Origin of the sequence: Brevundimonas sp. NPDC092305, from assembly GCF_044755415.1 — a bacterium.
GTDB lineage: Bacteria > Pseudomonadota > Alphaproteobacteria > Caulobacterales > Caulobacteraceae > Brevundimonas.
The window spans coordinates 609,740-662,429 of record NZ_JBIVQY010000002.1; the positions used below are offsets into that span (position 1 = coordinate 609,740).

The 52,690-nt window shown below is 66.7% G+C and carries 65 protein-coding genes (2 of these 65 cut by a window edge); 39 read left to right on the forward strand and 26 right to left on the reverse strand.

The window, feature by feature from the left end; genetic code table 11:
- The 3 genes in view from ACIQC9_RS13515 to grpE are tightly spaced (at most 50 nt apart) and all read left to right on the forward strand, a layout consistent with a single transcriptional unit that may run on beyond the window.
- Window positions 1-349, forward strand: partial view of a GNAT family N-acetyltransferase gene (locus ACIQC9_RS13515; protein WP_400616836.1) — the 3' portion only. It extends 215 nt beyond the left edge of the window; 349 of the gene's 564 nt are visible here — the last part of the coding sequence; its start codon lies off the left edge, out of view; the stop codon is at window positions 347-349.
- Window positions 346-1,434 (forward strand): heat-inducible transcriptional repressor HrcA, encoded by a 1,089-nt coding sequence (gene hrcA / locus ACIQC9_RS13520; RefSeq protein WP_400616839.1) that lies wholly within the window; start codon window positions 346-348, stop codon window positions 1,432-1,434. Before ACIQC9_RS13515 ends, hrcA begins: the two co-directional genes overlap by 4 nt.
- Window positions 1,435-1,484: 50 nt before the next feature.
- On the forward strand, window positions 1,485-2,075 hold the full coding sequence (grpE, locus tag ACIQC9_RS13525) for a nucleotide exchange factor GrpE (RefSeq protein ID WP_400617362.1): 591 nt from the start codon (window positions 1,485-1,487) through the stop codon (window positions 2,073-2,075).
- Window positions 2,076-2,079: 4 nt separating this feature from the next.
- On the opposite strand, the gene ACIQC9_RS13530 is transcribed toward grpE, so the two are convergent.
- From ACIQC9_RS13530 to ACIQC9_RS13540, 3 genes are all read right to left on the reverse strand, one after another.
- Entirely contained in the window at window positions 2,080-2,976 is an 897-nt protein-coding gene (locus ACIQC9_RS13530) for a dienelactone hydrolase family protein (protein ID WP_400616841.1), read from the reverse strand.
- Between the two features lie 73 nt (window positions 2,977-3,049).
- Window positions 3,050-3,694 (reverse strand): alpha-ketoglutarate-dependent dioxygenase AlkB family protein, encoded by a 645-nt coding sequence (locus ACIQC9_RS13535; RefSeq protein ID WP_400616843.1) that lies wholly within the window; start codon window positions 3,692-3,694, stop codon window positions 3,050-3,052.
- A complete protein-coding gene (locus tag ACIQC9_RS13540; RefSeq protein WP_400616844.1) occupies window positions 3,661-4,008 on the reverse strand; it encodes a hypothetical protein in 348 nt (115 codons plus the stop codon). Before ACIQC9_RS13540 ends, ACIQC9_RS13535 begins: the two co-directional genes overlap by 34 nt.
- Before the next feature lie 279 nt (window positions 4,009-4,287).
- Here ACIQC9_RS13540 and dnaK point away from each other — a divergent pair, with 279 nt between their 5' ends.
- From dnaK to ACIQC9_RS13580, 8 genes are all read left to right on the forward strand, one after another.
- Window positions 4,288-6,198 (forward strand): molecular chaperone DnaK, encoded by a 1,911-nt coding sequence (dnaK, locus tag ACIQC9_RS13545; protein ID WP_400616847.1) that lies wholly within the window; start codon window positions 4,288-4,290, stop codon window positions 6,196-6,198.
- Between the two features lie 226 nt (window positions 6,199-6,424).
- Complete coding sequence (gene dnaJ, locus ACIQC9_RS13550) at window positions 6,425-7,609, forward strand: molecular chaperone DnaJ (RefSeq protein WP_400616849.1); 1,185 nt, start codon at window positions 6,425-6,427, stop codon at window positions 7,607-7,609.
- Between the two features lie 28 nt (window positions 7,610-7,637).
- On the forward strand, window positions 7,638-8,387 hold the full coding sequence (gene dapB / locus ACIQC9_RS13555; protein ID WP_400616851.1) for a 4-hydroxy-tetrahydrodipicolinate reductase: 750 nt from the start codon (window positions 7,638-7,640) through the stop codon (window positions 8,385-8,387).
- 102 nt (window positions 8,388-8,489) lie between these two features.
- Window positions 8,490-9,062, forward strand: coding sequence for a hypothetical protein (locus tag ACIQC9_RS13560; RefSeq protein WP_400616853.1), 573 nt, complete (start codon window positions 8,490-8,492; stop codon window positions 9,060-9,062).
- Between the two features lie 14 nt (window positions 9,063-9,076).
- A complete protein-coding gene (locus ACIQC9_RS13565) occupies window positions 9,077-9,700 on the forward strand; it encodes a hypothetical protein (protein WP_400616855.1) in 624 nt (207 codons plus the stop codon).
- A gap of 2 nt (window positions 9,701-9,702) precedes the next feature.
- Window positions 9,703-10,017 (forward strand): winged helix-turn-helix domain-containing protein, encoded by a 315-nt coding sequence (locus ACIQC9_RS13570; RefSeq protein ID WP_400616857.1) that lies wholly within the window; start codon window positions 9,703-9,705, stop codon window positions 10,015-10,017.
- 9 nt (window positions 10,018-10,026) lie between these two features.
- Window positions 10,027-10,806: a tyrosine-protein phosphatase gene (locus tag ACIQC9_RS13575; protein ID WP_400616859.1), complete on the forward strand. Its 780-nt coding sequence runs from the start codon at window positions 10,027-10,029 to the stop codon at window positions 10,804-10,806.
- Complete coding sequence (locus tag ACIQC9_RS13580; protein ID WP_400616861.1) at window positions 10,803-12,092, forward strand: anthranilate synthase component I family protein; 1,290 nt, start codon at window positions 10,803-10,805, stop codon at window positions 12,090-12,092. Before ACIQC9_RS13575 ends, ACIQC9_RS13580 begins: the two co-directional genes overlap by 4 nt.
- On the opposite strand, the gene ACIQC9_RS13585 is transcribed toward ACIQC9_RS13580, so the two are convergent.
- The 3 genes from ACIQC9_RS13585 to ACIQC9_RS13595 are packed head-to-tail and all read right to left on the reverse strand — an operon-like array spanning window position 12,089 to window position 13,645.
- Window positions 12,089-12,625: a TadE/TadG family type IV pilus assembly protein gene (locus ACIQC9_RS13585; protein WP_400616863.1), complete on the reverse strand. Its 537-nt coding sequence runs from the start codon at window positions 12,623-12,625 to the stop codon at window positions 12,089-12,091. The genes ACIQC9_RS13580 and ACIQC9_RS13585 overlap by 4 nt on opposite strands.
- Window positions 12,622-13,155 carry a TadE/TadG family type IV pilus assembly protein gene (locus tag ACIQC9_RS13590; RefSeq protein ID WP_400616865.1) on the reverse strand — a complete coding sequence of 178 codons (534 nt, stop codon included), beginning with the start codon at window positions 13,153-13,155 and terminating at the stop codon, window positions 12,622-12,624. Before ACIQC9_RS13590 ends, ACIQC9_RS13585 begins: the two co-directional genes overlap by 4 nt.
- Window positions 13,156-13,165: 10 nt before the next feature.
- The gene (locus ACIQC9_RS13595; RefSeq protein ID WP_400616868.1) at window positions 13,166-13,645 is read right to left on the reverse strand and encodes a pilus assembly protein N-terminal domain-containing protein; all 480 of its coding nucleotides are present in this window, start codon (window positions 13,643-13,645) and stop codon (window positions 13,166-13,168) included.
- A gap of 190 nt (window positions 13,646-13,835) precedes the next feature.
- On the opposite strand from ACIQC9_RS13595, the gene ACIQC9_RS13600 reads away from it, so the two are divergent.
- The 9 genes from ACIQC9_RS13600 (at window position 13,836) to ACIQC9_RS13640 (ending at window position 22,924) form a co-directional block, all read left to right on the forward strand.
- Entirely contained in the window at window positions 13,836-14,024 is a 189-nt protein-coding gene (locus ACIQC9_RS13600; RefSeq protein ID WP_400616870.1) for a Flp family type IVb pilin, read from the forward strand.
- Window positions 14,025-14,129: 105 nt separating this feature from the next.
- The gene (locus ACIQC9_RS13605; RefSeq protein ID WP_400616872.1) at window positions 14,130-14,639 is read left to right on the forward strand and encodes a prepilin peptidase; all 510 of its coding nucleotides are present in this window, start codon (window positions 14,130-14,132) and stop codon (window positions 14,637-14,639) included.
- A gap of 123 nt (window positions 14,640-14,762) precedes the next feature.
- A complete protein-coding gene (cpaB, locus tag ACIQC9_RS13610; protein ID WP_400616874.1) occupies window positions 14,763-15,656 on the forward strand; it encodes a Flp pilus assembly protein CpaB in 894 nt (297 codons plus the stop codon).
- Window positions 15,653-17,053 carry a type II and III secretion system protein family protein gene (locus ACIQC9_RS13615; RefSeq protein ID WP_400616876.1) on the forward strand — a complete coding sequence of 467 codons (1,401 nt, stop codon included), beginning with the start codon at window positions 15,653-15,655 and terminating at the stop codon, window positions 17,051-17,053. The genes cpaB and ACIQC9_RS13615 overlap by 4 nt, the downstream gene beginning before the upstream one ends.
- An 11-nt stretch (window positions 17,054-17,064) precedes the next feature.
- Window positions 17,065-17,724 (forward strand): CpaD family pilus assembly protein, encoded by a 660-nt coding sequence (locus ACIQC9_RS13620; protein WP_400616878.1) that lies wholly within the window; start codon window positions 17,065-17,067, stop codon window positions 17,722-17,724.
- A gap of 4 nt (window positions 17,725-17,728) precedes the next feature.
- Window positions 17,729-19,354 carry a CpaE family protein gene (locus ACIQC9_RS13625; protein ID WP_400616879.1) on the forward strand — a complete coding sequence of 542 codons (1,626 nt, stop codon included), beginning with the start codon at window positions 17,729-17,731 and terminating at the stop codon, window positions 19,352-19,354.
- A 3-nt stretch (window positions 19,355-19,357) separates the two neighbouring features.
- Window positions 19,358-20,956: a CpaF family protein gene (locus ACIQC9_RS13630; protein WP_400616881.1), complete on the forward strand. Its 1,599-nt coding sequence runs from the start codon at window positions 19,358-19,360 to the stop codon at window positions 20,954-20,956.
- 3 nt (window positions 20,957-20,959) lie between these two features.
- Window positions 20,960-21,931, forward strand: a complete 972-nt coding sequence (locus ACIQC9_RS13635) for a type II secretion system F family protein (protein WP_400616883.1) — start codon at window positions 20,960-20,962, stop codon at window positions 21,929-21,931.
- A 12-nt stretch (window positions 21,932-21,943) separates the two neighbouring features.
- Complete coding sequence (locus tag ACIQC9_RS13640) at window positions 21,944-22,924, forward strand: type II secretion system F family protein (protein WP_400616885.1); 981 nt, start codon at window positions 21,944-21,946, stop codon at window positions 22,922-22,924.
- A 2-nt stretch (window positions 22,925-22,926) separates the two neighbouring features.
- Here ACIQC9_RS13640 and ACIQC9_RS13645 read toward each other — a convergent pair whose 3' ends face one another.
- From ACIQC9_RS13645 to ACIQC9_RS13655, 3 genes are read right to left on the reverse strand one after another with little or no spacing between them, the layout of a single operon-like run.
- Complete coding sequence (locus ACIQC9_RS13645) at window positions 22,927-23,361, reverse strand: SRPBCC domain-containing protein (RefSeq protein WP_400616888.1); 435 nt, start codon at window positions 23,359-23,361, stop codon at window positions 22,927-22,929.
- A gap of 48 nt (window positions 23,362-23,409) precedes the next feature.
- Window positions 23,410-24,708 carry an MFS transporter gene (locus ACIQC9_RS13650; protein ID WP_400616890.1) on the reverse strand — a complete coding sequence of 433 codons (1,299 nt, stop codon included), beginning with the start codon at window positions 24,706-24,708 and terminating at the stop codon, window positions 23,410-23,412.
- Complete coding sequence (locus ACIQC9_RS13655; RefSeq protein ID WP_400616892.1) at window positions 24,705-25,052, reverse strand: hypothetical protein; 348 nt, start codon at window positions 25,050-25,052, stop codon at window positions 24,705-24,707. The genes ACIQC9_RS13650 and ACIQC9_RS13655 overlap by 4 nt, the downstream gene beginning before the upstream one ends.
- Before the next feature lie 84 nt (window positions 25,053-25,136).
- Here ACIQC9_RS13655 and ACIQC9_RS13660 point away from each other — a divergent pair, with 84 nt between their 5' ends.
- Window positions 25,137-26,441, forward strand: coding sequence for an amidohydrolase (locus ACIQC9_RS13660; RefSeq protein WP_400616894.1), 1,305 nt, complete (start codon window positions 25,137-25,139; stop codon window positions 26,439-26,441).
- Window positions 26,442-26,519: 78 nt separating this feature from the next.
- Entirely contained in the window at window positions 26,520-26,657 is a 138-nt protein-coding gene (locus ACIQC9_RS13665; RefSeq protein WP_400616896.1) for a hypothetical protein, read from the forward strand.
- Here the strand turns inward: ACIQC9_RS13665 and dapE are convergent.
- Entirely contained in the window at window positions 26,654-27,817 is a 1,164-nt protein-coding gene (gene dapE, locus ACIQC9_RS13670) for a succinyl-diaminopimelate desuccinylase (RefSeq protein WP_400616898.1), read from the reverse strand. The genes ACIQC9_RS13665 and dapE overlap by 4 nt on opposite strands.
- Before the next feature lie 42 nt (window positions 27,818-27,859).
- Between dapE and ACIQC9_RS13675 the strand changes: the two genes are divergently transcribed.
- Window positions 27,860-28,336 (forward strand): cupin domain-containing protein, encoded by a 477-nt coding sequence (locus ACIQC9_RS13675; protein ID WP_400616900.1) that lies wholly within the window; start codon window positions 27,860-27,862, stop codon window positions 28,334-28,336.
- The gene (locus ACIQC9_RS13680) at window positions 28,333-29,637 is read left to right on the forward strand and encodes an MFS transporter (RefSeq protein ID WP_400616902.1); all 1,305 of its coding nucleotides are present in this window, start codon (window positions 28,333-28,335) and stop codon (window positions 29,635-29,637) included. The genes ACIQC9_RS13675 and ACIQC9_RS13680 overlap by 4 nt, the downstream gene beginning before the upstream one ends.
- Before the next feature lie 6 nt (window positions 29,638-29,643).
- Here ACIQC9_RS13680 and ACIQC9_RS13685 read toward each other — a convergent pair whose 3' ends face one another.
- Complete coding sequence (locus tag ACIQC9_RS13685) at window positions 29,644-30,831, reverse strand: acetyl-CoA C-acetyltransferase (RefSeq protein ID WP_400616904.1); 1,188 nt, start codon at window positions 30,829-30,831, stop codon at window positions 29,644-29,646.
- A 143-nt stretch (window positions 30,832-30,974) separates the two neighbouring features.
- On the opposite strand from ACIQC9_RS13685, the gene ACIQC9_RS13690 reads away from it, so the two are divergent.
- The 4 genes from ACIQC9_RS13690 to ACIQC9_RS13705 all read left to right on the forward strand — a co-directional run bounded on the left by ACIQC9_RS13690 (window position 30,975) and on the right by ACIQC9_RS13705 (window position 33,260).
- Window positions 30,975-31,694: a hemolysin III family protein gene (locus tag ACIQC9_RS13690; RefSeq protein ID WP_400616906.1), complete on the forward strand. Its 720-nt coding sequence runs from the start codon at window positions 30,975-30,977 to the stop codon at window positions 31,692-31,694.
- 61 nt (window positions 31,695-31,755) lie between these two features.
- Window positions 31,756-32,349 (forward strand): polyhydroxyalkanoate synthesis repressor PhaR, encoded by a 594-nt coding sequence (gene phaR / locus ACIQC9_RS13695; protein ID WP_400616908.1) that lies wholly within the window; start codon window positions 31,756-31,758, stop codon window positions 32,347-32,349.
- Window positions 32,346-32,687 (forward strand): hypothetical protein, encoded by a 342-nt coding sequence (locus ACIQC9_RS13700; RefSeq protein ID WP_400616910.1) that lies wholly within the window; start codon window positions 32,346-32,348, stop codon window positions 32,685-32,687. The genes phaR and ACIQC9_RS13700 overlap by 4 nt, the downstream gene beginning before the upstream one ends.
- Before the next feature lie 207 nt (window positions 32,688-32,894).
- Complete coding sequence (locus tag ACIQC9_RS13705) at window positions 32,895-33,260, forward strand: VanZ family protein (RefSeq protein WP_400616912.1); 366 nt, start codon at window positions 32,895-32,897, stop codon at window positions 33,258-33,260.
- Here the strand turns inward: ACIQC9_RS13705 and ACIQC9_RS13710 are convergent.
- On the reverse strand, window positions 33,239-34,009 hold the full coding sequence (locus ACIQC9_RS13710) for a metallophosphoesterase (RefSeq protein WP_400616914.1): 771 nt from the start codon (window positions 34,007-34,009) through the stop codon (window positions 33,239-33,241). The genes ACIQC9_RS13705 and ACIQC9_RS13710 overlap by 22 nt on opposite strands.
- Before the next feature lie 57 nt (window positions 34,010-34,066).
- Window positions 34,067-34,846, reverse strand: a complete 780-nt coding sequence (locus tag ACIQC9_RS13715) for a hypothetical protein (protein WP_400616916.1) — start codon at window positions 34,844-34,846, stop codon at window positions 34,067-34,069.
- Window positions 34,847-35,004: 158 nt separating this feature from the next.
- Here ACIQC9_RS13715 and ACIQC9_RS13720 point away from each other — a divergent pair, with 158 nt between their 5' ends.
- The gene (locus ACIQC9_RS13720; RefSeq protein WP_400616918.1) at window positions 35,005-37,119 is read left to right on the forward strand and encodes a response regulator; all 2,115 of its coding nucleotides are present in this window, start codon (window positions 35,005-35,007) and stop codon (window positions 37,117-37,119) included.
- 4 nt (window positions 37,120-37,123) lie between these two features.
- Here ACIQC9_RS13720 and ACIQC9_RS13725 read toward each other — a convergent pair whose 3' ends face one another.
- The 3 genes from ACIQC9_RS13725 to ACIQC9_RS13735 form a co-directional block, all read right to left on the reverse strand.
- On the reverse strand, window positions 37,124-37,708 hold the full coding sequence (locus tag ACIQC9_RS13725) for a MarR family winged helix-turn-helix transcriptional regulator (protein ID WP_400616920.1): 585 nt from the start codon (window positions 37,706-37,708) through the stop codon (window positions 37,124-37,126).
- 81 nt (window positions 37,709-37,789) lie between these two features.
- Complete coding sequence (locus tag ACIQC9_RS13730) at window positions 37,790-38,719, reverse strand: electron transfer flavoprotein subunit alpha/FixB family protein (protein ID WP_400616922.1); 930 nt, start codon at window positions 38,717-38,719, stop codon at window positions 37,790-37,792.
- Complete coding sequence (locus ACIQC9_RS13735) at window positions 38,719-39,480, reverse strand: electron transfer flavoprotein subunit beta/FixA family protein (protein WP_400616925.1); 762 nt, start codon at window positions 39,478-39,480, stop codon at window positions 38,719-38,721. The genes ACIQC9_RS13730 and ACIQC9_RS13735 overlap by 1 nt, the downstream gene beginning before the upstream one ends.
- Window positions 39,481-39,592: 112 nt before the next feature.
- Here ACIQC9_RS13735 and ACIQC9_RS13740 point away from each other — a divergent pair, with 112 nt between their 5' ends.
- Entirely contained in the window at window positions 39,593-39,937 is a 345-nt protein-coding gene (locus ACIQC9_RS13740) for a hypothetical protein (protein WP_400616927.1), read from the forward strand.
- A gap of 2 nt (window positions 39,938-39,939) precedes the next feature.
- Here the strand turns inward: ACIQC9_RS13740 and ACIQC9_RS13745 are convergent, their stop codons facing one another.
- From ACIQC9_RS13745 to ACIQC9_RS13760, 4 genes are read right to left on the reverse strand one after another with little or no spacing between them, the layout of a single operon-like run.
- The gene (locus ACIQC9_RS13745; protein ID WP_400616929.1) at window positions 39,940-40,173 is read right to left on the reverse strand and encodes a hypothetical protein; all 234 of its coding nucleotides are present in this window, start codon (window positions 40,171-40,173) and stop codon (window positions 39,940-39,942) included.
- A complete protein-coding gene (locus ACIQC9_RS13750) occupies window positions 40,149-40,721 on the reverse strand; it encodes a cob(I)yrinic acid a,c-diamide adenosyltransferase (protein WP_400616931.1) in 573 nt (190 codons plus the stop codon). Before ACIQC9_RS13750 ends, ACIQC9_RS13745 begins: the two co-directional genes overlap by 25 nt.
- A 1-nt stretch (window position 40,722) precedes the next feature.
- Window positions 40,723-40,929: a twin transmembrane helix small protein gene (locus tag ACIQC9_RS13755; RefSeq protein ID WP_400616933.1), complete on the reverse strand. Its 207-nt coding sequence runs from the start codon at window positions 40,927-40,929 to the stop codon at window positions 40,723-40,725.
- Window positions 40,930-40,938: 9 nt separating this feature from the next.
- On the reverse strand, window positions 40,939-41,451 hold the full coding sequence (locus ACIQC9_RS13760) for a GNAT family N-acetyltransferase (RefSeq protein ID WP_400616935.1): 513 nt from the start codon (window positions 41,449-41,451) through the stop codon (window positions 40,939-40,941).
- A 73-nt stretch (window positions 41,452-41,524) separates the two neighbouring features.
- Between ACIQC9_RS13760 and ACIQC9_RS13765 the strand changes: the two genes are divergently transcribed.
- Complete coding sequence (locus ACIQC9_RS13765) at window positions 41,525-42,646, forward strand: hypothetical protein (protein ID WP_400616937.1); 1,122 nt, start codon at window positions 41,525-41,527, stop codon at window positions 42,644-42,646.
- 98 nt (window positions 42,647-42,744) lie between these two features.
- Here the strand turns inward: ACIQC9_RS13765 and ahcY are convergent, their stop codons facing one another.
- On the reverse strand, window positions 42,745-44,136 hold the full coding sequence (gene ahcY / locus ACIQC9_RS13770; RefSeq protein ID WP_400616940.1) for an adenosylhomocysteinase: 1,392 nt from the start codon (window positions 44,134-44,136) through the stop codon (window positions 42,745-42,747).
- 157 nt (window positions 44,137-44,293) lie between these two features.
- Here ahcY and ACIQC9_RS13775 point away from each other — a divergent pair, with 157 nt between their 5' ends.
- From ACIQC9_RS13775 to ACIQC9_RS13785, 3 genes are read left to right on the forward strand one after another with little or no spacing between them, the layout of a single operon-like run.
- Window positions 44,294-45,226: an aspartyl protease family protein gene (locus ACIQC9_RS13775; protein WP_400616942.1), complete on the forward strand. Its 933-nt coding sequence runs from the start codon at window positions 44,294-44,296 to the stop codon at window positions 45,224-45,226.
- Window positions 45,227-45,264: 38 nt separating this feature from the next.
- Window positions 45,265-46,260 carry a biotin synthase BioB gene (gene bioB / locus ACIQC9_RS13780; protein WP_400616944.1) on the forward strand — a complete coding sequence of 332 codons (996 nt, stop codon included), beginning with the start codon at window positions 45,265-45,267 and terminating at the stop codon, window positions 46,258-46,260.
- A 34-nt stretch (window positions 46,261-46,294) separates the two neighbouring features.
- Entirely contained in the window at window positions 46,295-46,672 is a 378-nt protein-coding gene (locus ACIQC9_RS13785; protein WP_400616946.1) for a Tat pathway signal protein, read from the forward strand.
- A 3-nt stretch (window positions 46,673-46,675) separates the two neighbouring features.
- On the opposite strand, the gene ACIQC9_RS13790 is transcribed toward ACIQC9_RS13785, so the two are convergent.
- A complete protein-coding gene (locus ACIQC9_RS13790; protein WP_400616948.1) occupies window positions 46,676-47,650 on the reverse strand; it encodes an ABC transporter ATP-binding protein in 975 nt (324 codons plus the stop codon).
- Window positions 47,651-47,748: 98 nt separating this feature from the next.
- On the opposite strand from ACIQC9_RS13790, the gene ACIQC9_RS13795 reads away from it, so the two are divergent.
- The 4 genes from ACIQC9_RS13795 to ACIQC9_RS13810 all read left to right on the forward strand — a co-directional run bounded on the left by ACIQC9_RS13795 (window position 47,749) and on the right by ACIQC9_RS13810 (window position 50,756).
- Complete coding sequence (locus ACIQC9_RS13795; protein WP_400616950.1) at window positions 47,749-47,985, forward strand: zinc-finger domain-containing protein; 237 nt, start codon at window positions 47,749-47,751, stop codon at window positions 47,983-47,985.
- A 110-nt stretch (window positions 47,986-48,095) separates the two neighbouring features.
- Complete coding sequence (gene fabA, locus ACIQC9_RS13800) at window positions 48,096-48,620, forward strand: 3-hydroxyacyl-[acyl-carrier-protein] dehydratase FabA (RefSeq protein WP_400617364.1); 525 nt, start codon at window positions 48,096-48,098, stop codon at window positions 48,618-48,620.
- Between the two features lie 58 nt (window positions 48,621-48,678).
- Window positions 48,679-49,908: a beta-ketoacyl-ACP synthase I gene (gene fabB / locus ACIQC9_RS13805; RefSeq protein ID WP_400616953.1), complete on the forward strand. Its 1,230-nt coding sequence runs from the start codon at window positions 48,679-48,681 to the stop codon at window positions 49,906-49,908.
- Between the two features lie 50 nt (window positions 49,909-49,958).
- Complete coding sequence (locus tag ACIQC9_RS13810) at window positions 49,959-50,756, forward strand: enoyl-ACP reductase (protein ID WP_400617366.1); 798 nt, start codon at window positions 49,959-49,961, stop codon at window positions 50,754-50,756.
- Here ACIQC9_RS13810 and ACIQC9_RS13815 read toward each other — a convergent pair.
- Together ACIQC9_RS13815 and ACIQC9_RS13820 are read right to left on the reverse strand one after the other, a co-directional pair.
- Window positions 50,753-51,160, reverse strand: coding sequence for a VOC family protein (locus ACIQC9_RS13815; protein ID WP_400616954.1), 408 nt, complete (start codon window positions 51,158-51,160; stop codon window positions 50,753-50,755). The genes ACIQC9_RS13810 and ACIQC9_RS13815 overlap by 4 nt on opposite strands.
- A gap of 2 nt (window positions 51,161-51,162) precedes the next feature.
- Window positions 51,163-51,387 carry a KTSC domain-containing protein gene (locus tag ACIQC9_RS13820; RefSeq protein WP_400616956.1) on the reverse strand — a complete coding sequence of 75 codons (225 nt, stop codon included), beginning with the start codon at window positions 51,385-51,387 and terminating at the stop codon, window positions 51,163-51,165.
- Window positions 51,388-51,526: 139 nt separating this feature from the next.
- Here ACIQC9_RS13820 and ACIQC9_RS13825 point away from each other — a divergent pair, with 139 nt between their 5' ends.
- Window positions 51,527-51,703: a YegP family protein gene (locus tag ACIQC9_RS13825; protein WP_400616959.1), complete on the forward strand. Its 177-nt coding sequence runs from the start codon at window positions 51,527-51,529 to the stop codon at window positions 51,701-51,703.
- Here the strand turns inward: ACIQC9_RS13825 and rimM are convergent.
- Window positions 51,700-52,227 (reverse strand): ribosome maturation factor RimM, encoded by a 528-nt coding sequence (gene rimM / locus ACIQC9_RS13830; RefSeq protein ID WP_400616962.1) that lies wholly within the window; start codon window positions 52,225-52,227, stop codon window positions 51,700-51,702. The two genes, ACIQC9_RS13825 and rimM, sit on opposite strands and share 4 nt — an antisense overlap.
- A 154-nt stretch (window positions 52,228-52,381) precedes the next feature.
- Window positions 52,382-52,690, reverse strand: the 3' portion of a protein-coding gene (gene rpsP, locus ACIQC9_RS13835) for a 30S ribosomal protein S16 (RefSeq protein ID WP_400616964.1). The gene runs 303 nt beyond the window's last position; 309 of the gene's 612 nt are visible here — the last part of the coding sequence; its start codon lies beyond the right edge, outside the window; its stop codon occupies window positions 52,382-52,384.

Sequence of the window (52,690 nt, forward strand, 5' to 3'; positions counted from 1 at the left end):
TGACGGACTCTGGCGGCCGATCGGCGTCATGCAGATCTGCGACCCTCATCTGGAGCCCACGCACTACTGGGGCGAGATCGAGCCCAACCTGCGCGCCATGGATATCTGGATTGGCGACCCGGGCACCCTGAACATGGGCTACGGTACGCAGATGATGACGCTGGCCCTCCACGACGCCTTCAGCGATCCAAAGGTGACCGCCGTCGTGATCGATCCGCTGAACTCCAACACAGACGCCATTCGCTTCTACCAGCGGATGGGCTTCGAGGTCGTCGGCCGCCGGATGTTTGATGAGGACGACTGTCTGGTGCACCGGCTGACGCGAGAGCAGTGGGAGGCGCGGACATGAAGACCCCGCTGCTGACCTCGACCGCGCTTGAACCCGGCGGCCTCGTCGGTCTGGACCAGCGCGCCCGCGACATCTTCCGCCGCATCGTCGAGAGCTACCTCCAGACCGGAGAGCCTGTCGGGTCGCGGACCCTGTCGATGAGCGGCATCTCCCTGTCGCCCGCCTCGATCCGCAACACCATGCAGGACCTGACGCTGGCCGGCCTGCTGGCCTCGCCGCATATGTCCGCCGGACGCATTCCGACCCACGCCGGCCTGCGCCTGTTCGTCGACGGCCTGCTGGAGATCGGCGACCTGAGCGCCGAGGAGCGGCGCGAGATCGACGGCCGGTTGGCCGGACGCGGCCGGGGCTTCGACGAGGCGCTGAACGAGGCCTCCAGCCTGCTGTCTGGTCTGGCCGGCGGGGCGGGCATCGTCGCCAGCCCGGTCCGCGACGCGGGGGTCAAGCACGTCGAGTTCGTCGCGCTGGGCCATGATCAGGCGCTCGCCGTTCTGGTCGGCGACGACGGCTCGGTCGAGAACCGGCTCATGCCGCTGAAGGCCGGGGTGACGCCCTCGACGCTGCAGGAGGCCTCGAACTTCCTCAACGCCCGCCTGAAGGGGCGTCCGCTGCACGAGGCGCGCACCGAGATGCGCACCGAACTGGACGCCGCCCGCCGTGAGCTGGACGTCGCGGCCGCCCGGCTGGTCGAGGACGGACTGGCCGCCTGGTCCGGCGGCAGCGAGCGGGAGCGGGCCCTGATCGTGCGCGGCCGCGCCAACCTTCTGCAGGACGCCGGCGCCATGGAGGATCTGGAGAAGGTCCGCATCCTGTTCGACGATCTGGAGCAGAAGGAAGAGCTGATCGGCCTGCTGGACGGCGTCTCCGCGGCGCAGGGCGTTCGCATCTTCATCGGCGCCGAAACGCGCCTGTTTTCGCTTTCGGGTTCCGCCGTCGTCGCGGCGCCCTATATGAGCGGCCGACAGCGGGTCGTGGGCGCCATCGGCGTCATCGGTCCCGCCAGGCTGAACTACGCCCGCATCATTCCGTTGGTGGATTACACCGCCCGGGTGCTGGGGCGGATTCTGGACGGACAAGAAACGTGAACGACATGCCCCACCGAGACCCTGACAGCGGCTTCGACAACGACCCCAACCTGTTCGACGAGCCCGAGACCGACGTCGCGGCCGCCCGTGACGAGGACGATCTGGGCCCGGTCGACGCCCTGATCGCCGAGCGCGACCAGTGGAAGGATCGCGCCCTGCGCGCCATCGCCGAGGCTGAGAACACCAAGAAGCGCGCCGAAACCTCGAATAATGACGCCCGCGCCTACGCCATCCAGAAATTCGCCCGCGACCTGCTGGGCGTGGCTGACAACCTTGAACGCGCCATCCATGCCGCACCCAAGGACGCCGAGGGCGCCGCCGCTGGACTGGTGTCGGGTCTCGAGCTCACCCAGAAGGCCCTGCTGCAGGCCTTCGAGGGCAACAACCTGCGTCGTGTGGCTCCGGAGCCCGGCGAAACCTTCGATCCGCACCTGCATCAGGCCATGATGGAGCAACCCTCTGAGACGGTTCAGGGCGGCAAGGTGCTGCAGACCCTGCAGGCCGGCTACGAACTGTTCGGCCGCACCGTGCGTCCGGCCATGGTCGTGGTCGCCGCCAAGGGTTCTGGCGCGGCCGCCGGAAACGCGGCCTATGCGGCGGCGGAAGCGGCCCCGGGCGGCGCGTTCGACGGCAAGGCCTAGGCCTTCAGATACCGCCGAACATCATCGACAGCTTCGTCCAGCCGTCCGCCGCATCGGCAGGGCGATAGCTGTCGCGGTAGTCGGCGTGGAAGCCGTGCGGCGCGCCCGGATACACCTCAATGCCGCTGGTCGTCTGACCCGCCCTCTGCAGGGCCGTACGCATCGCCTCGACCGAGGGCAGCGGAATTCCACGGTCAGCCTCGCCGTAAAGGCCCAGCACAGGGCATTTCAGGTCGGCGGCCAGATCGACCGGCCACGGCTGGCCTGATGCGATCTGTTCGGGCGTCGCGTCCGGCGCCGGAGCCAGACGGCCGTACCAAGCCACGCCCGCGTCCAGCGCGGCGAAGCGGGCGCAGGCCTGCCACACCACCTTGCCGCCCCAGCACCAGCCGGTGATCCCGACCTTGTCCGCATTGGCCCACAGCTGGCCGCTGGCCCAGTCCAGCGTCGCGGCGATGTCGCCCATCACCTGCTCATAACCCGCCGCCGCCACGATCTGCTGGATGCGCTGCATGTCGCTGAGCGGGGCAGGGTCCTCGACGCGGTTGAAGAAGGCCGGCGCGATGGCCGCATATCCGTCCTTGGCCAGCCGCCGGCAGATGTCGCGGATATAGGCGTGGACTCCGAAAATCTCGGACACGACGATCACCACCGGGAAGGGGCCGTCTCCCTCCGGCCGCGCCACATAGGCGGGCACGCTGAAGCCGTCCGGCGCGGGATAGGTCGTCTCCTCGATGACCAGACCCGTCTCCGGCGTCGTGATCGGGCTGGCCTGCGCCGCCAGCGCGGCGGGCGCATATCCGGCGAAGAACAGTCCGCCCAGACCGGCTGCGCCCAATGTCCGGCGGCTGAGGATGACGTCGTCGGCGACGGGGCCTTCGGGGCGGATCAGATCGGTCATGGCGAGCTCCGGCGAACGAGGCGCGGACCGTGACAAGCGTCTTGCCGGTCGTCGAGTCACATTCGCCGTGAGGTCAGCGCGCCCGCCTCAGCGTCAGATTGATCCGCCCGCCGCCCGGGACGAGGCTGGAGGAGCCTCCGATCACCCGGTCGATCCCATGCCGCGCCAGTCGCGCCGGCCCGCTCAGGGCGCAGACGTCGCCCGAGGCCAGCTTCACCGACCGCGTCGGCCCGCCGCCCGCCGCGCCGATCCGGAACACCGCCGTGTCCCCCAGCGACACCGACAGCACCGGCGCCGTCAGGTCCGCCTCATCCCTGTCCTGATGCAGGCCCATCCGCGCGTCCGCGTCATACAGGTTGACCAGACAGGCGTCCGGCGGCTCCGGCCAGCCCGCGAGCGTGCGCCACAGCTCCAGCAGCACCGCCGGGATTTGCGGCCACGGCTCGCCCGTCTCCGGGTGGGTCGATTGATAGCGATAGCCCGCCCGGTCCGACACCCAGCCCAGCGGTCCGAAATTGCTCATCCTGACCGAGAACGGCCGCCCGCCCGGCGTTATGGGCCGATACGGCGGTGCGATCTCCAGACCGCGCAGCACCTCGGCCAGCAGCGCCGCCTGCGCCTCGGGCGACAGGGCGCCGGGCCACAGATGGAAACCCTCTAGTCCGGTCTCGAGCGGCCTGGGCGTCACCGGGTCAGATAGTAGTCGGCGATCCTGCATACGTTCACATTCTCGCGCACCAGCGTCTGCCCGCCCGCCAGCTCCGCCCGCAGGTCATAGAGGCAGCCGCCCTGACCGTCGTCGATGGTCAGCAGCCGGCTCGCGCCCGCCTCCACCGCCGTCCCGCCCAGCAGGTCCGCGCCATAGTTTCCCGAGCGGACATCGGCGGCCTGGAGTTTCGCCAGCCCGACGCCGGTCTGGTTGTGCACGCGAATGCGGCGGTTCTGTCCGTCCTGCGACTGGGCTGCGGCCATGCCGCCGACCGCCAGCGCGGCGGCCAGAATTCCGGCGGTGATGGTTCTGGTGATGATCATGCGCGCCCTCCCCGGCTCGTCGCCCTGATGGAACAGCCAATATATGGCGACGCCGGGGCGATGTCGCACCTGACGTTGACTGATCATCGATTCGATCGAAAGGCCTTGCAGGCGGGGGGGCATATCCCATATCGGCGTCAACCGCCTGAAGACCCCGCGGTTCGTGGGGGCTTCGGGCAAGGATCCACCGACCAACCTTATGCAGGGGCGGTCACGCGCGGCGCTTCGCTTTAAAAGGCCGCCGCATCGCCCGCTGAACGGAGTGAGAAGACAAAGCCCATGGCCAAGATCATCGGTATCGACCTCGGCACCACCAATTCGTGCGTGGCCGTCATGGACGGCAAGAATCCCAAGGTCATCGAAAACGCTGAAGGTGCGCGCACGACCCCGTCGGTCGTCGCCATCCAGGAGGGCGGCGAGGTTCTCGTCGGCCAGCCCGCCAAGCGTCAGGCGGTGACCAACCCCACCAACACCTTCTTCGCCATCAAGCGCCTGATCGGCCGCAACTTCACGGATCCCGTGGTGGCGAAAGACAAGGACATGGTGCCCTACGAGATCGTCAAGGGCCCCACTGGCGACGCCTGGGTGAAGGCCCACGGCAAGGACTACTCGCCCCAGCAGGTCTCGGCCTACACGCTGGGCAAGATGAAGGAGGCCGCCGAGGCCTACCTCGGCGAGACCGTGACCCAGGCCGTCATCACCGTGCCCGCCTACTTCAACGACGCCCAGCGTCAGGCGACCAAGGACGCCGGCAAGATCGCCGGCCTCGAAGTCCTGCGCATCATCAACGAGCCGACCGCGGCCGCGCTGGCCTATGGTCTGGACAAGAACGACGGCCAGAAGATCGCCGTCTACGACCTCGGCGGCGGCACCTTCGACGTCTCGATCCTCGAGATCGGCGACGGCGTGTTCGAGGTGAAGTCGACCAACGGCGACACCTTCCTCGGCGGTGAAGACTTCGACCTGCGTCTGGTCGACTACCTCGCCGACGAGTTCAAGAAGGAACAGGGCGTCGACCTGCGTTCCGACAAGCTGGCCCTGCAGCGCCTGAAGGAAGAGGCCGAAAAGGCCAAGAAGGAGCTCAGCTCCACGACCCAGTACGAGGTCAACCTGCCGTTCATCACCATGAACGCTTCGGGCCCGCTGCACCTGAACATCAAGCTGTCGCGCGCCAAGCTGGAAGCCCTCGTCGAGGATCTGGTCCAGCGCACGATCGAGCCCTGCAAGAAGGCTCTGGCCGACGCCGGCATGAAGGCCGGCGACATCGACGAAGTGGTTCTGGTCGGCGGCATGACCCGCATGCCGATGGTTCAGGAAGCCGTGAAGAAATTCTTCGGCAAGGAGCCCCACAAGGGCGTGAACCCTGACGAGGTCGTCGCCCTCGGCGCCGCCGTTCAGGCTGGCGTTCTGCAAGGCGACGTCAAGGACGTGCTGCTGCTGGACGTGACCCCGCTGACGCTGGGCATCGAGACCCTGGGCGGCGTCTTCACGCCGCTGATCGAACGCAACACGACGATCCCGACCAAGAAGAGCCAGGTCTTCTCGACCGCCGACGACAACCAGTCGGCCGTGACGATCCGGGTCTTCCAGGGCGAGCGTCCGATGGCGGCCGACAACAAGGTGCTGGGTCAGTTCGATCTGATGGGCATTCCGCCGGCGCCGCGCGGCATGCCGCAGATCGAGGTCGCCTTCGACATCGACGCCAACGGCATCGTGCACGTCACCGCCAAGGACAAGGCGACCAACAAGGAGCAGTCGATCCGCATTCAGGCCAACGGCGGCCTGTCGGATGCGGACATCGACAAGATGGTCAAGGAAGCCGAGGCCAACGCCGCGGCTGACAAGGCCCGCAAGGAACTGGTCGAGGCCCAGAATTCGGCCGACGCCCTGATTCACTCGACCGAAAAGGCCATGGCTGAACACGGCGACAAGGTCGGCGACGCCGAAAAGACCGCGATCCAGACCGCCCTCGACGACCTGAAGGCGGCCAAGGATTCGACGGATCCGGAAGCCATCCGTGAGAAGACCAACACGCTGGCGCAGGCTTCGATGAAGCTGGGCGAGGCGATGTACGCGGCCCAGAACGCCGGCGGCGGCGATGAGGCTTCGGCCGAACAGCCTGCCGACGACGGCGTGGTCGACGCGGAGTTCGAGGAAGTCTCGGACGCCGACGACAAGAAGAGCGCCTGACGCGGAAGGGGCCCGGGTTTCTGACCCGGGCCCTTTTCCGGACGATCCGGACGCATCGGACGCATCGGACGCTTCGGACGGTAAATATTCGTCCGGGCCGTCCGGGCAGACCCCGGATCTTGAAACTTGCATCATCGGATCGGGCGCCCATGTCAGCCCGGTCACCGCTTCGCTTCAGACGCCGGAACAGGCGCGGGGCGGGCGAGAGTAAGAGGACGAACGCCGCATGGCGCGAGACTATTACGAGGTTCTGGGGGTCGAGCGGACGATCGACGCCGCCGGTCTGAAATCGGCCTATCGCAAGCTGGCGATGCAACACCACCCTGACCGCAACGGCGGTTCGGAAGAGTCGATGGCGATCTTCAAGGAGGTCTCCGAGGCCTACACCGTCCTCAGCGACGACCAGAAGCGCGCCGCCTACGACCGCTTCGGCCATGCGGGCGTCAACGGCGGGCAGGGCGGCTTCGGCGGCGGCCAGCAGGGCTTCCACGACATCAACGACATCTTCTCCCAGGTCTTCGGCGATGCGTTCGGCGACGCCTTCGGCGCCCGCCAGCAGGGCGGCCGTCAGGGCGGTCCGCGTCGCGGCTCCGACCTGCGCTACGATCTCGAGATCACGCTGGAGCAGGCCTACAAGGGCGCCGACGTCGACATCTCCGTGCCGACCACCGCCGCTTGCGACACCTGCGAGGGGTCCGGCGCGAAGAAGGGCGCCAAGCCCACCACCTGCGGTACCTGTCAGGGCGCCGGGCGCGTCCGCACCGCCAACGGCTTCTTCCAGATGGAGCGCACCTGCCCGGCCTGCGGCGGCCAGGGCAGCCGTCTCGCCCCCGCCGACACCTGCGCCAGCTGTCACGGCCAGGGTCTCGTCCGCAAGAACCGCAAGCTCCAGCTCAAGGTGCCCGCGGGCGTCGACGAGGGCTCGCGCATCCGCCTGTCGGGCGAGGGCGACGCCGGCCAGCGCGGCGGTCCGCGCGGCGACCTCTACGTCTTCATCGGGGTGAAGCCCCACGAACTGTTCGAACGCGACAATCTCGACCTTCTGGTCACCGTGCCGGTCTCCGTGACCACGGCGGCGCTGGGCGGCGAGATCGACGCCCCCTGCCTGACCTCCGAAGCCTGCGACGGCCGCTGCCGCGCCGCCGTCGACGTTCCGGCGGGCGCCCAGACCGGCAAGACCGTGCGCATCAAGGGCAAGGGCATGCCCCACCTCAACGGCCGTCAGCGCGGTGATCTGGTGGTCGAGCTGTTCGTCGAGACCCCCACCGACCTGACCGACCGCCAGCGCGAGCTGCTGGAAGAACTGGCCGCCTCGCTGGGCGACACCCAGACGCCCCGGAATTCCTCCTTCGCCGGCAAGGCCAAGCGCTTCTGGGCCGATATCCTTGGCGACAAGGAAGCGGCGCAGTAGGCTCGCGACCGGATCATCAGGGGACGGAATGAGCGCCATCTTTCACGCCGGCATTTCCGGCGCCCGGGGCCGGATGGGCCGGGCCGTCTCCGCCGCCCTCGACGCCCGCGACGACGTGGTGGTCTCCGCCCGCTTCGACCGGGGCGAGACGCCCGACCTCAGCCTGTGCGACGTGGTCATCGACTTCTCGACCCCCGAAGCCTCCGTCGAGCTGGCCCAGGCCTGCGCCGACCGCGGCGGCCCGGCGCTGGTCATCGGCTCCACAGGCCTGACCCCGGAACAGGACGCGGCGATCCTCAAGGCCGCCGAGAAGATCGCCATCGTCCGCAGCGGCAACTTCTCGCTGGGCGTCAACATCCTGATCGGTCTGGTCGAACACGCCGCCCAGCGTCTCGACGGTCGCGACTGGGATATCGAGATCACCGAGGCCCACCACCGCCGCAAGGTCGACGCCCCCTCCGGCACCGCCCTGATGCTGGGCGAGGCCGCCGCCAACGGTCGCGCCGAGGATCTCGACGCCCTCCGCAGCCCGCCCTACGACGGCGTGGGCGGTGCGCGCGAACCGGGCAAGATCGGCTTCTCGTCCATCCGCGCCGGCGGGATCATCGGCGAACACACCGTCCTCTTCGCCTCCGAGGACGAGGTCCTGACCCTCAGCCACTCCGCGATTGACCGCAGTCTCTTCGCCAAGGGCGCCGTCGCCGCCGCCGCCTGGGTCCGCAGCCGCAAGCCGGGGCTCTACGACATGCAGGACGTGCTGGGCTTCCGGCAAGCATAAGCTCCCTCTCCCCGGATGACAGCGAGAGGGGAGAGTGTACGTCAAGCGCTTTACAACACAAAGTACTTGTGCGATGAAGTGGTCATCCCAACGGAGCCATCCATGACCGCCGCCGCTTTCACTCCGCCCGCATCCCTGACCGCCGAGCCCACGCTCGCCGTCGCAGCGGGCAGGGTTCTCGCTCTTGCCGGGACCGTCTTCGGGCTGTCCAACCTGTTCCAGTACGGCGTCCAGAGCGGCCTGCTGCATCTGCATCCGGCCACGCTCGGGCTGAGCTGGCCCATCGCCGTCACCGCCTTCCTCGTCGTCCTGGCCCGCCTTCGCAGATCGGGCGGAGAGGCGGGCCGACGCGCTGCGGGCTGGTCCCGCTGGACCATCGGCCTGATGATCCTGGCCGCCCTCAGCCTGCTGGCCGTCTCCTTCATCCGGCAGGACTTCACCACCATGCTGTGGATGACGCCCGTCGGTCTGGTCCTGTACGGCGCTGCCTGGACGATCGCCGGCGTACGCGCTCGTCGGGGCTGGATGGCCGGCCCGGCGCTGGGCGTCCTCAGCGCCGCCGGCGTCGCCGCCTCATTGCTCGGTTCCCCCGAACATTACCTGACCTATGCGGTCGGCCTGTTCGCCTTCGTTCTCATCCCCGGCGCCGGGCTGGCGTCGGCCCGCAAGGCCTGAGGAGGCCAACGTCCATGACGCACGATACCGAAAACGCCGCCGCCGACATCGCCTGGCTGCGCAAACTGGCCGAGGACGGCGCCGACGCGCCCATGCGCGGCGCATCCATCCTGATGATGGGCGGGCTGGTCTACGGCTCCGCCGCCGTCTTCCACTGGCTCGCCGCCGCTGAAATCATCGATCTCTCCATCAACAGCGCCTCGCTGGTCTGGGGTGTCGCGACGGTCCTCTTCTGGATTCTGCTCGCCATCATGATCCCGCGGGTTCGGCGCGCGGGGGCCTCGAGCACCGTCGCCAATCGTGCGTCCGGCATCGCCTGGGGAAGCGTCGGCTGGGGCATCTTCGCAATGGCCGTCGCGATGGGCGTTCTGGGCTGGCGGCTGGGCCCGTCGGCCGCTCCGGCGCTCTTCACACTCATCCCGTCCATCATCATGGTCTTCTACGGGGCCGGCTGGGCCGTCAGCGCCGGCATGTTCAAGAGCCGGACCATGTGGAACCTGTCGCTGGCCAGCTTCGCCGCCGCTCCGGTCATGGCCGTGTTCGCCGGACAAGCGACCCAGTATCTGGCGTACGCCATCGCCCTGTTCGGCCTGATGGCCCTGCCGGGCTACCTGCTGATGCGCGCCGCGAACCGCTGATCATGGCCGACGATTTCGACATCAACCGGATCGACGACGTCATCCATGGCCGGGTGCGGCTGGGCATCATGGCTGTGCTGGCGGGGGTCGAGACCGCCGATTTCAACACCCTGAAGTCCCGGCTCCAGACGACCGACGGCAACCTTTCGGTCCATCTGCGCAAACTTGAGGACGCGGGCTTTGTCTCGGTGACCAAGCGGTTCGAGGGGCGCAAGCCCCTGACAGAGGCCGCGATGACGGCGCAGGGACGCAAGGCCTTCGTCGCCTATCTCGACGCGATGCAGGGACTGGTGGCGGGCGGTTCCGGGGTCGGCTAGACGGGGCGGATGGCCGACCGGATCCACCGCTTCGACGCGCTCGACAACTTCCGCGACTATGGCGATTACGCCACGGCCGCCGGTCGCCGGGTGGTCCCGGGCCGCCTGTTCCGCTCGGCCCATCAGGCCCGCGTCAGCGACGCCGATCTGGACCGGCTGGGCGCATTCGGCATCGGCACGATCGTCGACCTGCGGCGTCCCGGCGAACGCCGCGACCAGCCCTCCCGTCGTCCTGTCGGCTGGGCCGGGCAAGTGCTGGAAAGCGACCTCGGCTCCGACGGCGAGGCGCCGCACATCACCTTTCTGAAGACCTCTGACCTCACAGTCGACGCCGGTCGCACCTTCATGACCGGCGTCTATCGCCAGCTTCCGTTCGAGGCCTCGCACCTCGACCTGTTCGCCCGCTATTTCCGGGCGCTGGGCGAGGCGGACGGCGCCGTTCTGATCCACTGCGCGGCGGGCAAGGACCGCACCGGCATGCTGGCCGCCCTGACCCACCATCTCCTGGGCGTCCACCGGGACGACATGATCGCCGACTATCTGCTGACCAACACCGCCGTCGACCTCGACCGTGTCGCCCCGCGCGTCGCAAAACAGCTTCAGGACCTGACCGGCCGCGTGGCCGCCCACGACGCCGTCGTCGCCTTCCTCGGCGTCGAGCCCGTCTATCTCGAGACCGCGCTGGCCGAAATCGAGACGCGGCACGGCTCGATCGATGGCTATCTGGAAGAGGCGCTGGGCGTCGACACGGCCCTGCGCGACCGTATCGGCGAGCGGCTGTCGGCGTGATCGCGGCCTTTCAGGCGACGGTTCGAAAGCCGCTGTCCTGGCGCGATCCGCTGGCCGTGGCGAATGGCCTCCGCGACAGGGACGGCCTCGCCGCCCTTCTGTCCGACGGCGCTTACGGCCGCCGGTCGTGGGTCTCCGCAGAACCGGATCACGTGCACGTCGGGCCCATCGAGACCCTCTCCCTGCTGGACAAGCCCGCCCTTGCGCAGGGCGTCATCGGCCTCCTCGCCTATGACGCCGGCGCCCGCGTCGCGACCGGCCCACGTGAGCAGATCTGGCCCGACCTCATGCTGGCCCGATACCCCGCCATACTGGCGTTCGATCACGACGAGCAAACCGTCACGGCGATCGGGCGCGGCGTCGATACGGCCGCCGCCGAAGCCGCGATCATGCGCGCCGAAGCCTGGCTGGCCGACGCCGTCGAACCGATCTTCGAGCGACCCCCGGCGCAGGCTTTCGCGGCCGAGGCGCCCGACCAGACCTACCTCTCCGCCGTCGCCGACGTCGTCGAGCGCATCGCGGCCGGCGACCTGTTCCAGGCCAACATCGCCCGCGCCTGGAGCGGGACGTTGCATCCCGACGCCCAGCCGTTCGCGGTCCTCGCCCGGCTCGCAGGCCGCGCCTCAGCCTATGGCGCCTATCTGAGACTCGGCGACCGCGCCCTCGTGTCGAACTCGCCGGAGCTGTTCCTCGCCTTCGACGCCGCGACCCGTCGGATCGAAACCCGTCCGATCAAGGGCACCCGCCCGCGCGATGCCGATCCCGCCCGGGACGCTGATCTTGCAGCCGACCTCGCCGCCAGCGCCAAGGATCGGGCCGAAAACCTGATGATCGTCGACCTGATGCGCAACGACCTGTCCCGGGTCGCGGAGCCCGGATCAGTCCACGTCCGCGACCTGTTCGACCTCGAACGGCACCCGACCGTGCACCACCTCGTCTCGACGGTCCAAGGCACGGCGCGGGCGGATGTCACGCCGGCCCGCATCCTCGCTGAAACCTTCCCTCCGGGCTCGATCACCGGCGCGCCCAAGCATCAGGCGATGAAGGTCATAGCGGCTCACGAGGCCCCACGAGGCCCGTGGTGCGGCACTCTGTTCAGGCTGGATGACGATGGACTTACGGCTTCCGTTCTGATCCGGACAGCGTCGTTCGAGAAGCACGATGGAGACTGGAGCTTCCGGACCCTCGCCGGCGCCGGCATCGTCGCCGACAGCGACCCGGCATCAGAACTGGCTGAGACGGAGGCGAAGGTCCGCGCGCTCCGCGAGGCGTTGAGCGAGCCCTAGCAGTCGGTGCAGACAGTCGTTTCGGAGGTGCGGGGACGCAGATAGTAGGTCGAGCTGAAGTTCGTCTTTGGCAGGAATTTTCCAACCAGCGACTTATACTCGTACTTCGTCTCGCTCATCACGATGCTTTGCCCGGCGGAGATCAGGTCCGGCGGGATCTGCACTACCGTATTCGGAGCCAGCTTGGCCATCCCGACGCCATTGCTCCAGCTCCAGGCGACACGAGCCTGACCGCCGGAGATGACGATGCTGGTGACGCGTTGCTCCAGCGTCGTGCGGGGGAAGGGGCTCATGACCATTTCCGCGACCTCTAGGATGTCGCCGAGATCCTTCTTGGTCACCGTCTCCTGCTGCGTCGACAGGTCAGCCATCATCGACGACACGTGCCCGGTCCGCTTCTGCACCATGTAGCCTGAGCAAAGCTCCGTCAGGCCGAAGTAAAACATGATCATGACGGGGGCCAGCAGCGCGAACTCGACCGCCGCGATCCCCCGGTCATCCGACCGGAACCCCCCGAGAAAGCGTGCTGTCATTTCGGCTCGTTTCTGAAGGCCGTCGCCGACGACAGAAGGAAGGGGCCGTTCGGCAGCCGGGACAATCCGGGCGTCAGAAAGCCCGTGAACATCGGCTGCTCGTACCAGATCCGAACGAGGATCAGATCGCCCGCCGCGCCGTAGCTGTATTGATCCTCGTCCCGGGGGTTTCTGCCCGACGCCAAGGGGTCCTCGGGCGGGTCGGAGAGGTCGATGACCCTGACATCGACAGTGGTTCGAGCCGCGCAATCCGGGGCGAATATGCTCATGCGCGAGCAAAAATTGTCCCTGAACTGGTCCTGTGTCATGCGCTGGGCTTCGGCCTGCCCGGTCCGAATGAGCCGGCCCGTCTCGATCATGGCGTTGTCCGCGACTGATCCTACGGTGAAATACATTGCGACCTCGATGATCGCGAACAGCATGAACATGAATGGGAAAATGACCAACCCGAACTCGACGGCGGTCGCGCCCTCTGTCGCGTGCCAGAATCCCCGCCGCGACAGCCGTTTCAGAAGATGGCGCCGGCGCATGTCGTTGGCCTTAGGGGGCGGCCGGCGATGGCGCGTTCGAGGCGCCTGAAGAGCGAACCGAGGGCGCACAGGAAGAGGCGCAGGCCATCTCGGTCGCCTGTCCGCCGCGCCAGACACGCACCGTGCTGGATCCGGCAGCGCCGGTCACCACGATCTCGCTTTGAAAGACAGAGCGACCCACCGCATCGACCGCCACGATCTCGGTCACACCGTAGCCCTTGCCGGTCACGTACAGTGTATTGGCGTCCACGACGGTCACGTCGGCGATTTGCGGATTGCCGACAATCACTGACGCCGCTGCGCCGCGCAGGGACACCCGTTGCGCCTGGTCAATGCCGATATTGAGACGCGCGGATTGCGCGGCGCTCGAGCTGGCCGCCAATGCGACGCCAAGTGAGACGAGAACTGCCGGAACGCGGACGGGACGGGTCATGGCGGAATCTTTCAATGCACGAGCGCGCGCGAGGAATGCGCGAACCATGATCTTCATTCCTCAATAAAGCTTGAATCCGGAAGCGCTGGCTCAGGTCCGTGAAGTTTTCGAGGTTAAAAACAGAGTAACCATGAGCAGCCACCTCGTTTTAACTTCGCGTCGGCATGATGGCCTTGTTTCGGGGGTGAAGCGGGCAACCGTCCTCTCCCACAGTCTGTCCGCTGAACCATCAACTGAGGATTTTATCATGAGCAAGTTCGTTTCTCGCTTCATCAACGACGAGTCGGGCGCCACCGCTATCGAGTATGGCCTGATCGCTGCGCTGATCGCCGTTGTGATCATCGGTGCCGTGACCGCTCTCGGCACCAACATCTCGGATAAGTTCACCACGGTCGCCGAGGCTATCGCCGGCGGTGGTGCTGCTCCCGCCTCGTAAGAGCTCGCGGACTGCAGAATAAGAGAGGGCCGGAGCGGCGACGCTCCGGCCCTTTTCGTTCGTCCGACAACGAGACCTTAACGGACTGGGGCGCACGATGAACTTATGGACATTCTGAGCCTCGCCTTTCTCGGCGTTCTGCCTGCTCTGGTGATATCGGCCGCCCTGACTGATCTGACGTCCATGAGGATACCCAACTGGATCTCGGCGGGGCTGGCTGTCGCCTTCTATCCTGCAGCTCTAATAGTTGGACTGCCGCTTGAGAGCGTCCTGGTTCATACCGGCGTGGGCGTCGCTGCCCTGTTCGTGGGGATGGCCATGTTCGCGATGAGATGGGTGGGCGGCGGCGATGCAAAGCTGCTGGCTGCGGCCTGTCTATGGATGGGCCTGGAAGGGACGGGGCCCTTCCTTCTTTACACCGCCGTAGTGGGCGGCGCGTTCGGGCTGCTTCTTCTGGCCGCCCGCTCCTATCTAAGGCCGCTCTTATCAGGTGCGCCCGGGTGGGTCATGACGCTGCTGGAACCGAAAGGCGACATTCCGTATGGCGTCGCCATAGCCATCGGCGCGCTCCTCGCGTTCCCCGGTTCTCCACTGGTTCTGGCTGCACTCGCTTAAGGTTAGCCGGATCAAGGGTCTACGAGATTTAGGTCCACGTTAACCTGCAATCGGCATGGTCGTTAACGGTAGGGGGCCGATGGACCGATTCACGCGTCCGCCCGGGCCTGCCGGAGACCGTCGATGAAGCCCGCAAGAATCGCCGTGATCTGCGTCGCCGCCGTAGCCGCCATCGGGCTGGCTCTGGTCGTGCGAGCGATGGGATCCTCGAATAACCAGCCGACAGCGGTCGCCACCGCCGCTCCGGTCAATACGACGCCCATGGCCAAGGTGCTGATCGCTGCGAAAGATTTGCAGCCCGGACAACGGCTGACCGATACGGACATGGAATGGAAGGACTGGCCGGCCGCGGAGGTCAATCCGGCCTTCATCACCGACGGCAGTGTCCCGGTTCCGGCTGCGGAAGCCAAGCCTGACGGCGCTGTCGCGACCGTGACCCGCGCCGCCGTTGAGGTCGCCACCGGCGGGGCCAAGGCCGACTACGTCGGATCGGTCGTCCGTGAGCCCATCCTGAAGGGCGAGCCCATCATTGGGCGCAAGATCGTGCGAGCCGGGGACAGCGGTTACATGGCCGCCTATCTGGAGCCCGGCATGCGGGCCCTGGCCATCGCCGTGTCCGTGGAAACAGCCGCCGGCGGCTTCATCCTGCCGGGCGACCGGGTCGATGTCCTTCTGACGCGCGAGACCAATTTCACCAACGCCGGAACGGCCGCCGAAGATCGCTCGAAGTTCGTTTCATCGACCGTTCTTCAAAACATCAAGGTATTGGCCATCGACCAGTCGACCCGTGCCGGCGACGACGCCCAGACGGTGGTCGGCGCGACGGCCACGCTGGAGCTTGGCCCGCGCGACGCCGAAGTCCTCGCTCTGGCGAAGTCGGAAGGCGAACTGTCGCTGAGCCTGCGCTCCTACGCGGATACCGCCGGACCTTCCGGCAGCGTCAGGCCTTCAACCCGTCAATCCTCGGCCGTTCGCGTATTCCGCGGCGGCGCGCCTGAAGTCGTGGTGGTCCAATGAAGACCTTGCTCGCCATCGCCACCGCCGCGCTGGTCGTTGCTGCGGGCCTGCCTGCGGGACCAGTCGCGGCTCAAACACGAGCCGCTGTTTCGATGGGCGGTCAGTCCCAACTGATAAACCTGCCTCGCGGATCCTCGATGGCCGTTGATCTGCCGGCGGATGCGCGGGATGTAATCGTGCCGAACCCCGGGATCGTGGAAGCGGTGCTGCACTCTCCGCGCCGGATCACCGTCCTGGGTCTGGCTCCGGGCGAAAGCGATGTCGTCGTGCTGGACAGCGCCGGGCGCAGCGTCCTGTCGCTTCGTGTTCGCGTCGACGCCGGCGTCGCCGCCCTGCAGGATACGCTGGGGCGAGTTTTTCCGGGACGGAATCTGCGCGCTGAAGCGGTCAATGACAGCGTGATTCTGTCTGGGTCAGTCAGTAGCCCCGCCGAAGCGGACCGCGCCGGACAGGTCGCCCGTGCCTTTGTTTCAGGTCCGGAGAAGGTCATCAACATGATGACCATCGCGGGCTCAGATCAGGTCATGGTCAAGGCGCGTATCATTGAAGTGCAACGCACAGCCATCAAACAGCTTGGATTGGATGCGACGGCTCTTCTGGCCGACGTGGGCAATGGACTGTCGTTCGCCCAAGCTGCGACGTTCGCGGTGAACGGCAGCCAGTTGGGCGGCGGGCTTCTGAACTACTCGGATGGCTCGCTCGAAACCAATCTCCGCGCTTTCGAACGAGCGGGTCTTGTCAGAACTCTCGCGGAGCCGAACGTTACCTCGGTGAACGGCGAAAACGCCGAGTTTCTCGCCGGTGGCGAATTCCCGGTTCCGGTCGGCCGGTCGGTTGATGCCACCACTGGCCAGGTCACGATCGGTGTCGAGTTCAAGCCGTTTGGCGTTCGGCTCGCCTTCAGACCCATCGTCCTTTCCGAAGGCCGTATTTCGCTGCAGTTGTCGACTGAAGTGTCAGAACTCACGACCGAAGGCGCCTTCACGCTCGGCGGCACCGCCGACGATGCGCTCGTCATTCCCGCGCTGGCCGTCAGACGCTCCTCGAATACCGTGGAGCTTCCGTCAGGCGGCTCCCTGATGATCGCAGGCATGTTGCGTGAAGAGACCCGCCAGAACATCGACAAGGTCCCGGGCATTGCCGAGCTTCCGGTTCTCGGAGCGCTTTTCCGGTCACGTGATTACCTGTCGGGCGAAACCGAGCTGGTCATCATCATTGAAGCTTACATCGTGTCCCCGACATCGCCCGGGAACCTGCAAACGCCGGCTGACGGGCTGCACATTGCAAACGATGCCCAGACCATTCTGCTGGGTCGTCTGAACGAGCGTTACGCAGCGGCGCCCGGCGCGCCGGCGTCGCCTGGCTGGACCGGCCCCGTGGGCTATGTGATCGAATGAGGTCGTCATCCATGCGCAGTTTCACCCTGATCCTCGCTGCCTCGGCGCTTACCCTGGGCGCGTGTGCGACGACGGTTGAGGGGCCGCCGCCCGTCAACTCGCTCGCGAGTTATTCGCTGCAGGTCGAACCCGGCATCGACCGGATCGCCCTCGCTGTTCACGAGAACGGCCTGTCGCCCACACAGCGCGCCGCTCTTGGCGATCTGGCCGGCCGATACTCAAGCGCCGGGGCTCCCTGGTTGCGTGTCGAGGCGCCTGCGGGCGACGATCCGGCGGCGACCGCCCAGGCCTATGCCGTCCGCGACGCCCTTCAGAACCTCGGCGTTCCGGGCGAGCGCATCATGGTCGTCGGCTATGCCGCGCCCGATCCTCGTGCGCCGGTGCTCGCCGGCTTCGAAACCCTGCGGCCGGTGATCCCGAACTGCGCTCTTGAACCCCGCGCCATGGAGGGCGGCTTCTCGAACCGCAGCGCGCCCGGCTTTGGATGCGCTGTCACTGCTAACATGGCCGCCCAGATCGCCAATCCTCGCGACATTCTGGGTCAGCGCCAGATGACGCCCGCAGAGACTGGTCGTTCGGCGGTCGTCTTCGCCAAGTATCGCAGCGGTGAGACCACTTCAGCCACTCAAGAGCCGCTGATCGAAGGTCGCGTCGCACAGGCGGTGGAATAACGACATGAGCAACGCCTTCGCCCCCCGCCCCTTCGAAGACTTCGAAGACGACTTCGATCTGGAGGCTGGCTTCACGTCGGCCGCCGGCTCGACCCAGCAGGCAGAAGGCCTCTCTGAATCGTTCGATACGCCCGCGTTCGAGGCTCCGTTCGAACCGCAATCCGAACCCGTGCGCCCGCCGCTCCAGTTCACGCCGCCGACCGGCGCGACGCCGGTTTCCGCTCAGCCGGCGCCGACGCAGCCCTTCTCTTCCGAACGGCCTCTGGCGGAAACGTTCGAACCCGAGGCGATCGAGGCGGTCGCCGTCGAGGCTCCGGGTTCGGCGCTGGTTGATTTCAACCCGGTCGGCGAAATCACCGCCGAGGTGACCGAGGCTTTCTCGGCGCCCACGCCGATGGGCTTCGATCCGGTCGAGGTCTCGGTGCCGCGCATCGCGATCCATGTCTTCGCCGAGCGTCAGGACACACTGGTCGCGGCCGAACGGGCCGGTCAGGACCGCCGTCTGTCGCGCGCCACCACCCAGATCCGCATCGGCGGCGTCGCCGCGGCCGTTCAGGCCTATCAGCACGAGCCGACCCCGCCGCTCATCGTCGTCGAATGCCTGAAGAATCCGCAGACGCTGCTGCACGAGGTCGACCAGCTGGCGGAGGTCTGCGACGCCGGCACCAAGGTCGTCGTCGTCGGAGCCACCAACGACATCCTCCTGTTCCGCGAGCTGATGCGTCGGGGGGTCAGCGAATATCTGGTCGCGCCGCTTCAGCCGCTGCAACTGATCTCGGCCATCGGCGGCCTGTTCGCCGATCCGGCGCAACCCTTTGTCGGTCGCTCGATCGCCTTCGTGGGAGCCCGGGGCGGGGCGGGGGCCAGCGCGGTGGCGCATAACACCGCCTATGCGATGTCCGAGCGGATCGGCGCCAACACCGTCATCGTCGACTACGACCTGCCTTTCGGCACCGCCGGCCTCGACTTCAATCAGGATCCGCTGAACGGCGTCGCCGACGCCCTAACGCAGCCCGATCGTCTGGACCCGGTCCTGCTCGATCGTATGATGGTGCGCTGCACGGACAAGCTCAGCCTGTTCGCCGCGCCCGCGACGCTCGACACCGACTGGGACATCTCGCAGGACGCGTTCGAGGAAGTCACCTCGCAGATCCGCGGCACGGCGCCGTTCGTCGTGCTGGACCTGCCCCACCTGTGGTCGGGCTGGATGCGCCGCACTCTGGTTTCGGCTGACGAGGTGGTCGTAGTGGCGACGCCTGATCTGGCCAGCCTGCGCAACGCCAAGAACATCATCGACCTGATCAAGCAGGGCCGCCCGAACGATGCGCCGCCGCGTCTGGTCCTGAACCAGGTCGGCATGCCCGGCCGCCCGGAGATCCCGGCCAAGGAGTTCGGCGCGGCGCTGGGCATCCACCCCAGTCTACTGATCCCGTTCGATCCGAAGACCTTCGGCGCCGCCGCGAACAATGGCCAGATGATCATGGACGCCGGTCCCAAGACCAAGGCCGCCGAGGCTTTCCAGACCCTGGCCCAGATCGTGTCGCGCCGTGAAATCCCGCTGCTGGCGGCGCCCAAGCCGTCGGGCAAGGGCAAGTCGCTGTTCGCCAACCTGTTCAAGAAGAAGTCGTAAGGCGTGTTCGGAAAGCGCTCAGGCCCTCCTGGCTCAGCCCCCGCCGCGGCGCCCTCGCCGCTGACGGAGCGCGTGGCCAAAGCCGCCGCTCCGGCGGTTCAGGCGTTCGCCAGCGCCGGCGATGTCGACGAGCTTGAGCCTCCGCGCGCCAAGACCGCTCCCGCCGAGAAGCCCGCCAAAGCGGATCGTCTCGACGCCCTGGCACTGAGGGTTCAGGAGCCCGTCGCGTCCGAGCCGGCTTCGACAGCGAAGACGCCTGGCCCCAAGGCCACGCCGGGTTTCGAGCAGCTGAAGAAAGCGCAGGCTGTCGCGGAAATCGTCCGCGAACAGTCCGACTATTATCACGCGACCAAGACGACGATCTTCAACGCGCTGATGAACACCATCGATCTGGCCCAGCTGGCCCAGCTTGATCCGAAGGCGGCCGCCGAGGAAATCCGGGACATCGTCGCCGAACTGGTGGCGATCAAGAACGTCTCCATGTCTGTGGCCGAGCAGGAGCATCTGGTCCAGGACATCGTCAACGACGTCCTCGGCTACGGTCCGCTCGAGCCGCTGCTGGCGCGCGACGACATCGCCGACATCATGGTCAACGGGGCGGGCCGGGTGTTCATCGAGGTGGGCGGCAAGGTTCAGCTGACCAACATCCGCTTCCGCGACAACGCCCAGCTGATGAACATCTGTCAGCGGATCGTATCGCAGGTCGGCCGCCGCGTCGACGAAAGCTCGCCGATCTGCGACGCGCGTCTGGCCGACGGTTCGCGCGTCAACGTCATCGCCCCGCCGCTCGCGATCGACGGCCCGACGCTGACGATCCGGAAGTTCAAAAAAGACAAGCTGACGATGAAGAATCTGGTGGAGTACGCCTCCATCAGCCCCGAAGGCGCGCGCGTTCTCGGCGTTATCGGCGCGTCGCGATGCAACCTCGTCATCTCGGGGGGTACGGGCTCGGGCAAGACCACCCTGCTCAACACCCTGACGGCCTTCATCGATCCGACCGAGCGCGTGATCACCTGCGAGGACGCCGCCGAGCTGCAGCTGCAGCAGCCGCACGTGGTGCGCCTCGAGACCCGCCCGCCGAACCTTGAGGGGCAGGGCACGATCACCATGCGGGATCTGGTCAAGAACTGTCTGCGGATGCGTCCAGAGCGGATCATCGTCGGCGAAGTCCGCGGTCCGGAAGCCTTCGACCTCCTGCAAGCCATGAACACCGGCCACGACGGCTCGATGGGCACGCTGCACGCCAACTCCCCGCGCGAAGCCATCAGCCGGATGGAGTCCATGATCACCATGGGCGGTTACGGCCTGCCGTCCAAGACGATCCGTGAAATGATCGTCGGCTCGGTCGACGTGATCGTGCAGGCCGCGCGTCTTCGTGATGGCTCGCGTCGCATCACCCACATCACCGAGGTGGTCGGTCTGGAGGGCGATGTGATCGTGACCCAGGATCTGTTCGTCTACGAGATCACCGGCGAGGACGAGCACGGCAAGATCATCGGCCGTCACCGCTCGACCGGCGTGGCCCGCCCGCGTTTCTGGGATCGCGCCCGCTATTACGGTCTGGAGCGCGAGCTGGCCGAAGCCCTCGACGCGGCGGAGTAGACGATGCTCCCGATCCTCGCCGCCGTTCTGGCCTTCATCACCATCGGCGGTCTGGGCTGGGCCTTTGTCGGGGGTGGTGATTCCAGCGACGTCGCACTGAAGCGGGCTGAAAGCTTCGGCACGCCCAAGCTGACCGCCGCTCAGGCTCGCAAGCAGGCGAATACGCCGGAGGCCCGCCGGAAACAGATTCTCGATCAGCTTCAAGAAGTTGATCGCGCCGAACGTAAGGCTCGATTGAGCCTCAAGGCGCGACTGCGTCAGGCGAACCTGTCGATCAGCACGACGACCTTCTGGGTCATCAGCGCGGTGCTCGGGCTGGTCCTCGGCATCTTGCCTCTTTTGTTTGGACTGAACCTCATCATCGCCGGCGGCGTCGCTTTGATCGCCGGGCTTGGTTTGCCGCGTTGGTGGATCGGCATGCTCGGCGCGCGCCGCCGCAAGAAGTTCTCAAGCCATTTCGCCGACGCGGTCGATGTCATCGTTCGCGGCATCAAATCCGGTCTGCCGGTGCACGACTGCTTCAAAATTATCGCCAGGGAGAGCCCGGCGCCATTGGGGCCGGAGTTCCAGAGCCTCGTCGAGGCGTTGGGCGTGGGGCAAACGATCGGCCAGGCGCTGGACCGGATGTATGAACGCATGCCGACCCACGAACTGAAGTTCCTCGCGATCGTAATGGCGATTCAACAGAAGACCGGGGGCAACCTCGCCGAGGCGCTAGGCAACCTGTCGACAGTGCTGCGCGCCCGGAAGATGATGGGCGAAAAAATCAAGGCCCTTTCGTCCGAAGCCACGGCTTCAGCGGGCATCATCGGTTCCCTGCCGCCTGCCGTGATGATTCTCGTCAGCATCACCACGCCATCCTACATGGGCAAGCTGTTCACCGATCCGCGCGGCCAGTTCATGCTCATCATCGCGTTGGCCATGATGAGCTTCGGCGTCTTCGTGATGAAGCGCATGATCTCGTTCAAGTTCTAGAGGGGCGGGACCGTGGGCGGCTTCATCACCTTCATCACAGACCTGCAGAACCTGCTGAGCGTCATCGTGGGCGTTCTCGTGTTTGCCACTGCGGTAACGTTGACCGGATCAATGAACGGTGGAGCCAAGCTCGACGACCGAATGAAGGCCGTCTCTGTCCGTCGTGAAGAGTTACGCCGCAAGTCTCGCCAGGCGATCGCCGAACAGGGTCCCGGCGGTCTCCGTCACACTGATGAAGGCTTCAAGAAGCGGGTCGTCGACCAGCTAAATCTGGTCAAGCTGATCGAGGATCCCAAGGTCGCGGAGAAGATGGCGCAGGCCGGTCTGCGCGGACCCAAGCCGCTGACGACGTTTTATTTCTTCCGGTTCTCGCTGCCCTTCGTCTTCTTCATCATCGTGGCGCTCTATCTCTTCGTCCTGAAGGATTTCGGCCTGCCGCTCATGATCCGCGTGGCGATCTGCATGGCGGCGGCGATGATCGGCTTCTATGGACCGAACATCTATCTGGCCAACCGGATCCAGAAGCGCCGCACCTCGATCATGCAGGCGTTTCCGGATGCCCTCGATCTGCTGTTGATCTGCGTCGAGGCCGGTATGTCTATTGAGGCCGCGATCCAGAAAGTAAGTCAGGAAATCGGGCCCAGCTCGATCGATCTGGCGGAGGAGCTCAGCCTGCTCTCGGCGGAACTGAGCTACCTCCCGGATCGGCGTATGGCTTACGAAGGTCTGGCCAAACGAACCAATCATCCCGGCGTGAAATCGGTTGCGACGGCCATGACGCAGGCCGAGACCTACGGCACGCCGCTGGGCTCGGCGCTCCGGGTGATGGCAAAGGAAAATCGCGAAATGCGCATGTCAGCCGCAGAGAAAAAGGCCGCCGCCCTGCCGGCCCAGCTGACCGTGCCGATGATCCTGTTTTTCCTGCCAGTGCTGTTCATCGTGATCCTGACGCCGGCGATCATCAGCATTCAGGACACCATGAAGGGAGGTTGAGGTTAAGCCTCAGCCAGCGCCTTCCAGCTTTCCGCGACCGCATCCACCGCGTGCCTCAGCTTGCCGCGGTTCCTGTCGAAGAACATTTCACCGCGCAGGCCGTGGAACATCATTCCGTTGGCGATGATGCAGGCGTTGGGATCCTCCAGCGCCTGGATTTCGTAATACCGCGTAGCCCGGAACCAGAGGCCGCGGTTCTCGGCCCAGACCAGCTGGGCCAGAGGCTGCCATTCGGTGACCCGCGCCAGATTGCGGCGCTCGGGCAGGCCTTCGATCGTCTCGGTGAAAGCGATCTCGCCCCCGAAGGCGATCGTGCCCTCAACCTGCGTCTCAACCGGATTCCAGGCGGTCCAGCCGGGCAGATCGGCGACGATCTCCCAAGCGCGGTCGACAGTGGCGCGGACGCCGAGGCGTCGTTCGATGCGGGGAGTCTCCATGATTTGCGTCTCGCACGGCTTTTCGACGGAGGGAAGGCAGTGCCGGTGCTACCGATTGCCCTCGGGGCCGGGCTGGGACGCGGGCGGCGTCTCGGGCGACGGCGCCTCGTCGCGTCCGGGCAGATCGGCCGGTCCGGCGCGCAGACGGGGGCTCCAGAAACACAGGGCGGTCGCGCCAGCCAGCAGAAGGGCGTTGGCGATGAACGGCGCGGGCTCGGAGAGCTCGTACAGGGCCACGCCGATCACCGGCGGACCGAGGAAGCTGAGACCGGCCAGTGACATCATCAGACCCGCTACAGCGCCCTGTTCATCCGATCGCACGGCGAGCGACGAGCCGGCGGTGAAACCGGGCCGGGCGAAGCCGACGCCCATCGACACGATCGCATAACCGACCACCACGCCGTAGTAGCCCGGCGACGCTATGCTCATCAGGTTGCCCAGCAGCGCCAGCGCGGCGCCCCAGCGCATCAGGGCTCGCGGCTGCAGCTTCAGCATCGGGATCAGGCCCCACTGCGCCAGCAGGGTCGCCACGGCGCCGCCGAACATGGCCAGTCCGATGAAGGGCTGGGCCTGACGGCCGTTCATGCCGGTCACCGCTAGCTCATCGATGATGTGAAAGCCGAGGACTGAAATGTTCACCGCCTGCGCGCCGGTGATGAACAGGCCGTACAGCAGGTAATCCCGCACGCGAGGATCTTTCCACAGACCCTTCGCCGTATCGCGTTGTCCGCTGGGCGACGGGATCCGCACCACCTCGCCGCTGGGCAGGCGTGTCATCACGACGATGAGCACCACCGCACCAAGCGCGGCGAAGGCGTACATGGGTCCCGCCAGCCCGACGAGCGGAAGGACGAGGAAGGGGGCGATCGTCGGGCCGATGACGGTGCCCAGGCCCTGCGCCGAAGCCAGAAGGGACATCGCCTGCGTACGCTGCTGCGGCGTGGTGCGATCCGCGACGTAGGCCTGTGAGGCGATAGGGGCGGCCGAACCGAAGACGCCATAGACGGTGCGCGCCGCCGCCATCAGGGTGAAGGCGAAAACCGGGCCAAGCCAGTGCTCAAGGCCCGAAGTGGCGGCCAGTCCAAAGCCGGCCATGGACGCGACGAAACCGGACAGTCCGATCTGGATCACCCGCTTGCGGCCCAGTCGATCGGACAGCCGCGCCCAGAAGGGCGAGGCCACCGTCCACATCAGCGCGCTGATGGCGAAGGCGGCGGCGACGAGGGTGTCGGCCAGCTCGAACTCACGGCCGATCGCGGGCAAAACCGACTGCAGCGCCATATTGCCCGCCGACGCGATGAGGCTGACGGCGAACAGGATGGCGAAGGCGGGGGAGCGCAGGTTCAAGGTTCGCCCACCACCTTCAGCGACGGCTTCAGCCGCCGGTCGTCATCCAGTCCCAGCCGCGCCTTGACCTCGAACAGGTCCGCGCCCGCCGGCACGATCAACAGGGCCTTGGGGTTGGCGGCGTTGACCGCCACCACCGCATTCTTCGGGCAGACGTCGAAGCAGTCCGTTTCCTTGACCGCCAGCGCGGCCTTCCTGCCCTTGCCGGCCTTCAGATATTTGCGCAGCGCCTTCTTCAGGCTTTTGTCGCCGTCGGGGCCGAACCCGCCGTCCAGCTTCTTCGAGCATTTGCGGCAGATCAGGACCATATCCCGCCAGCCGGTCTTTGCGCTCTTGATGGCCATGCAGGATGGATCGCGGATCGGCGGCCCTTGCGCAAGGGGGCCGCATCCCGACAACTGTGCGTATCGACGTTTCCGGAGATCGCCATGACCCCGCACCTGCTCGCCGCCTCAGCCCTCGCGCTGGTCCTGTCGTCGGGAGCCGCGGCGGCGCAGGTTCCGCTGGCGGAGATCGAGGCGGCGGTAACGGCGGAAACGCCGAAGGTGGTGGCGTGGCGTCGGGACTTCCACGCCCACCCTGAGCTCGGTTTCGCGGAAACGCGGACGGCGGAGAAGGTCGCCGAGCATTTGCGCGCATTGGGGCTGGAGGTGCGAACCGGCGTCGGCAAGACCGGCGTGGTCGGCGTGCTGCGTGGCGGCCATCCGGGTCGCACGGTGGCGCTGCGGGCCGACATGGACGCCCTGCCGGTGCAGGAGGCCACGGGTCTGCCCTTCGCCTCGACCGCCACCGGAACCTACATGGGCAATACGGTGTCGGTCGCCCACGCCTGCGGCCACGACGCACACGTCGCCATGCTGATGGGCGCGGCCGAGGTGCTGGCGGGCATGAAGGACCGCATCGCCGGCACGATCGTCTTCGTCTTCCAGCCGGCCGAGGAAGGCGCGCCTCCGGGCGAACCCAAGGGCGGCGCCGCCCTGATGATCGATGAGGGCGCGCTGGCCGATCCGAAGCCCGACGCCATCTTCGGCCTGCACGTTGTCCCGGGGAAGCCGGGCACGCTTTGGTACCGCCCGCGCGGGTTCATGGCTGCGTCGGATCGCGTCGACATCGTGCTGAACGGACGGCAGACCCACGGCGCCTGGCCATGGAAAGGCGTGGACGTCATCACGGCCAGCGCCGATGTGATCCAGACGATCAACAATCTGACGGCGCGCACGGTCGATCCCACCAGCACGCCGACGGTCTTCACGATCGCCACCCTGGATGCGGGCGTCCGCTACAACATCATTCCCGACCGCTCGACCCTGTCGGGCACCCTGCGGACGTTCGACATCGCCCAGCGGGACGATCTGGTGCGTCGGGCCGAGGCGGCGGTCGACAATGTCGCCGAAACCTATGGTGCGACGGCCGAATTCTCGGTGCGCCAGAATGCGGCGCTTGTGTTCAATGATGAGGGGTTATCCGCCTGGCTGGCCCCGGTGCTGGAGGAGGCGGCCGGCGCGGGGAACGTCAACGCAGGCGCCGCACCGACGACGGTGGCCGAGGACTTCAGCTATCTGTCGCAGGTCGTGCCCGGCGTCTTCTTCCACCTCGGCGCCTCGAAAGACGGCGTCGACCCCGTGACCTCGCCGCCGAACCATTCGCCCGAGTTCGACGTCAACGAGGCGGTCCTGCCAGTCGGGGTGAAGGCTCACGTACTGACCGCGCTGAGGTTCCTCGAGCGATCTTGACGGCAAAGCTTATATACCAACGGTCAATCAATTGGGCGCACGATTTCTTCCCTCTACGGGGAGGCTCCAATGCGGAGTTTGAACGTCACCCTGCCGCCAAAGGAGCGGCGCCGCGAACCGAGAATGGCGGTCCTGCGATGGACATTCTTCTTTCTCGTGGCCTTCGCGGCCACCTTCGGCGGCGCCGTCATTCTCCTTGAGCTGATCGGGCTTTAGATCGCTCGCGCGAAGTAGGTTTCGATCACCCTTTCATAGACCTCGGTCAGCCGCTCCAGCTCGGCAACGGGCACGCGCTCGTCCACCTGATGCATGGTCTGGCCGACGAGGCCCAGTTCCAGAACCGGGCACAGGGCGCGGATGAAGCGCGCATCCGATGTGCCCCCGGTCGTTGACGCTTCGGGTCTGCGCCCGGCCACGGCCTCGACCGCGTCCTGCACGCCCTGAACGAACGGCCCCGCCTCGGTCAGGAAGGCATTGCCCGAGCACAGATGCTCCAGTTCGATCTGCAGCCCGCTGTCCGCCTGCGCCTCGCCCGCCACGCTGTTCAGCCACGCGATCAGGTCGTCGCCGGTATGCGAGGGATTGAAGCGGATGTTCAGCCGGGCCTTCGCCTCTGCCGGGATCACGTTCGACGCCGGATTGCCGATGTCGATGGTGGTGATCTCGAGGTTCGAGGGCTGGAATCCCTCATAGCCGTCGTCCAGCCGGTGGTCCGCCAGCCTCGCCAGCAGTCGCGCCATCACCGGGGCCGGATTGGCGGCCCGGTCCGGATAGGCGACGTGGCCCTGTTTGCCATGCACCGTGATCCAGGTGTTCAGCGAGCCGCGGCGGCCGATCTTGATCATGTCCCCCAGCGCCTGTTGCGATGACGGTTCGCCGACCACGCAGGCGTCGATGACCTCGCCCTCGGCCTGCAGGGCCTCGACCACGCGCTTGGTGCCGTGGAGCGCGATGCCCTCCTCGTCGCCGGTGATCAGGAAGCTGAGCGAGCCGGGGATGTCGCCGCCGCCGGACAGGGTGCGTGAAACGGCGGCGACCCAAGCGGCGATCCCGCCCTTCATGTCCACGGCGCCCCGGCCGTAGAGCACGCCGTCGCGGACCTCGGCCTCGAACGGCGCGGAGGACCAGGCTTCGGCGGCGCCTGTCGGAACCACATCGGTATGGCCGGCGAAGCAGAGGTTCGGGCTGGCGGTTCCGCGCCGCGCATAAAGGTTCTCGATGTTCTCGAACGGCATGCGTCGGCAATGAAAGCCGAGGTCGGTCAGCACCCGCTCGATGATGTCCATGGCGCCTTCGTCGGCCGGGGTGACCGATGGGCGGCGGATCAGGTCGCGGGTCAGTTCGACGGGGTCGATGATCGGGGATGCAGGACTCATGAGGCTGTGCTTTACGGGGTTCCCGCCCGTGCGAGAAGCGCCATGCCCCGGATCGACATCGACGCCGCCCCGAGCCGCGATGGAACGGCCTATCCTCCGCCCTATGACGCGCCCTGCCGCGAACGCCGTCGCAAGCGTCTGGGGAACGCGGCGGGACTGACGCAGTTTGGAGTGAACAGGCTCGAACTCGACCCCGGCGTCTGGACATCCCAGCGCCACTGGCATTCCGCCGAGGACGAGTTTGTCTGGGTCGTTTCCGGCGAGGTGGTGTTGATCGACGACAGCGGCGAGACGGTGCTCCGGGCCGGCGACTGCGCGGGCTTTCCAGCTGGCGAGGCCAACGGGCACCATATCGTCAACCGGTCGTCGGAGACGGCGGTTCTGCTGGAAGTCGGGTCGCGGCGGCCGGATGATGACCGCGTCGACTACCCGGATATCGACCTGACCTACGACGGTCGCGAAACCTTCTACCGACACAGGGACGGCCGCCCGTACGACGGGCCTGGCCGCGTGAAATGACCGACGCACCTGAAGCGCCCGAACCGATAACGCCACAGGTCGCCGAGGCGGCGAAAGACGCCCACGGGACCAATCCGTGGAACAACCGCGACTTCCGCCTGCTATGGATCGGGCGGCTGTCCGCCGTGCTGGCCATCCAGACCCAGGGCGCGGCCCTGCTCTGGCAGGTCTACGACATCGCCCGGCGCGACCACCCGATTCAGGAAGCCAGTCTCTATCTGGGCCTGATCGGCCTCTGTCAGTTCGTGCCCCTGCTCGCCCTGACCCTGCCGGCGGGCGAGATGGCCGACCGGCTGGACCGGAAGAAGACGGTGGTGCTGTCGATCCTCGTCGAAGGTCTGTGCGCCATCCTGTTTCTCGGTCTGGCGCTGCATGGCTCCCCGCCGCTGTGGTCATTGTTGGCGGTAGCGGCCTTGTTCGGCGCAGCGCGGGCCTTCCTCGCGCCGGCCAGTCAGGCCTTCCTGCCGATGGTTGTCGGCCGGGCCGCCCTGCCGCGCGCCATCGCCGCCCAGTCCATCGCCTTCCAGACCGGCTCGATCGCCGCGCCCGCCATCGCCGGCCTGATCGTCGGCGTGGCGGTGCCTTACGCCTATGCGACGGCGCTCTGTCTGTTCTGCGTCGGGCTGAGCTGCTTTCTGATGATCCGGACGTCCGGCAAGCCGCGTCGGGAGCGGACGCCGTTCTCGGCCATAGCCATGTTCGACGCCGTCGGCGTGGGTTTGAAGTACGTCTGGAACACCAAGGTAGTGCTGGGCGCCATCTCGCTGGATCTGGTCGTGGTGCTGCTGGCCGGTGTGGCGCTGCTGACACCGATCTTCGCACGGGACATCCTGCACATCGGGGCCGAGGGCTTCGGCCTGCTGCGGGCGTCTTTCGGCGCAGGGGCGTTGCTGATGGCGGTGGGGCTTTCGCGGTTTCCCATCGTACGGCGAGGCGGGGCGTGGATGTTCGGAGCCGTCGCGGTGTTCGGTCTTTGCGCGCTCACCTTCGGCGTCTCGCGCATGGCCTGGCTGTCCGGCATCGCCCTGTTCATCGCGGGCGCGGCCGATATGGTCAGCGTCAACATTCGACAAACGCTGATCCAGCTGGCTACACCCGACGAGATGCGCGGGCGGGTCAGTTCAGTGTCGATGCTGTTCATCGGCGCGTCGAACGAGCTGGGTGAATTCTACACCGGCTTCGCGGTGCGGATTCTCGGCCCGATCGGCGCGGCCCTGTTCGGCGGCTTTGGCGCGCTGGCTTCGACCGGCCTGTGGGCGCGGTGGTTCCCCGACCTCAGGAAGGCCGACAAGCTGAGCTGAGCGGGGTCAGTCCCGCTCGACGCACATCGCCACGCCCATGCCGCCCCCGATGCACAGGGTCGCCAGACCCTTCTTCGCGTCGCGCCGCTTCATCTCGTGCAGCAGGGTTGTCAGAATGCGCGCGCCCGAGGCTCCGATCGGGTGGCCGATGGCGATGGCGCCGCCGTTGACGTTCACCTTGTCCGGGTCGAGGCCCAGTTCCTTCAGCACGCACAGCGACTGGGCGGCGAAGGCTTCGTTGGATTCGACCAGATCGAGATCGGCGACGGTCCAGCCCGCCTTCTCCAGCGCCTTTCTCGACGCCGGGATCGGGCCCGTGCCCATGATCGCCGGATCGACGCCGGCCGTCGCCGACGACACGATCCGGGCCAGCGGCTCCAGTCCACGAGCCCTGGCGTCTTCTGCGCTCATCAGCACCAGCGCGGCCGCGCCGTCATTCAGGCCGGACGCATTGGCGGCGGTCACCGAGCCGTCCTTGTTGAAGGCCGGGCGCAGCTTCTCCATAGCTTCCAGCGTGGCGCCGTGGCGGATGTACTCGTCCTTGTCGACAACGGTGTCGCCCTTCTTCGAGGCGATCGTCACCGGCGCGATCTCGGCGTCGAAGCGGCCTTCCTTTTGTGCGGCTTCGGCCTTGTTCTGGCTGGCGACGGCGAACTGGTCCTGCGCCTCGCGGGTGATCTGGAACCTGTCCGCGATGTTCTCGGCGGTCTGGCCCATGTGATAGCCGTTGAAGGCGTCCCACAGGCCGTCCTTGATCATGGTGTCGACGAAGCCGAGATCGCCCATCTTGTGGCCCGTCCGCAGCTGTTGGGCGTGCGGCGCCTGGCTCATGCTTTCCTGACCGCCGGCGACGACGATCCTCGCGTCGCCCGTCGCGATCTGCTGGGCGCCGATGGCCACGGCGCGCAGGCCCGAGCCGCAGATCTGGTTCAGGCTCCAGGCGGCGGTCTCCTTCGGGATGCCGGCGCCCATCGAGGCCTGACGCGCCGGCCCCTGACCGGTCGCGGCCTGCAGCACGTGACCCAGCACAACCTCGTCGACCTCTTCAGGCTTCACGCCCGCCCGTTCGAGCGCAGCCCTGATCGCGACTTCTCCCAGCTTCGACGCGGGCAGGCTCGACAGGGCGCCGAGGAATGAGCCGACGGGAGTGCGGGCGGCGGAGACGATGACGACTTCAGTCTGGGTGGCGGTCATGGGGGAGGACCTCGAAGCTGGAGTGTGGCCGGAACGCCGCAGCGGGCGTCTTTCGGCGATGATGTAGGCGCTGTTCAGCCGCCGGTCACTACGTTGGGCGTAGAAGGCTGGAACGAACGACCGCGAGAGGGCTTGGAACAGCCATGCTCAAGCGACTGAAATCGATTTTCGCGCGGACATGCGCGGCCGACGATCTCGATATGATCGAGCACTACGTCACGCCCGCCGAAAAGACCGCGGACCTGGTGGTCCACGTCGTGGGCCTGACCCTCGCCGCCGCGGGCGGGATCGCGCTGGCGGTCATGGCGGCCATCTACGTCGGCATCGGCGCGGTTGTGGCGACGGCGGTCTACGCCCTCTGTCTGATCGCCATGCTGACCGCGTCGACCGTCTACAATCTGACCCGCCCCTGCGCGGCGCGGCCGGTGCTGCGGCGGCTCGATGAGGCGGCCATCTTTCTGATGATCGCCGGCAGCTACACCCCCTTCACGACCCAGCGGTTCGAGGGCGCGTGGTCGATCGGCTTCACCCTGCTGGTCTGGGCCGTCGGCCTGGGTGGCGCGCTGGCGAAGCTGTGGGCCCCGCGCCTGTCGGATGCGGTCTGGAGCGCGGTCTATGTGGCGTTCGGCTGGCTGGCCGTGTTCGCGCTGAAGCCGATGCTGGACACGGTTCATCCCGCAGCGTTGGTGCTGCTGGTCTTGGGCGGCCTGATCTACACCGCCGGCGTGTTCGTCTTCATCAGTCCCAAGGTGAAGTTCCGTCGCGCGATTTGGCACGGTTTCGTCGTCACCGGCGCGACCGTACACTGGGCTGCGGTGCTTGTCGGCGTGGTGCTGGCGCCGTCGATGATGGGGGCCGGCTAGACTTTCGCAACCGCAGCGCGGAATACTGCCGCGTTGCAAAAAAGGTTGAGGGAACATCCGGGTGGCAGACAGGAAGTCCGCGGACGGCGATACCGTCGTCATCAAGAAATACGCCAACCGGCGTCTCTACAACACCGCCACCAGCGCCTACGTGACGCTTGAGGACCTCGCCAAGATGGTCCGCGACGGCGTGGAATTCGTGGTCTTCGACGCCAAGTCGAATGACGACCTGACCCGCCAGATCCTGACCCAGATCATCTTCGAGGAAGAAAGCCGGGGTGAGGCCCTGTTGCCTGTGCAGTTCCTGCGTCAGTTGATCGGCTTCTACGGCGGCCAGATGCAGGGCGTTCTGCCCAGCTATCTGGAGATGTCGCTGGACGCCTTCACCCGCCAGCAGGAGCAGATGCGCGGTCAGTTCCAGAAGGCCTTCGGCGCCGCGCCCGGCGCGGGGCTGCTGGACGAGGCGGTCAAGCGCAACATGGCCCTGTTCAGCGACGCCATGAAGATGTGGCCCGGCTTCTCCGCCATGCCCGGCGCGATGGGCGCTCGCCCGGCCGCCCCCCAGCCGGATGCTCCCGCCGCCGATCCTTTGGCCGAGATGCGTCGCCAGATGGACGAGATGCGGACCCAGCTCGACAAGCTCTCGAAGTCATGACCGAGCGGGTCACGGGCGTCGGACCGGTGGAGTCACGCGATCGCCGCGCGGCCGAACGCAGGACGCTTGAGCGCCGGGCCCGGCTGCCGGTCAAGGCCGCCGACGCGTTCCAGCCCGAACCTGCCGAGCCCCCGGCAAGACCTGCCCCCACGCCGGCCCCCGACGCCGGCGCCGCCGCATTCGCCGCCCAGCTGATGGGCCAGACGGGACAGCGCCGGGGCCTGAAGGGCGGGCCGCCCGTCCTGGACGCGGCCCGTTCCACCTACCTCGGGGCGGAGTACTCAGGCGCGGCCGAGCGTCGCCCGAAGCCGGGAAAGGCCGAAGACACCGACATCTGACGTCGACGGCCGCCGCGGCACGAAGCTTGCTGGAACAGTTCCTGAACAGGGACTTTCGCCATGCTGACCTTCCTCTCGCGCGCCTTTGACGTCGCCGTCGTCTCGCTGGTCTTCGTCGCCTTCAGCTGATCGGCGCCTGCGACGCCGTCCGGGGTAGGGACCGTCGCGGCGCTCTGCTATAGCCGCCGCCCCGCCCGAAGAGTTTCCATGCATACCCTGATGCGCCTTGTCGCGGTCGCCGTTCTGGCGGTCCTGCTGACCTTGATGATCGGCCCCTTCGGCGGGGTCGAGGCCGCGACCAACATCTGGGACAAGGCCGCCCACTTCGTCGCTTTCGGCCTCTTCCTGTGGAGCTTCGGCGTCCTGTTCCGCCGTCTGCCCAGATTATGGGCGGCGATTCTGGTCATCGCGCTGGGCGCCGCCGTCGAGATCGTGCAGGGCATGGTCGGTCGCGACGCCAGCTGGGGCGATCTGCTGGCAGATGCGCTCGGGGTGGCGGTCGCCTTGCTTCTTTGGGCTGTCTGGCGCCGTTTCGAGCCGCGGACGGCGTTTCAGACTTCGAACACCCGATAGGGTGTATCGCCCAGCTGGCGAAGGACAGGCAGGGCGACGTTGTAGACCGGCACGCCGCGGTTGGTGACGCCTGCGGGCGCGCCGCGGTGGGCGTGACCGTGGACGACCAGCCTGACGTTCTCATAGCGGTCGATAGTCTCCGCCAATCGCGATGAGCCGAGGAAGGCGTGGATTTCGGGCGGCTCGCCGACCACGGTCTCCACGATCGGCGAATAGTGCAGCAGGACGACCGAGCGTTCGGTGCGGAGCGACCGTATCGAGGTCTCGATCTGGTTGGCGTCCTCGACCGCCTCCTGCACGAAGGTCTTGATCGAGGCCTCGCCGAATGGGCTCAGCATGTAGCGGCCGAAACCACCGACGAAGCCCTTGCCGCCGGCGAAACCGACGCCGCCGACCTCATAGGCGCGGCCGTTCGAGATCATCTGGACGCCAGCCTCACACAGCATGTCCATCACGACCTCGGGCTGGCCGCACTCGTGCTCATGGTTGCCCATGACTCCCACGATCGGGATGCGGCAGGCCTTGATGTCCTCCACCAGGATTTTGACCTCAGCCGTCTTTCCGAAGTTCACGAGATCGCCGCACAGGCACAGCACGTCGGCGTCGTCGCCCACCTGCTCGAAAAGCTCGCGATAGGGATGCTGTGCCGCCTCGTTGACGTGCAGGTCTCCGACAGCGGCGACCCGCAGCAGTTTCTTCGGCCCTGAATCCATGCCGGGCTGCGGGGTCTGGGGCGTCGAGTCGGTCATCGCGCCCACCGTTGGCGCTCAAGCCGCGATCGACCGCGTCGCGAGCATAGCGCAAGCTTAGTGAATGGGGTCATGGCGCTCCTCCAGACCCTTGCCCACGACATCGCCATAGCCCCACTCGGCCACGTCGGAGATGTAGTCCCGGGCGCTGAACAACCGGCCCCGACAGACCTTCACCCGTGGCGAAGGCAGGTCGACCTGGGCCTGCAGTCGCGACGTCAGCTCGTGCATCAGCCACGCCGGCACATTGTCCCGCTCGGTCGGATAGGCGAACCGGTAGTTCAGCAGGTGCGCCATCAGCACCTCCCAGTAGAGGTCCATCTGGTCCAGCAGGGACTTCCAGTCGATGGCGTCAGGCTGCTTGAGGATGATGTGGTTCACATCGGCGCCATCGTAGCGATAGCGGTCCTGGATGAAGACCTTGGACAGGATCAGGGCCGTCGGCGGGGTGATGGTCACCTCATGGCCGTAGACCTGAATAGTGTCCTGACCGAACCAGCTGTCGTTGACGGCGATGGTGCCGTTGGACATGGCGAAGATGACGTCGAAGAAGCGCTTTTCGTCCTTCCAGACCTTGGCGATCCAGCGCTCGTCCTCGACGTCGGTGCGATAGCCGCGCGCCTGAAAGAACGCGAGGATGCGGGGGTAGTCGCCGGGCTTGCAGAAGACATCCAGATCCTTGGTCGGCCGCCGGATGCCTGTGTAGGCGGTCACCGCGTATGTGCCGGATAGCAGGAAGGGCACGCCGGATTCCTTCAACAGCCGCAGGGATTCCTCATAGAATTCCACGGCGTCGGGCGGTGGCCGGAAGCTCGGGTCGGCGACGGTGTCTGACAAGGCCCGGTCCTCTATAGGCGAGGGTCTGGAAACGGCTCCGGTCTGAAAGGGGTTCCGTCGCAAGCTCCGGCGATGCAGGCCCTTTTGTTTACGGTTGCGCTTTAGGACTGCCGGCTTCGCAGAAGGGCGGAGGCGTGTGCGTGAGGGGTAGGTGGCGCGTGTTCAGGCACGACGCGGGCCGTGTCGCGGGCCCGCCGGCCTGGGCGTATGCGCTTCTCTTCGCCGCCTCCCAGCTGATCGGACACTGGAGCGTCCAGACTTTCGACGGCGTCGCGGTCTGGCTGTCCAACGGCATTCTCGCCGCCGCGCTGTTGCAGTTGCATCGGCGTCAGGCGGTTGCAGTGCTGGTCGCGTGTTTCACCATCAATCTGGCCAGCAACATCGTTCGGGGCGATCCCGGCGTGCTGTTGTGGCTGAACGCCCTTATGAACATGGGTGAGGCGATGCTGGCTGCGGTGCTGGCGCGTCGGTTCTGCGGGGCGGCGCTGGACATGCGCCGGCCGCGTCGTCTGCTCGCCTTCGGCCTGTTCTCGGCCCTGCCCGCCGTGGCCGTGACGGCGGTGTTCGGCTTCTCGATCTTTATGACCATGCGCGACTATCCGGCCGAGGTCTGGGCGTTCAGGATATATTCCTTCACGGCCATGGAGTTGCTGGGGCTGTTCCTCGTCACGCCTGTGCTGCTGCTGATCGCACGCGCCCACCGCTTCGAAGGCTTGCGGAAAGTCTCGCCATTCGAGACCGCCTCCCTGTTCGGGCTGATGATCGCGGTCACCGTTGCGGTCTTCTGGCAGGAGACGGCGCCGCTGCTGTTTATCACCTTCCTGCCCATGCTGCTGATCAGCATGCGTCTGTCGCCGACCCGGACGGCGGCGGCCCTGATCGTCTTTTCGGCCCTCAGCGGCGTCGCGACCCTTACCGGCCATGGTCCGGTGCAACTGACGCGTCTCAGTGGTCTGGCAGAGTTGCAGGCGGTGTCGCCGATCGTGCAGCGGCTGGGCGTCTACAACCTGTTCATGCTGGCTCTGGTGGTCACCGTGCTGCCGGTCAGCACGGTGATGACCGAGAGGCGTCGGCTGGAGGCCCGTCTTCGCGCGCGCACCCTCGCCGCACAGGACGCGCGTCGTCAGGCCGAGGACGCCGCCGGCGCCCGCGCCCGCTTCCTCGCGATGATGAGCCACGAGATGCGTACGCCGCTGAACGGCGTCGCGGGTTTTGCCGACATCCTCGCCGCCCGCCCGGGTCTCGATGCGGAGGCTGTCCGGCAGGCCCGCCAGATCCGCGAGTCGAGCGACGGCCTGTTGATGCTGGTCGAGGACATCCTCGACTTCGCCCGCAGCGACGATGCGCTCGCGCTGGAGCCGGTCGATCTGGCGGCCCTGACGCATGAGGCCGCCCTGCCCAGCCGCGCCTGCTCCGAAGCGCGGGGACTGAGCCTCGTTGTCGAAAATCGCCTGCCGCAGCACGCCCGGTTCGTCGCCGATCGTCGCGGGCTGCGTCAGGCGCTGCATCAGCTGATCGCCAATGCGGTGAAGTTCACCGAGACCGGCGGTGTCCGGGTCGTGCTGACTCCCGCGGCGGAAGGCGTCTCCATCAAGGTCATCGACACAGGGTGCGGCATCCGGCGCGAGGCGCTCGCTGGCCTGTTTGAAGCCTTCGCGCAGGGCGACGCCTCGATCCGGCGCAACCACTCCGGCGCCGGTCTCGGCCTTGCGCTCGCTTCCCGCCATGCTCGCCGGATGGGCGGGATGATCGAGGTCGACAGCCGGCCCGGCGAGGGCGCGACCTTCACACTCGCCTTGCCGCTGGCGTCAGCGCCGGACGCCCCGGAGTTGATGGGCCAGCGCACTGACGAAGCTCTGCCTGCTCACGACAGGGCGCCCCGCGTGCTGGTGGTCGACGACCATCCGGTCAACCGCGAGGTGGCCCGGGTCCTTCTGGAATCCTTCGGTTGCGAAGTCTCGGAAGTCACTGACGGGCAGGAGGCGGTCGAAGCCGTCGAGCTCGATCCCTACGATCTGGTCCTGATGGATGTGCGCATGCCCCGGATGGACGGACTGGAGGCGACCCGTCGCATCCGCTCAGGCCCGCGCGGGACCGATCTCGCCATCGTGGCCATGACGGCGGACGCCATGCCCGAGGATGTGGCCCGCTGCCTCGCCGTCGGCATGAACGGCCATATGGCCAAGCCGGTGAACCAGTTCGCCCTGTTCGACGTGGTCCAGCGCGCGCTGGCCGGCGAGTTGCCCCGGGCGGTCGTGGCTGAGGCCGCCTGAGCCGTCAGGCGATGTCCACGACCTTGATCTTCTTCACCTTGGCGGGCTTCTCGGCCTTGCGAGCGGCTTTCTCGGCCTTCTTCGCGTCGCGAGCGGCCTTCTTCGCCGCCTTGACCTCGGCCTTCGCCTTGTCCGGCCCGGCGTCCGCCTCGTCCGCGAGATCGGCGAGGGTAGCGAGGAAGGCGTCGCGCTTGCCCTTGGACAGCAAGGCCATGATGCGTTTGTCGGCGGCCTCGACCTTCGGACGGGCGGCGTCGAGCGCGGCCTGACCGGCTTCGGACAGGCGCACGGCCTTGGCGCGGGCGTCCAGCGTCGAGCGTTCGCGGTCCAGCAGGCCCTTGGTCGTCATGCGGGCGACCAGATCGGCGAGGGTCGACCGGTCGATGCCCGTGGCGCGGACCAGATCCGTCTGGGTCAGGCCGGACTTGTGGCTGACCGCCTCCAGCACTGCGAACTGACGCTGGGTCAGGCCGTCGGCGCCGGTCTCCTCGGCGTAGATATCGAGCGCGAGCTGCAGCGCACGATGCATCAGGTGGCTGGGCGAAGACGCCAGCCCGCCGGCGCGTTTCGACTTCCCGGACTTGACCATAGAACCGTATCCCCTCGGCTTACCGTTCGCCTTAGCTAACAGCCGCGTTTTACGGTTTGACGACGGACGATCCGGGAAGGCCTATCCCAGCGCCTTCATCAGTTCCGGGACGGCCGTCTTGTAGTCCGCCACCAGACCGTAGTCGGCGACCTGGAAGATCGGGGCGTCGGCGTCCTTGTTGATCGCGACGATAACCTTGGAATCCTTCATGCCGGCCAGATGCTGGATGGCGCCCGAGATGCCGATGGCGATGTAGAGCTGCGGCGCGACAACCTTGCCGGTCTGGCCGACCTGATAGTCGTTGGGCGCATAGCCCGCGTCGACAGCGGCGCGAGAGGCGCCGACGGCGGCGCCCAGTTTGTCCGCCAACGGATCCATAACGGCGTGGAACTCTTCGGCTGAGCCCAGCGCACGGCCACCCGAGACGACGATCTTCGCGGCGCCCAGCTCCGGACGGTCCGACTTGACCATTTCCTCGCTGACGAAAGCCGTCTTTGGCGCGTCGCCGCCCGTGACGGTCTCGACGGACGCCGAACCGCCGTCTTCGGCTGCGGCGAAGGCGGTCGGACGCACGGTGATGACCTTCTTCGCATCCGAGCTCTGGATCGTCTCCAGCGCGTTGCCGGCGTAGATCGGGCGCACGAAGGTGTCGTCGGACACGACCTCGACGATGTCCGAGATCGGCGCTACGTCCAGCTTGGCGGCCAGACGTGGGGCGAAATTCTTTCCGTCCATGCTGGCGGGGGTCAGGATGGCGTCATACCCGCCGGCCAGCGGCAGAACCGTCGCCTCTACGGCTTCGGCCAGTGTCTTGCCCAGACCGGCGCTCTCGGCCAGCAGGACCTTGCGCACGCCCTTGATCTTCGCGGCGCTGTCCGCGGCGGCCTTGGCGTTCTGGCCGACGACCAGCACGTCGACGTCCCCACCCAGCTGCGAGGCGGCGGTGACGGTCTTGTTGGTGGTGTCGCGCACGGTCGAGCCGTCGTGATCGGCGATGACGAGAACGGCCATTACAGCACCCCCGCGGTCTTGAGCTTGGAAACCAGTTCGGCGGCGTCGGCCACCTTGACCCCGGCGGAGCGCTTGGGCGGCTCCGCCACCTTCACGACCTTCAGGCGCGGCGCGACATCAACGCCGTAGTCGGCGACCGCCTTGACGGCGATCTCCTTCTTCTTGGCCTTCATGATGTTGGGCAGGGAGGCGTAGCGCGGGGTGTTGAGGCGCAGGTCGACGGTGACCACGGCCGGCAGGGTCGCCGCCACGGTCTGGACGCCGCCGTCGACTTCACGGGTCACGGTGGCCTTGCCGTCCGCGACCTCTATCTTGGCGGCGAAGGTCGCCTGCGGCCAGTCCAGCAGGGCGGCTAGCATCTGGCCGACCGCATTGTTGTCGCCGTCGATGGCCTGCTTGCCCATCAGGACCAGCTCGGGCTTCTCATCATCGACCACGGCCTTCAGCAGCTTGGCGACGGCCAGCGGCTCGAGGTCCGTGTCGGACTGGATCAGGATGCCCCGATCGGCGCCCATGGCCAGGGCGGTGCGGATGGTTTCCTGCGCCTGCGACGGGCCGATGGAGACGACCACGATCTCGGACGCCGTGTCTGCGGCGTGACCCTTGCCCTCCTTCATGCGCACGGCCTCCTCGACCGCGATCTCGCAGAAGGGGTTCATGCTCATCTTGACGTTGGCCAGATCGACGCCGGTCTGGTCCGCCTTGACGCGGGCCTTGACGTTGGAGTCGATCACCCGTTTGACGGGGACGAGAACCTTCATTGTGCTATCCACAGAAGCGCCGGAATGTTGGGGCAGGGATTGGACCGCCGCACCCGGCCTGTCAACGTAACGCCGCGTCAACCGACCCCCGGCCCAGCCTCGGAGACCCTGAATGCATCGCCTCCTGACCATGAAGCGGCTCAGCGTGCTGTTTCTCTCGATTTTCGCCGTACTGGTGGGCGTGACCTTCGTCTATCAGGCGGTCGTCGTGGCGCCCGGGGAGCGTTGCGAGGATGGTGGCAAGTGGTGGGACAAGGACAGGCGCATCTGCGCCCAGCCCGTCTCCATCGCCGAGATCACCAAGCGCCCGATCGGCATGACGCGCGCCGAGGCGTCCAACCTGAAAAACCGCGAGCTGATCGAGATCGAGGACCAGCTGGACGCGCAAAAGAAGGCGCGGGACATGGACGCGGATCGCCAGCGCGTGGCGCTGGCCGAGGCGACGGCGGGTCGGTAAGCCTAGCGATCGTCAGGGGCCAGCCATCGCATGATCGCGCCCCGAAAGAGCCAGTAGACGCCTGCGAAAGTCAGCGGAACGGCGCGCCACAGGCCCATCGGGCCGTTGTGTGTCAAAACGTACCAGAGCCCAAAACCGCCGCAGATGACGACGATGGCGATGGCGTCGATCGCCTCCGATCGGCGCAGTCTGCGACGTTTTCGAGGACGGATCACCGCGTCGCGCCCGGCTTCCACTTCACATCGCCCGCCCCGTTCGCATTGGCGCGGCGGGCGGCGCAGAACAGGTGATCAGACAGGCGATTCAGATAGTTGATCGCCGCCGGGGTCACGGCCGCGCCCGCCTCGGTCAGGCGAACGGCCTCGCGCTCCGCGCGGCGGCAGACTGTACGGGCCAGATGCAGGTGGGCGGAGAAGGACGAACCGCCGGGCAGGATGAAGCTGTCCAGCGGTTTCAGGCTCTCGTTCATCCAGTCGATCTCGGTCTCCAGCCGCTCGACCTGGCTGTCGAGGATGCGCAGGGCCTCCCACTTCGGCTCGGGCTCGGATGGGGTGGCCAGATCGGCGCCGAGGTCGAACAGCTCGTTTTGGATGCGGGCCAGCATGGCGTCGAGGCGGTCGTTCTGGCCCGAATGCAGGCGGGCGAGGCCGATGACGGCGTTCAGCTCGTCGACCGCGCCATAGGCTTCCACGCGCGGATCGCTCTTTGAGACTGGAGCGCCCGAGGCCAGCCGCGTCTGACCGCCGTCGCCCGTCTTCGTATAGATGCGGTTCAGGACGACCACGTCAGGCGCCGTGCGTGGATTTCCACCACATGCCAAGGCACAGCAGGGCGATCGCCACCGCCTGAAGCCCGACGCGCAGGCGCATCAGCTTGTTGGAGCGTGAGCGCGCCTCGGGCCCGTCGCGATAGAGCGAGCGGATGCCGAAGGCGAGGGTGACCGCCACGGCGAGGATGGCGACGAGGATCAGGATGTCGAGAACGCGGTCCATCCCGGCAGTCTAGGCCCCGGCCGACGAGGACGCCAGCGGGCCACGATAACGCATGGCCACATCGCACCGCGCGTAGCGGGCCCCGAAGTCGGCCATCGTTCGTGCGTCGTGCTCGAAGCCCGCCTTTTCGTACAGGTGGATCGCCGCGACGCATTTGCTGCTGGTCAGCAGATACAGGTTGGAGGCTCCGAGCTCGCCGGCGCGGGCGATCATGGCGTGGAGCAGGGCCTCTCCGACCTTGCGGCCACGGGCCGAGTCCAGCACGCCCATCTTGGTCAGCTCGAACTGACCGGGGCCGGTCTTCTGCAGGGCGCAGGCGCCGACGACGCCCAGATTCTCGACCTCCGCGAACAGGATGTCGCCGCCGGGATCGACGATGCGCGCACGGGGATTTTGCAGCACCTCCCGATCGGTAGGCTCCAGCGTGAACATGGCCTCGATCCACTGGGCATTGATGTCGTGGAAGGCGGGGGCGAGGTCGTCGGAGAACTCGCGAATATGCAGGCCGGGCGGGGATTTCATGGGCTTTTGCATACGGCCGCGCCGAAGCTCGGGCAATAAGCGGTTAGTCATACATTCGTGGTTCAGTATGCGGATGACGGATCGCGCCATTCGCAACCTGGCCCATCTGCGCCGCTCGGCCTCGACGGCGCGGGTGCTGAACCTGTTGAACGTCCATGACGAGCACGGCAAGACCGAGGATTGGGCCGCGCGCCCCTTCTTCCAGACGCCGGCGCTGAACCAGTCGCTGATCATCAAGCACCGCCTGCGCCGCGACGAGCTGGATTCCTTCCATCTGCGCCGTCAGGTGGCGACCAAGATCATTGTGCCGATCGACAACAGCGACCTGAAGGCCGGCGGCCGATACATGTTCGTCGATCAGCGCAATTTCGAGCGCTCGCTACAGGAAGCCTTCGGCATCGAGCCGGAGCATCCGGACGTGCGCATCCTGCGCCTGCTGGACAAGCTGCCGTCGCTGGACCCCTTCCTGCTACGCGAACAGCTGCGCCGGGAAGGCGTGGAGGCCGCGCCCTGTTACTTCGCGATCAGCGAGGCGGACATGGAGCGGATGATCAAGTTCGTCGAGGACGAGATCGCGCCGCTGGTGAATCTGTGTCTGGGTGGAGGCGCCGTGAACGAGGAGGCGAGCCGCACCCTCGCCAGCAAGATCCTGTCCGATGATCCCGGCGACCGGATGGAGGCCCTGCGCGAGACCCTGCGTCTGAGCCCCGAGAACTACGCCGAAGGCATCTTCTGCTGGAAGGGCTTCCTCTATTACAAGTGGGTGCTGAACAGCCTGATGGGCGAGGTGGTCGAGGTCGCCCAGTCGGTCGTCACGACCAAGCCGATCGGCAAGCCTGACCCGACCGCCAAGGAATATCTCGACCGTGGCCGCAAGGTGCTGAGCGAGCGGATCATGACCACGATCGACGAGGTCGGCCGCACCCTTCGCATCTACGACAACGCCTATGCCGAGCTGACGGTCGAGAGCCGGCCGATCGCCTTCCGCGACTTTCTGCTGAACGCCCCGACCCTGTTCGCCCGTCTGGGCGAGCAACTCGGCGCGGTGCAGCACGTGGTCAGCTTCTGGCGCTTCCGCTTCGGCCCCAACTCGGCGCCGGTGGCTGTCGACGAGCTGATCGACATCTTCATGGACTTCGAGACCGGTCTCGCCGACCGAAATCAGGAAGTCGGCCAGTCGCATATGGCGGCCTGACAAGCGAAAGAGCCGGCGGATCGCTCCACCGGCCCTTCCAGTCAAACCCGACAATCGCGCTCAAGCCGCGAGGCTCCGCGAGCCGGGCGATAGCGCTCCTAGTACCGATAATGATCCGGCTTGAACGGGCCTTGCTCCGGCACGCCGATGTAGTCCGCCTGATCCTTCTTCAGCACGGTCAGCTTGGCGCCGAGCTTGCCGAGGTGCAGGGCCGCGACCTTTTCATCGAGATGCTTGGGCAGGGTGTAGACCTGGTTCTCGTAGGCCTTGATGTTGGTCCACAGTTCGATCTGGGCCAGCGTCTGGTTGGTGAAGGACGCCGACATCACGAACGAGGGGTGGCCCGTGGCGTTGCCCAGATTCACCAGACGGCCTTCCGACAGCAGGATGATCTTCTTGCCGTCCGGGAACTCGACGTGGTGGACCTGCGGCTTGATCTCGTCCCACTTGAAGTTCTTCAGGCCGGCGACCTGAATCTCGGAATCGAAGTGGCCGATGTTGCAGACGATGGCGTTGTTCTTCATCGCCCGCATATGCTCGACGGTCAGAACGTCCTTGTTGCCGGTGGCGGTGACGAAGATGTCGGCCTCGCCGGCCACGTCCTCGACGGTGACGACCTCATAGCCTTCCATCGCCGCCTGCAGGGCGCAGATCGGATCGACTTCGGTGACCTTCACGCGGGCGCCGCCCTGACGCAGCGAGGCGGCCGAGCCCTTGCCCACGTCACCGTAGCCGCAGACCACGGCGACCTTGCCAGACAGCATGACGTCGGTGCCGCGGCGGATCGCGTCGACCAGCGATTCACGGCAGCCGTACAGGTTGTCGAACTTGGACTTGGTGACGCTGTCGTTGACGTTGATGGCGGGGAACGGCAGGTCGCCCTTCTTCGCCATCTCGTACAGGCGGTGGACGCCGGTGGTGGTCTCTTCCGACACGCCGCCGATGGCGTCGCGGATGGCCGAATAGAAGCCGGGCTTCTCGGCGATGTAGCGTTTCATGACCTTGAAGAGGGCCTCCTCTTCCTCGTTCTGCGGGTTGGCCAGCAGGGACAGGTCCTTCTCGGCCTTCGGGCCGAGCACGCACAGCAGGGTCGCGTCGCCGCCGTCGTCGAGGATCAGGTTCGGATAGCCGCCGTCGGCCCACTCGAAGATCTTGTGGGCATAGTCCCAGTATTCTTCCAGCGTCTCGCCCTTGGTGGCGAACACCGGCGTGCCGTTGGCGGCGATGGCGGCCGCGGCGTGGTCCTGGGTCGAGAAGATGTTGCACGACGCCCAGCGGACCTCGGCGCCCAGCGCTTCCAGCGTCTGGATCAGCACGGCGGTCTGGATGGTCATGTGCAGGCTGCCGGCGATGCGGGCGCCCTTCAGGATCTGCGAGGGACCGAACTCCTCGCGCAGCGCCATCAGGCCCGGCATTTCGGTTTCGGCGATTGCGATCTCCTTGTTGCCGAAGTCGGCAAGGGAGATGTCGCGGACGATATAGTCGGTCATGGGAGCTCCGGCGGAATCTGTTGGGCGCGCCTATAGCCCGGACAGGCAGTGGCGGCAAGAAACCCATAAGGATATCTTTATATGACGGTCGCGGTTGAGCCGATCCTGCTCGCCACACGCCCCGTTCCGTGTCACCGTCCGTGTCGGGAGGTTGTGCATGCACAGGGACGGCCTGAACCGTCGCATGCTGGGCGGCGCGCTGGCTGCGGTGCTGCTCCCGTCCCCGCGCGCCTTCGCCCAGACCTCCGACCCGGATGCCTTCCGCGGCGATCAGGCGGTCGATCGTGTGCTGCGGTCCACCGTACCGGTCCAGATCAACGGCGAGGGCCCGTTCCGCTTCGCCATCGACACCGCCGCCAGCGCTTCGGTGGTCGCGGCAGATGTCGCCGAGCGGCTGGATATCGCCCCCGCCGGCCAGCTGGATATGCACACGGTCCTCGGTCTGGAGCGGGTGCGGGCGGTGCGGGCCCGGACCCTGTCCAGCGGGGCCCTGACGGTCGGCGGCGTCCGTCTGGCGGTCGGCAGCCGCGCGGGCCTGATCGGGCTGGACGGCCTACTCGGACTGGACCTGCTGGCGGACCAAAGGCTGATCCTCAGGTTTCGGGGACGACACACTTCCTCGATCAACCGCTCACGACCAGATCCGGACCAGTTCCTCGGCGTCGTCCGCCCTCGTGTCCGGTTCCAGCCCCCGAAGGGCGGCGGCGTGGAGCTGATGACTGTGACCGCCCACGTCCGTGGCCGGGCGACGCGGGCGATCATAGACACCGGCGCGCAGGTCAGCCTGATCAACCCTGCCCTGGCCGTCGCCGCCGGCGCCCGGCCACTGGTGCTGAGGTCCGCAGAGACGGGACGGGCGGTCCAGTCACCGACCGGTCGGGAGGCGCGGGCCGAACCCATGCTGCTGCAGGCTGTACGGTTCGATGATCTGACACTGGATCGTCTGGCTGTGTTGATGGGCGACTTTCACATCTTCAAGCTGCTCGGGCTGGAGCAGACGCCCGCCATGTTGCTGGGCGTGGACGTTCTGTCGGCCTTCGAACGCGTCGCCATCGACATGAAGCGTGGCGAGATGGTCATGGACGTCTGAGCTTGCGCGCGACGCCGGCCTCCGTCACTGAACGCACCATGATCCGTGACCTGTCCGCGCCCCGCCACGACTGGACCCTGGAAGAGGTTGAGGCGTTGTTCGCCCGACCCTTTATGGAACTGGTGTTCGAGGCCGCCACCGTTCACCGGGCGTGGTTCGACCCGTCCGAGGTGCAGAAGAGCCAGCTGCTGTCGATCAAGACCGGCGGCTGCGCCGAGAACTGCGGCTACTGCTCGCAATCCGCCAGTTTCGACACCGGACTGAAGGCCGAAAAGCTGATGGACGCCTCCGCCGTGCTGGCCGAAGCCATGGCGGCGAAGGCTGGCGGGGCCAGTCGCTTCTGCATGGGCGCGGCGTGGCGAGAGTTGAAGGACCGGGACACCCCGAAGCTGGCGACCATGATCGCCGGTGTTAAGGCGCTGGGGCTGGAGACCTGCGCCACGCTGGGCATGTTGACCGCCGATCAGGCGCGGCAGCTGAAGGCGGCGGGGCTGGACTACTACAATCACAACCTGGACACCGGCCCGGAATACTACGCCGAGGTGGTGACGACGCGGACCTATCAGGATCGTCTCGACACCCTGCAGCACGTGCGTGACGCGGGCATGAGCACCTGCTGCGGCGGCATCGTCGGGATGGGCGAGGCGAGGCGGGACCGCGTGGGTCTGCTGCATGCGCTGGCCACGCTGCCGGAACATCCCGACAGCCTGCCGGTGAATGCGCTGGTGCCGGTGACCGGCACGCCGCTGGGCGATCGGGTGAAAAGGGAGGGCGAGATCGATCCGATCGAGTTCGTCCGCACGGTCGCCGTCGCCCGCATCGTCTGTCCGAAAGCGATGGTTCGGCTCTCGGCCGGGCGCGAGACGATGAGCCCGGAGATGCAGACCCTGTGCTTCCTAGCCGGCGCGAACTCCATCTTCGTCGGCGGCAAGCTGCTGACCACGCCAAATCCGGAGCAGGACGAGGATGCGCGCCTGTTCGCCCTGCTGGACCTGAGGCCGATGGAGCCGCACCGGGCCGAGGCGGCGGCGTAACCACGCCTTAAGCGATACCTGTCAGGGTCGGCGCATGGATCGCCGCGCCCTGCTTGGACTGAAATCGACCGTCGTGAAGACGAGCGACCCCGGCGCGCCCGCCAGCACCCAGAGCTTCACCCGCCTGCCGACGGTCACCGCCAATGTGCGCAGGTCGAACGGCCGTCCGGGCGTCATGACGGTCGAAACGGGTGTCGACGCGCCCGACGCAGCCGTCCGGACGCGTGTGACGCAGTCCGCGCCCCGGCTGCGAGCCGCCTATGCCACGGTGGTCCAGCAGTTCGCCGCCCGGACCCTGCCGGGAACGCCGCCGGACATCGAGGGCCTGATCGCCCAGCTGCAGGCGACGACCAACCAGACCTTGGGCCGTCAGGGCGCGCGGGTGCTGATCGGGACAGTGATGGTCCTCTAGGGACTAGTCCTTCGTTGGGTCTGTCTGACTGGCGTCGCCATAGGTCAGCGCCAGGAACACGTCTTCCAGATCCGGATCCTCGGTCGTGATGTCCGCGATGGTCACGCCAGCGGCTCGAACCGCTGCGAGAACCTGCTCCACCGACGACTGGCCTTTGCGATAGGTGACCGCGAAGGCGCCGTTGGCGCGAGGCGCGACGTCGAAGCCCTGCAGCACCGGCGGCTCGGCGAGTTCGCCCTCAGGGGTGACGATGACGTTGCGGGTGTCCAGCCGGCGCAGCAGCTGGGGCGTCGGCTCGCAGGCCACGACCTCGCCGCGGTTGACGATGGCGATCGTGTCGCAGAGCTCCTGCGCCTCTTCCAGATAGTGGGTGGTCAGCAGGATGGTCACGCCCTCGGCGTTGATCTTGCGGATGTATTCCCAGAGCTGACGGCGCAGTTCGACGTCCACCCCGGCGGTAGGCTCGTCGAGGATCAGGACGGGTGGATTGTGGACCAGCGCCTTGGCCACCATCAGGCGACGCTTCATGCCGCCGGACAGTGCGCGGACGTAGGCGTTGGCCTTGTCGGAGAGGCCCAGCGCGGCCAACAGCTCGTCGGACCGGCGCTCGCCCTTCGGCACGCCGTAATAGCCGGCCTGCACCTCCAGCGCCTCGCGCGGGGTGAAGAAGACGTCGGCGACGATCTCCTGCGGCACGACCCCCAGCGCGGCGCGGGCGTCGCGCGGGTGGCTGTCGATGTCGCGGCCCCAGATGGCGGCGGTCCCGCCGGTCTTGTTGACCACCCCGGCCAGGATGTTGATCAGCGTCGACTTGCCCGCCCCGTTCGGACCCAGCAGGCCGAACATCGAGCCGCGAGGGATGGCCAGATCGATGCCGCGCAGGGCCGTTTTCGGCGGCGACTTCTTCGAGCCGGCATAGGTCTTTTCCAGCCCTTTCACCTCGATGGCGTTGACGGGCAGGGCGGCGGGGTCGGTCATGCGGCGCTTTCGGGTTTCGGGCCGGTGCGTTTGACGCTAAGCAACGGCCGCGCATACCTATGTGCGACCGACCCAATCGCCAAGTCAGAGACCGCCGAATGCAGCCGCGCCCCGCCGATGCGATCATCCCGCCGCCCGAAAAGATCGTGGTCGCGACGAAACGCGTCGCCTGTGACGGCGGAGGCGGAGCCCTGGGCCACCCGCTGGTCTATATGGACATGGGCGAGGACGACCACGTGGAATGCGGCTATTGCGACCGCATGTTCGTGCTCGGCAAGCCGAAGAAGGCCGTCGACTATCACAGCCCCGCCGCCCGGCCGCCCGAGGCGCACTGACGCTCTTCGGGGCTTACGGTTCGCCGCAGTCCTGTCGCAGGATTGTTGAGCCGCCGGTTCCGCTCGTGTAACCCCGGCGAACACTTCCGGAGGTCGCGCCCTTGAGCGAGCTGAAATATCCGTCGTTGTTTGACTATGACGCCCTGCTGGCCTCGGGCCGGGGCGAGCTGTTCGGCGCGGGCAACGCCCAGCTGCCGGCCCCGCCGATGCTGATGTTCGACCGGATCACCCAGATCAACGCGGACGGCGGCGCCCACGGCAAGGGCTATGTCGAGGCCGAGCTGGATATCCATCCCGACCTCTGGTTCTTCCAGTGCCACTTCATCGGCGACCCTGTGATGCCCGGGTGTCTGGGTCTGGACGCCATGTGGCAGCTGGTCGGCTTCTATCTGGGCTGGATCGGCGGACCGGGGCGAGGGCGCGCGCTGGGTGTCGGCGACGTCAAATTTACCGGTCAGGTTACCCCTGACATCAAGAAGGTCGTCTACAAGATCGACCTGAAGCGCGTGATCAACCGCAAGCTGGTCATGGGCATCGCCGACGGCGTGCTCGAGGCCGATGGCGAGGTGATCTACACCTGCAACGACATGCGCGTTGGCCTGTTTGGCGGCGCCACCGAGCCGCAAGGCGGCTGAGCCCCTATATTCCAGACTGCGGTCAACGCAGCGAGCCAGAGTTGAGAAGGAAACAGTGATGCGTCGTGTCGTCGTCACCGGCCTGGGTATCGTGTCCTCCATCGGGACGGGCAAGGACGAGGTCCTGTCGTCCCTGCGCGAGGCGAAATCGGGCGTGCAGGCCGCGCCGGACTTTACCACGCACGGTTTCCGATCGCAGGTCTGGGCCCCGCCGTCGCTGGGCGTGACGGCTGAGGACTGGGCGCCGCTGGTCGACCGCCGCGCCGCGCGCTTCCTGTCTAACGGCACCGCTTGGGCCCACATCGCCTTCGAGCAGGCGCTGAAGGACTCGGGCTTGGGCCCGGAAGAGATACAGGACGAGAAGATCGGCCTGATCGTCGGCGAGGGCGGTCCCTCCACCCAGGTGATCGTTCAGGCCGCCGCCACCACCATCGAAAAGGGCTCGCCCAAACGCATCGGGCCGTTCGCCGTGCCCAAGGCCATGTCGTCGGGACCGTCGGCGGTGCTGTCGACTTGGTTCCAGATGAAGGGGATCAACTACTCGATCTCGTCGGCCTGCGCGACCAGCGCCCACTGCATCGGCGCGGGCGCCGAACAGATCCAGTGGGGCAAGCAGGATGTGGTCTTCGCCGGCGGCTGCGAGGACATCGACTGGTCCATGTCGAACATGTTCGACGCCATGGGCGCCATGTCGTCCAACTTCAACGAGACTCCCTCGGTCGCCAGTCGGGCCTATGACGCCAACCGCGACGGCTTCGTCATCGCCGGCGGCGCGGGCATGGTGGTCCTTGAGGAATACGAACGGGCCAAGGCCCGCGGCGCGCACATCTACGGCGAGGTCGTGGGCTATGGCGCGAACGCCGACGGCTATGACATGGTCGCGCCGTCCGGCGAGGGCGCGGAGCGCTGCATGAAGCTGGCCATGAGCCAGGCCGGCGGCCGCCGGATCGACTATCTGAACCCGCACGGCACCTCCACTCCGGTGGGCGACTCGAAGGAAATGGGCGCTGTCCGCAACGTCTTCGGCGCCGACATGCCGCTGATCTCGTCGACCAAGTCCCTGACCGGCCACTCGCTGGGCGCAGCGGGGGTGTGGGAGGCGATCTACAGCCTGCTGATGCTCGACAATGGCTTCGCCGCCGAAAGCGCCCACATCGAAAACCTCGACCCCGAGTTCGAAGGCATGCCAATCCTCCGCGAACGCAAGGACGTGGAGCTGACCACTGTGATGTCGAACAGCTTCGGCTTCGGCGGCACCAACGGCACGCTGATCCTGTCGAAGGTCTGATACCCCTACACTCCGGAGACTCCCCCATGGCCGCCGAATCCGCCTGGAACATGCCCAAGGGCGAACTGATGAAGGGCAAGAAGGGCCTGGTCATGGGGGTGGCGAACGCCAACTCCATCGCCTGGGGCATCGCCCAGCAGCTGGCCGCGCAAGGCGCGGAGCTGGCCTTCACCTATCTCGGAGAGGGACTGGAGCGCCGGGTGCGCCCACTGGCCGAGAGCGTCAACGCGAAGCTGATCCTTGAGGCCGACGTCACCAACGACGCCTCGATGGACGCCGCCTTCGCCGAACTTGAAAAGACCTTCGGCACGATCGATTTCGTGGTCCATTCGGTGGCCTTCGCCAACAAGAACGAGCTGCAGGGCAGCTTCGTCGACAACACCACGCGCGACAGCTTCCTGCTGGCCATGAACATCTCGGTGTTCAGCTTTGTGGACGTGGCGAAGCGGGCGGCCAGGCTGATGCCGAACGGCGGGTCGATGATCACCATGACCTACCTAGGCTCAGAGCGCGCCATTCCCAACTACAACACCATGGGCGTGGCCAAGGCCGGGCTGGAAGCCGCGACCCGCTATATCGCCCGCGACCTCGGTCCGAAGGGCATTCGCGTCAACGCCATTTCGGCGGGCGCCATGCGCACCCTGTCGCTGGCCGGCATCTCGGGTGGTCGTGGCATGATCAGCCAGGGCCGGGCGATGTCAGCCATGAAGGAAGATACCTCGATGGAAGGCGTCGCGGGCGCAGCCCTGTGGCTCTGCTCTGACCTCGGCTTCTCGACCACGGGCGAGGTCATCCACGTCGATGCCGGCTTCCATATGATGGGCATGGCGGCCGACGAAGAGGGTTAGTCCTCGTTGGCGTCGGGGCCTCTGTAGACCGCCTCGATGTTGTTGCCGTCGGGGTCGAGCACGAAGGCTCCGTAGTAGCCGAACTGTTCGCGCGGGCCGGGTGGGCCATTGTCCCTGCCGCCCGCCTCCAGCGCTGCGTCGTAGAAGGCTTTCACTGTAGCCTTGCTGTCGGCGCGGAAGGCGACGTGCATCTGGTTGATCCCCGGCTTTGAGCCTTCAATCCAGTAGGAGGGGATAAGGGTTCCGATCCACAGATAGGGAAGAGACTCCTCCTGGCTTTTTCCAAGCAGGAAGAACTCGGGCGCCATGCTCTTGGTCGCCAGACCCAGCGGTTCGGCGATGGCGTCATAGAAGCGGCGCGCGGCCTCCAGATCGGTAACGACGATTCCGGTGTGATCGAGCATGGTCAGACTCCACGCCCGTGTTCGGGGGACCGGTCCACGCGTCGGTAGGGATAGCGGGTCCGGATGTTGGGACCAAAGAACCGGCCTTTCGACGGCGCGGCGCGTAGATCCTCGACCACGTCGGGCGGTACGCGGTCATAGTCGTAGACGTCGCCCGAGGTGAAAACGACCCTCAGCCGGCGGTGCGGCTCGTCATAGCTGAAGCGGCGGATGACGCTGGATGGCATGATAGCGGAACGCCTGAACGGCCGGCCGGCTCCTCGCGCGTTTGTGTCCGGAAGCCGACAGAAAGCCTTGGCGTGTCCGCCGATCGTGGGTCAGCTTGGCCGTGGCTCCGGGGTCGGGGCCGCTTCACAGGAGGCCCCCGTGGCGCACAAGTTCGAAATCTACAAGGACAAGGCCGGCGAGTTCCGGGTCAAGTTCAAGTACAATGCCGAGACCATCTTCTCGACCGAGGGCTATTCGTCCAAGGCTTCGGCGCAGAACGCGATCGACTCGATCAAGAAGAACGGGCCGGGGGCCGAGACCGAAGACAACACCTAGTCGGGCTCACGCTCTCCCACCTCGCTCGGACGGACGGCCAGAAGCCAGCCGTCGGCGATGTGCAGGTCGGGGACGGCGTCCCGGGTGAACGGCAGATACCAGGTCGGTCCGCCGGCGGCGGGCGCGATCTCAAGCATGTCGTCGGCGCCGAAATTCTGGACGGACTTGATCGCGCCGAGAACGAGTCCGTCGGGATCACGCGCCTCAAGTCCGACGAGGTCGGTCAGGTAGAACTCGTCCTCGTCCGGCGCCGGCAGGCGGTCCCGCGGAACGAACAGCTTCAGGCCGCGCAGGGCGTCAGCCTGTTCCCTAGTGGTGATCTCCTTGGCCCGTCCGACCACGCCCGCCTTGTCCGGTCGGGCCGAGGTCAGGGTCAGGCCGGTCGAGCCGTCGGCGCGCAGCAGCGGTCCATAGGCCATGAGCGCCATCGGTTCGGCGGTATAGGCGGTGACGCGCACCTCGCCCTTCACGCCGAAACCGCCCGCGATCTGGGCGACGAGAATGAGTTTGTCGTTTGTGGTCATGCATCCTTCTCCCCTCGGGGGAGAAGGTGGCTCGCGAAGCGAGACGGATGAGGGGGCTTGTTCAGCCACGCTCAACCGGCCCGTTTCGCGGCCGATATCCCCCGACCGCCTCCGGCGGCCACCTTCTCCCCCGGAGGGGAGAAGGATCACCGGATCAGGCCTCGGTCTTTTCTTCTTCGGTCGCTTCAGCGGCCGGGGTTTCTTCCGCGGCGGCTTCAGCCGGAGCCTCTTCGGTCACTTCAGCAGCCGGCGCCTCGTCGGCGGCGGCTTCAGCGGCCGGAGCTTCTTCAGCAGCGGCTTCCGGTTCCGGAGCCGGAGCGTTCTTGGCGGCTTCAGCGGCAGCGGCGGCTTCTTCCTTGGCGCGCTGGGCGGCTTCGGCGGCTTCCACCTTGGCGGCGGCTTCCGCTTCGGCGCGGTCGGCTTCGCGCTGGGCGCGCTCGGCGGCCCGTTCCTGCGCCTTCTT

Coding starts and splice junctions, on each gene's coding strand:
- hrcA (WP_400616839.1), top strand. CDS start 346: ATGAAGACCCCGCTGCTGACCTCGACCGCGCTTGAACCCGGCGGCCTC.
- ACIQC9_RS13530 (WP_400616841.1), bottom strand. CDS start 2,976: ATGACCGATCTGATCCGCCCCGAAGGCCCCGTCGCCGACGACGTCATC.
- ACIQC9_RS13535 (WP_400616843.1), bottom strand. CDS start 3,694: ATGCAGGATCGCCGACTACTATCTGACCCGGTGACGCCCAGGCCGCTC.
- ACIQC9_RS13540 (WP_400616844.1), bottom strand. CDS start 4,008: ATGATCATCACCAGAACCATCACCGCCGGAATTCTGGCCGCCGCGCTG.
- dnaK (WP_400616847.1), top strand. CDS start 4,288: ATGGCCAAGATCATCGGTATCGACCTCGGCACCACCAATTCGTGCGTG.
- dnaJ (WP_400616849.1), top strand. CDS start 6,425: ATGGCGCGAGACTATTACGAGGTTCTGGGGGTCGAGCGGACGATCGAC.
- dapB (WP_400616851.1), top strand. CDS start 7,638: ATGAGCGCCATCTTTCACGCCGGCATTTCCGGCGCCCGGGGCCGGATG.
- ACIQC9_RS13560 (WP_400616853.1), top strand. CDS start 8,490: ATGACCGCCGCCGCTTTCACTCCGCCCGCATCCCTGACCGCCGAGCCC.
- ACIQC9_RS13565 (WP_400616855.1), top strand. CDS start 9,077: ATGACGCACGATACCGAAAACGCCGCCGCCGACATCGCCTGGCTGCGC.
- ACIQC9_RS13570 (WP_400616857.1), top strand. CDS start 9,703: ATGGCCGACGATTTCGACATCAACCGGATCGACGACGTCATCCATGGC.
- ACIQC9_RS13575 (WP_400616859.1), top strand. CDS start 10,027: ATGGCCGACCGGATCCACCGCTTCGACGCGCTCGACAACTTCCGCGAC.
- ACIQC9_RS13585 (WP_400616863.1), bottom strand. CDS start 12,625: ATGACAGCACGCTTTCTCGGGGGGTTCCGGTCGGATGACCGGGGGATC.
- ACIQC9_RS13590 (WP_400616865.1), bottom strand. CDS start 13,155: ATGCGCCGGCGCCATCTTCTGAAACGGCTGTCGCGGCGGGGATTCTGG.
- ACIQC9_RS13595 (WP_400616868.1), bottom strand. CDS start 13,645: ATGAAGATCATGGTTCGCGCATTCCTCGCGCGCGCTCGTGCATTGAAA.
- ACIQC9_RS13600 (WP_400616870.1), top strand. CDS start 13,836: ATGAGCAAGTTCGTTTCTCGCTTCATCAACGACGAGTCGGGCGCCACC.
- ACIQC9_RS13605 (WP_400616872.1), top strand. CDS start 14,130: ATGGACATTCTGAGCCTCGCCTTTCTCGGCGTTCTGCCTGCTCTGGTG.
- cpaB (WP_400616874.1), top strand. CDS start 14,763: ATGAAGCCCGCAAGAATCGCCGTGATCTGCGTCGCCGCCGTAGCCGCC.
- ACIQC9_RS13615 (WP_400616876.1), top strand. CDS start 15,653: ATGAAGACCTTGCTCGCCATCGCCACCGCCGCGCTGGTCGTTGCTGCG.
- ACIQC9_RS13620 (WP_400616878.1), top strand. CDS start 17,065: ATGCGCAGTTTCACCCTGATCCTCGCTGCCTCGGCGCTTACCCTGGGC.
- ACIQC9_RS13625 (WP_400616879.1), top strand. CDS start 17,729: ATGAGCAACGCCTTCGCCCCCCGCCCCTTCGAAGACTTCGAAGACGAC.
- ACIQC9_RS13635 (WP_400616883.1), top strand. CDS start 20,960: ATGCTCCCGATCCTCGCCGCCGTTCTGGCCTTCATCACCATCGGCGGT.
- ACIQC9_RS13645 (WP_400616888.1), bottom strand. CDS start 23,361: ATGGAGACTCCCCGCATCGAACGACGCCTCGGCGTCCGCGCCACTGTC.
- ACIQC9_RS13655 (WP_400616892.1), bottom strand. CDS start 25,052: ATGGCCATCAAGAGCGCAAAGACCGGCTGGCGGGATATGGTCCTGATC.
- ACIQC9_RS13660 (WP_400616894.1), top strand. CDS start 25,137: ATGACCCCGCACCTGCTCGCCGCCTCAGCCCTCGCGCTGGTCCTGTCG.
- dapE (WP_400616898.1), bottom strand. CDS start 27,817: ATGAGTCCTGCATCCCCGATCATCGACCCCGTCGAACTGACCCGCGAC.
- ACIQC9_RS13675 (WP_400616900.1), top strand. CDS start 27,860: ATGCCCCGGATCGACATCGACGCCGCCCCGAGCCGCGATGGAACGGCC.
- ACIQC9_RS13680 (WP_400616902.1), top strand. CDS start 28,333: ATGACCGACGCACCTGAAGCGCCCGAACCGATAACGCCACAGGTCGCC.
- ACIQC9_RS13685 (WP_400616904.1), bottom strand. CDS start 30,831: ATGACCGCCACCCAGACTGAAGTCGTCATCGTCTCCGCCGCCCGCACT.
- ACIQC9_RS13690 (WP_400616906.1), top strand. CDS start 30,975: ATGCTCAAGCGACTGAAATCGATTTTCGCGCGGACATGCGCGGCCGAC.
- ACIQC9_RS13700 (WP_400616910.1), top strand. CDS start 32,346: ATGACCGAGCGGGTCACGGGCGTCGGACCGGTGGAGTCACGCGATCGC.
- ACIQC9_RS13705 (WP_400616912.1), top strand. CDS start 32,895: ATGCATACCCTGATGCGCCTTGTCGCGGTCGCCGTTCTGGCGGTCCTG.
- ACIQC9_RS13710 (WP_400616914.1), bottom strand. CDS start 34,009: ATGACCGACTCGACGCCCCAGACCCCGCAGCCCGGCATGGATTCAGGG.
- ACIQC9_RS13725 (WP_400616920.1), bottom strand. CDS start 37,708: ATGGTCAAGTCCGGGAAGTCGAAACGCGCCGGCGGGCTGGCGTCTTCG.
- ACIQC9_RS13730 (WP_400616922.1), bottom strand. CDS start 38,719: ATGGCCGTTCTCGTCATCGCCGATCACGACGGCTCGACCGTGCGCGAC.
- ACIQC9_RS13735 (WP_400616925.1), bottom strand. CDS start 39,480: ATGAAGGTTCTCGTCCCCGTCAAACGGGTGATCGACTCCAACGTCAAG.
- ACIQC9_RS13740 (WP_400616927.1), top strand. CDS start 39,593: ATGCATCGCCTCCTGACCATGAAGCGGCTCAGCGTGCTGTTTCTCTCG.
- ACIQC9_RS13755 (WP_400616933.1), bottom strand. CDS start 40,929: ATGGACCGCGTTCTCGACATCCTGATCCTCGTCGCCATCCTCGCCGTG.
- ACIQC9_RS13760 (WP_400616935.1), bottom strand. CDS start 41,451: ATGAAATCCCCGCCCGGCCTGCATATTCGCGAGTTCTCCGACGACCTC.
- ACIQC9_RS13765 (WP_400616937.1), top strand. CDS start 41,525: ATGACGGATCGCGCCATTCGCAACCTGGCCCATCTGCGCCGCTCGGCC.
- ahcY (WP_400616940.1), bottom strand. CDS start 44,136: ATGACCGACTATATCGTCCGCGACATCTCCCTTGCCGACTTCGGCAAC.
- ACIQC9_RS13775 (WP_400616942.1), top strand. CDS start 44,294: ATGCACAGGGACGGCCTGAACCGTCGCATGCTGGGCGGCGCGCTGGCT.
- bioB (WP_400616944.1), top strand. CDS start 45,265: ATGATCCGTGACCTGTCCGCGCCCCGCCACGACTGGACCCTGGAAGAG.
- ACIQC9_RS13785 (WP_400616946.1), top strand. CDS start 46,295: ATGGATCGCCGCGCCCTGCTTGGACTGAAATCGACCGTCGTGAAGACG.
- ACIQC9_RS13790 (WP_400616948.1), bottom strand. CDS start 47,650: ATGACCGACCCCGCCGCCCTGCCCGTCAACGCCATCGAGGTGAAAGGG.
- ACIQC9_RS13795 (WP_400616950.1), top strand. CDS start 47,749: ATGCAGCCGCGCCCCGCCGATGCGATCATCCCGCCGCCCGAAAAGATC.
- fabB (WP_400616953.1), top strand. CDS start 48,679: ATGCGTCGTGTCGTCGTCACCGGCCTGGGTATCGTGTCCTCCATCGGG.
- ACIQC9_RS13810 (WP_400617366.1), top strand. CDS start 49,959: ATGCCCAAGGGCGAACTGATGAAGGGCAAGAAGGGCCTGGTCATGGGG.
- ACIQC9_RS13815 (WP_400616954.1), bottom strand. CDS start 51,160: ATGCTCGATCACACCGGAATCGTCGTTACCGATCTGGAGGCCGCGCGC.
- ACIQC9_RS13820 (WP_400616956.1), bottom strand. CDS start 51,387: ATGCCATCCAGCGTCATCCGCCGCTTCAGCTATGACGAGCCGCACCGC.
- rimM (WP_400616962.1), bottom strand. CDS start 52,227: ATGACCACAAACGACAAACTCATTCTCGTCGCCCAGATCGCGGGCGGT.